We start from the raw sequence: 56229 nt of genomic DNA, 5'->3' as shown, positions 1-56229 counted from the left end.
CACCCTCGCCGCATGCGGGGGCGGCTCCAGACGGGTGCGATCGGTGCGCAGGCCCGCAAACGCCATCTGCCCGGCGTGGCCTGACACCGCCCCGCGCCGTCTGTAGACTGCGGCGACGCGGCTCTCCGGGGCTGCCACCAAACGCAGCCGATCGGGAGGATTTCATGCTCGCCAACGCGCCCCGCCCCTTCAATTTCGACCTCGGGGAGACCGCGGACGCGATCCGCGACACCGTCTCCGCCTTCGCGCAGGAGGCGATCGCGCCGCGCGCCGAGGAGATCGACCGCAGCAACCAGTTTCCGCGCGATCTCTGGCCGCGCATGGGCGAGCTCGGCCTGCACGGCATCACGGTTGAGGAAGCCTATGGCGGCAGCGGGCTCGGCTATCTCGAGCACTGCATCGCCGTCGAGGAGGTCAGCCGCGCCTCGGCCTCTGTCGGCCTGAGCTACGGCGCCCACTCCAATCTCTGCGTCAACCAGCTCCGCCGCAACGGCAACGAGGCGCAGAAGCGCAAATACCTGCCCAAGCTGATTTCGGGCGAGCATGTCGGCGCGCTGGCCATGTCGGAGCCCGGCGCCGGCTCGGACGTCGTGTCGATGAAGACGCGCGCGGTGAAGCGCGGCGACTGCTATGTGCTGACCGGCAACAAGATGTGGATCACCAACGGGCCGATCGCCGAGACGCTGGTGGTCTACGCCAAGACCGATCCCGAGGCCGGCGCGCGCGGCATCACCGCCTTCCTGATCGAGAAGGGCATGAAAGGCTTCTCGACCCACCAGAAGCTCGACAAGCTCGGCATGCGCGGCTCGGACACCTGCGAGCTGGTCTTCGAGGACTGCGAGGTGCCGGAGGAGAACGTGCTCGGCGAGGTCGGCCGTGGCGTCAACGTGCTGATGAGCGGGCTCGACTACGAGCGCGTCGTGCTGGCGGCCGGCCCGCTCGGCATCATGCAGGCGGCGCTCGACGTCGTGATGCCCTATGTCCACGAGCGGCGGCAGTTCGGCCAGCCGATCGGCGAGTTCCAGCTGGTCCAGGGCAAGGTCGCCGACATGTATGTCGCGCTCAACTCCTGCCGCGCCTATGTCTATTCCGTCGCCAAGGCCTGCGACCGCGGCGAGACCACCCGCGAGGATGCCGCCGGCGCCATCCTGCTGGCGGCGGAAAAGGCGACGCAGGTGGCGCTCGACGCGATCCAGCTGCTCGGCGGCAACGGCTACATCAACGACTACCCGACCGGGCGCCTGCTGCGCGACGCCAAGCTCTACGAGATCGGCGCCGGCACCAGCGAGATCCGCCGCATGCTGATCGGGCGCGAGCTGTTCAACAAGACGAAGTGACGGCGGCGCACCGCCTGCTCCGTCATGATCGCGCCAGTGGCGACCAGCCATGTCTTCGGCTATCGCCTGCGGCATTCGAGACGTGGCGACCAAGTGCGAGCCCGCGCATGACGCGCCTGCACCGCCCGAGACTGACGCGAGAACCCGATGCCGCTCTATTTCGCCTATGGCCTGAACATGGACCCGGCCGGCATGGCCGAGCGCTGCCCGCGCTCGAGGGCGCTCGGGCTCGCCCGCCTGCCCCGCCACCGCTTCATCGTCACCACGGACGGCTATGCCTCCGTGGTGCGCGACGCGCGCGAGAGCGTGCACGGCGTGCTCTGGGACTGCGCGCTGGCCGATATCCGCACGCTCGACCGCTTCGAGGACATCAGCAGCGGGCTCTACGTCAAGATCAACCAGCCGGTGATCGTCGAGGGCGGGGCCAAGCGGGCGCTGGTCTATGTCGGGCGCAGCGGCACGGTGGGAAAGCCCCTGCCCGGCTATCTCGAGCAGGTGATCGCCGCCGCCCGCCACTGGGCGCTGCCCGAGGCCTATGTGACCGGCATGGGCCGCTTCCTCGGACGCCCCCTGCCCGCCGGGCCCGAGGCCGTGGCCGCCCCGGAGCGCGTCGCGAGCGCGTTGTCGCCGGGCCCCGTCGCCGGCGTGCGGCCGCGTGCGGCGGCGCCGTCGAGCACCATCCGCAAGGACTGAACCGCCTGCCGCTGCGAAGGCAGCGCGGATGCATCCGCGAGATCAATCGAGTCGACCGCAGGCCATAGCGCGCACCCGGCCGTCACCCGCGGTGGCCGGGCGACAGTCGGCGCAAGATGACCTTTGGTTATCCCGGCTCGTTTCTCATTGTCATCATTCCGAGACTGCCTCGACGCCCGCGCCCGATACGCATGGCATCCATGCGCTTGCTGGCAGGACGCCATGTTCTCCGCGAAATCGCCTCTATTCCGCCCAAAGCGTCACCACTCGGCCCCGCCGGGTTTCGGAGATTGCGACAAACCGATTGGAGAAGCTGGATGAGCGGAATCGTGAGCTGGATCGCCGGCAAGATCAAATGGCTCCTGCTGATCGCCGCATTAGGCGGTCCCGTGGTGGCCTTCATGAGCTGGCAGGACGGACAGCGCGTCCGCAAGATCGCCAAGGACGGCGTCGAGGCCGTCGCCTCCGTCGAGAGCGCCACCCGCACCAAGCGCCGCCGCGGCGGCACGAGCTACGCGATCGATCTCGCCTGGAAGGATGCCGGCGGCGCCAGCCGGACCGCGGAGAAGATCTCGATCTCGCAGGATTACGCGCGCCGCATCATCGTCGGCGACACGATCCGCGTCGCCACTGTGCCGATCAAGTATCTGCCCGACGAGCCGGGCAAGGACGCCGTCATCATCCAGGAGGACGCCGCCAAGCAGGTCAGCACGGATGACGAGATGGTCTATGTCGGCGCTGGCGCCGGCGCGATCGGCCTGATCGGCTCGGGCCTGTTCTTCCTGCTCGGACGCCGGCGTTCCGAGAACGAGGAGCAGACGGCCTGACCGCCAGCTGCCCCATCGATCGCCACCAAGGGAGCCTCCGGGCTCCCTTTTTCATGCCGGGCGCACCCGGTGACGGTCGCTCCGCCCCGCAGGCCCGTGCTAGAGGGGCGCATGGTCGCCCGCGTCACCCTCGCCGCCGCCTCCACCAGCCGGCAGGAGATCAAGAAGAGCCGCTTCCTCGCCAGCGCCGGCCCCGTCGCCGACGAGGAGGAGGCCCGCCGCTTCATCGCCGCGCAGTCCGACCCCGACGCCAACCATAACTGCTGGGCTTGGCGGATCGGCCAGGGCTATCGCTTCAACGATGACGGCGAGCCAAGCGGCACGGCCGGCAAGCCGATCCTCGCAGCCATCGACGGCCAGGGTCTCGACGGCATCGCCGTGGTGGTGACGCGCTGGTTCGGCGGGGTACTGCTCGGCAGCGGCGGGCTGATGCGCGCCTATGGCGGCACCGCCGCGCAGGCCCTGCGCGCCGCCGAAACGGTGACGCTGGTCGAAACCGTGCCGCTCGCCATCGCCTGCCCGTTCGCCGATCTCGCGCGCCTGCAGGCCCGGCTCGCGGCGCTGCCCGGCGTGACGCTGACCGGGCAGGCCTTCACCGCGACCGGCGCCGTGCTCGATGTCGCGGCCCCCAGGGCCAAAGCCATGGCGGTGGCGCAGCTCGCCGTCGACCTGACCAGCGGCAGGGCTGAAGTGACCTGGGACGGACCGGATCAAACCGGTCTCCAGCGCCGCTAACCACCGGCCGGCCTGCCATGGCTAAGCCCGGGTAAAGCCGGTCGCCAGAATGCCCTCTCGGCCAGTCGCCTCCGCCTTAACGCGGCGTCGCTAGGGTTCCTCCAGGATCACGAGGAGCCCCATGACGAGATTTGCCGCTGCCGGCCTGACCGTGCTGATGTCGCTGAGCGCCGCCCAGGCCGCGTTCGAGACCGACCCGACCTTCATCGTGACGACGCTCGACAAGGGCACGCTCGCGCCGGATCTCGGCACCATGCCGGTGCCGGCGGCAGCGGAGCCGATCGTCGAGGCCTACAAGGCCTCGCTGGCGAAGGACTGCCGCGCGTACAAGGGCACGGCGGTGTTCAAGGCCGATTTCGCGACCGCCGTCGATGTCAACGGCGACGGACGCGCCGATATCTTCATGACCTCGAACCGCATGAACTGCGGGGACGCCCCCTCCGTCTTCGCCGGCACGGCAGGTACCGCCGCGCGCTGGGAGCTGTCGAAGGCCGATGGAAGCTATGCGATCGTCGACCAGCTGCATCATCGCGTCGAGATCCAGCAGACGCTGAAGAACGGCTACCAGCTGATCGTGCATCTGCACGGGATGAATTGCGGCAAGGCCGGCGCCGAGCAGTGCCGCCATGTCGTGAATGTCGGGCCGGACGGGACGATCCGCACGATCGCGTGGCCGGACAACAGGCATCGCGACATCGCGCCCGCCCCGGCCGCGAAGGCTCCGCCCGCGCCGGCGACGGTCCAGACCGTTGCCTCTGGCCGAGAAGCGGACCCCGAGGCCTTCGCCACGGCCGGCCATAACGGCAGCGATGTCGAGATCACCGACACGCAGATCGTCTACACCCGCCCCAAGGCGTCGCTGCGCGGCGTGGTGAAACCCGGCACCGTGCTGGTCGAAGGCCGCTGGAACGGCGACCGCTTCTCGGGAACCGCCTATGCCTTCAAGCAGGGCTGCGCACCGGCGCCCTACCCGGTGAGCGGCGGCCATGTGCAGCGGCCCGGCCGGCTCGACATGGTGCTGACCGGCGCCGGCCCGCTGCGCGAGGGCTGCGCGGTCGTCGGCTATTCGCAGAAGAGCCCGCATTCGCGGCTGGTCTTCGACCAGATCATGAGCAACTGAGCGCAGCGCACTGGTCGGCGCGCGAGCGCCGCCCAGTCCTGGCCCGGCTCACGAGGCCTTGTCGAGGCTGCCCGTCAGGCGGAAATGCAGGCCCTCGGGCCGGAAGGCGATCTCGCCCGTGCCGCGGAAATAGGCGCCGACCACCTTCTCGATCAGGCGCGAGCCGAAGCCGCGGCTTGCCGGCGCCGAGACCTCCGGGCCGCCGCTCTCGATCCAGTCGAAGACGAAAGCGTCGGCCTCGCGCTTCCAGCTCATCACGACGCGGCCGCTCTCGTTCGACAGCGCGCCATACTTCACCGCGTTCGTCGCCAGTTCGTGGATCGCCAGCGAAAGGCCGAAGGCCTGCTGCGGGGTCAGCCGGTGGCTCGGCCCGGCGATGGAGAGGCGCTCCGGCTCGGAGCGATGCGGGCGCACCGCCTCGTCGACGATGTCGCGGATGTCGGCTTCCGAGAACTTGGTCTGCAGCAGGATGTCCTGCGCACGTGCCAACGCATCAAGCCGGGCGGCGATGGCGAGCTGCGCCTCTTCGGTCGAGCTCGCGGTGCGCAGCGTCTGCGAGACGATCGACTGCACCATCGCCAGCGTATTCTTCATGCGGTGGGCGAGCTCGAGATTGAGCAGCCGCAGCGCCTCCTCGGACGTCTTGCGCGCGGTGATGTCGGAGGCCGCGCCCATCCAGCTTTCGATCTCGCCATGCTCGTCGAAGAGCGGCACGGCCCGCGACAGCGCCCAGCCCACCGTGCCGTCGACACGGTTGACCTTGTGCTCGATGTCGTAGGTGTCCTTGGCCGCAATGGCGCGGGCGATCTCGGCGCGCACCAGATCGCGGTGATCCTGCGGGATGTACTCCTCGAGCCAGTTCGGATTGGGAACCGGATTGTCCGGAATGAACCCGCCGCCCTGCAGCTGGGCCAGCTCCGACCAGTCGGCATTGATCCGGTAGCGGACCTCCGAGGACGAGCGCAGCAGCGCATCCAGCTGCGCGGTCAGTTTCTCGAAGTCCCGACTGTCGCGCGGCGGCGGCGAAGAATGGTTCAAACGCGGGTCCGATCGCAAAAGGGACCCGCGATGTAGCCGAGCCTCGATCCGCTGTCGAGGGCACAAAACGGCGGAAGCCCCTGTACTGCAAAGAAAAATGCCCGGCGAAAGCCGGGCATTTCAGGTGACGCTAAGTCACTGTGGCAGGTTTCGCAGCCAGCTCTGCTCAGCTGCAGCCGGTTGTCGAACCGCAGGTGTTGCACTTCAGGCAGGTGCCGTTGCGCACCAGGGTGAAGTTGCCGCACTCGCCGCAGGAGTCGCCGACATAGCCCTTCATGATCGCCTCGGCGCGGCGCTCGGAGGCACTGGGCTGGGCGGCCGGGGCCGAGAAGCCGAGCTTGCTCATCTCGGCCTCGCCGTAGCTCTCCGGCTCCTCCTTGAGCGCCGTCGCGCCGGCCGTGGCCAGGCCCGTGCCGCCCAGAGCCGTGGCGGTCACGCCGCCGCGCCCCACCGCGTCGTTGGCCGCCGCGCCGCCATGGATGGCGAGCAGGTTGATCGGCTTGCCGCGGCGGAAGCCCGACGAGGCCAGCGGGGTCGTCGCGACCGGGCCGGTGGCGTCGGGCGCCATGCGGCCCTGCTCGACGCCGCCGCCCATCACGTCATGGCCGATCTCGCTGGGATCGACATGGGCGAGGTCGTGCCGGCCGAGATAGGAGATCGCCAGCTCGCGGAAGACGTAGTCGAGGATCGAGGTGGCGTTCTTGATCGACTGGTTGCCCTGCACGAAGCCCGAGGGCTCGAAGCGGGTGAAGGTGAACGCCTCGACATACTCCTCCAGCGGCACGCCGTACTGGAGGCCCAGCGAGACGGCGATGGCGAAGTTGTTCATCATCGCCCGGAAGGCCGCGCCCTCCTTGTGCATGTCGATGAAGATCTCGCCGAGGCGCCCGTCGGCATATTCGCCGGTGTGGACATAGACCTTGTGGCCGCCGACCACCGCCTTCTGGATATAGCCGGTGCGGCGCGAGGGCATCTTTTCACGCTCACGGACACGTTCCACGCGTTCGACGACGCGCTCGACGATCTTTTCCGCGATCTGGGTGGCGCGCGCCGCCAGCGGCTGCTGGTGCAGGGCCTCGACCGCATCCTCGGCGTCGTCGTCCTCGTCGGCGATCAGCGCGGAGTTCAGCGGCTGCGACAGCTTGGAGCCGTCGCGATAGAGGGCGTTCGCCTTCAGGGCCAGCTTCCAGGAGAGCAGGTAGGCGCTCTTGCAGTCCTCGACGGTGGCGTCGTTGGGCATGTTGATGGTCTTGGAGATCGCGCCCGAGATGAAGGGCTGCGCCGCCGCCATCATGCGGATATGACTCTCGACCGAGAGATAGCGCTTGCCGATGCGGCCGCACGGATTGGCGCAGTCGAAGACCGGATAGTGCTCCTTCTTGAGGTGCGGCGCGCCTTCCAGCGTCATCGCCCCGCAGACATGCACGTTGGCCGCCTCGATCTCGGCGCGCGAGAAGCCGAGGAAGGGCAGAAGCTCGAAGGACATGTCGGCGAGCTTCTCGGCCGGCACCTTCAGCACCTGGGTGAGGAAGTCCTCGCCCAGCGTCCACTTGTTGAAGACGAACTTGATGTCGAAGGCGCTCTTCAGACCCTTCTCGATCGCCTCGATCTTCTCGTCGGTGAAGCCCTTGGCGCGCAGCGAGCCGGGGTTGACGCCCGGCGCCTGGCTCATCGAGCCATGGCCGACCGCGTAGGCCTCGATCTCGGCGATGTCGGCCTCGCGATAGCCGAGCGCACGCAGCGCGTCGGGCACGGCGCGGTTGATGATCTTGAAGTAGCCGCCGCCGGCGAGCTTCTTGAACTTCACCAGCGCGAAGTCGGGCTCGATGCCGGTGGTGTCGCAGTCCATGACCAGGCCGATCGTGCCGGTCGGCGCGATCACGGTCGCCTGGGCGTTGCGGTAGCCGTACATCTTGCCGAGCGAGAGGGCCTCGTCCCAGACGATGCGGGCGCGCTCGGAGAGTGTCGTGCTGGAGCCGCCGAGGCGGGCGAGCGTGCCGTGGTCGAGCGGCACCGGCGTGACCTGCAGGCCCTCATAGCCGTCCGCCTGGCCGTGGGCGGCGGTGCGATGGTTGCGGATGACGCGCAGCATGTGGCTGGCGTTCTTCTTGTAGCCCGGGAACGGGCCGAGCTCGCCGGCCATCTCGGCCGAGGTCGCATAGGCGACGCCGGTCATCACGGCGGTCAGGCCGCCGGCCAGGGCGCGGCCCTCCTCGGAATCGTAGCCGAGGCCCATGGTCATGAGCAGGCCGCCGATATTGGCGTAGCCGAGGCCGAGGGTGCGGTACTCGTAGGAAAGCTCGGCAATCTCGCGGCTCGGGAACTGGGCCATCGCCACCGAGATCTCGAGGACGATCGTCCAGAGCCGGCAGAGATGCTCGTAGCCGGCGACGTCGAAGGCCTTGGTCTGGCGGTCGTAGAACTGCAGCAGGTTGGCCGAGGCCAGGTTGCAGGCGGTGTCGTCGAGGAACATGTACTCCGAGCACGGATTCGAGGCGCGGATGCGTCCCGAGGCCGGGCAGGTGTGCCAGTCGTTCATCGTGGTGTTGAAGTGCAGGCCGGGATCGGCGCTCGCCCAGGCGGCGTAGCCGATCTTCTCCCACAGGTCGCGCGCCTTCAGGGTCTTGGTGACCTTGCCGGTGGTGCGGGCCTTCAGCTCCCAGTCACGGTCGTCCTCGACGGCGCGCAGGAAATCGTCGGTCAGCGAGACCGAGTTGTTCGAGTTCTGGCCGGAAACGGTGAGATAGGCTTCCGAATCCCAGTCGGTGTCGTAGGTGTCGAACTGGATGTCCGTGTAGCCCTGGCGGGCGAACTGGATGACGCGCTTGATGTAGTTGTCCGGCACCAGCGCCTTGCGGGCGAGCTTGATCTCGCGCTTCAGCGCCGGGTTCTTCTCGGGATCGAAGCAGGAATCGCCCTCGCCCTCGCAGTTGACGCAGGCCTTCATCACGGCCTTCATCGCCTTCTGGACGATCTTGGAGCCGGCGACCAGCGCGGCGACCTTCTGCTCCTCCTTCACCTTCCAGTCGATATAGGCCTCGATGTCCGGATGGTCGGCGTCGACCACCACCATCTTGGCGGCGCGGCGCGTCGTGCCGCCCGACTTGATGGCGCCGGCGGCCCGGTCGCCGATCTTCAGGAAGGACATCAGCCCCGACGAGCGGCCGCCGCCGGCGAGACGCTCGCCCTCGCCGCGCAGCATCGAGAAGTTCGAGCCGGTGCCGGAGCCGTATTTGAACAGGCGCGCCTCGCGCACCCACAGGTCCATGATGCCGCCCTCGTTGACGAGGTCGTCGGCGACGCCCTGGATGAAGCAGGCATGCGGCTGCGGGTGCTCGTAGCTCGACTTGGACTTGGTCAGCCGGCCGGTCTTGAAGTCGACGTAGAAATGGCCCTGGCCGGGGCCGTCGATGCCATAGGCCCAGTGCAGGCCCGTGTTGAACCATTGCGGCGAGTTCGGCGCGACCATCTGGCTGGCGAGCATGAAGCGCAGCTCGTCATGGAAGGCCTGCGCGTCCTCCTCCGAGGTGAAATAGCCGCCCTTCCAGCCCCAATAGGTCCAGCAGCCGGCGAGCCGGTCGAACACCTGCTTGGATGAGATCTCCGAGCCGTAGCGCTCCTCCTCGGCGAGCTCGGCCAGCGCCGCCTCGTCGGCCACTGAACGCCAGAGGAAGGAGGGAACGTCGTTCTCCTCGACCTTCTTCAGGCGCGCCGGCACGCCGGCCTTGCGGAAGTACTTCTGCGCGAGCACGTCGCTCGCCACCTGAGACCAGGCCTCCGGCACCTCGATGCCTTCCAGGCGGAAGACGATCGAGCCGTCGGGATTGCGGATCTCGCTGACCGCCGAGCGGAACGGGATCGCCGCATAGGGCGACTGGCCGGCGGTGGTATGGCGGCGCTCGATGCGCATATGCTTCATCCCCAATGCGTGCCGCGGGCGGTTCATCGCTCCGCGTGGCCGGTGGATCGCCGGCCCGGTGTCAGCTCAACTCGGTTCGGTGTTCCCCCGGCCCGGAAACGGCTCCTGCCGCTGCTCGGGACGAGGCCGATCGAGACGCGCGAAACCGCCCGGCATATCGCCTGGATACGCCGCGGAAACCGCCCGACTCGTACGGAAAACTCAACGCGCGCGAGCCTGAAAAGCGTTTCCGCCAGTCGTCACGCGACGGTCAAAATCTAGCCCCGATCCTGACCGGGCGTCAAGGAATAGTGCGCCGACACCATGACGGGCACGACATCTGGTATCGAGATGTGTGTTGTGGGGATAAGTTTCAAGCCTCCGGCTAAGCTGCGGAAAGGCAACGGGAATCCACGACGCCGCGAAGGCGGCTGGCCAGGGCGGACAGGACATGCGGATTTTTCGGTGCCCGAAAGGCGGCCTCGGATACCGGCTGCAACGCCTTTCGGAGACATAGGCTGCAGGCGCCGGCGCAAGTGCTTGAATCCGCGGGCCGCGGCGCTCCGGCAGGGCTTCCGGCGGCCGTTCCGAGACTGGCCGGGCGGCCTCGAATCGACCCTCCGGCCGTGCCGATCGGCCGGCTGTGGACGGGGCGCGGGGAGGTGTACGATCGCCGGGCACTGTTGCATCGCCGCCACGAAGTCGCCCGCTTCATACCGCTCCATCGCAGCCACAGCCGGAGGCCGCCGCCGTGAAGACGCTGATCGCCGCCCTCGCCTTCACACTCACCGCCGCACTCGCCCCGGCCCGCGCCGAGCCCGGCCGCCACTGGCCGCCGCCCGATCCCGCCGGCTGGCCGAAACAGGCGCTCGCCTCGCTGGATCAGTATGTCGCGGCGCGCCAGCCCGTGGCGCTGATGCTGATCCATGACGGCAAGCCGGTGGCCGCCTATGGCGACCTTGCACGCAGGGTCGACGTCGCCTCGATCCGCAAGAGCCTGCTGAGCGCGCTCTATGGACAGGCGGTGGACGAGGGCAGGATCGACCTCGACACCACGCTCGGCGCGCTCGGCATCGACGACAAAGAGGGACTGACGACCCAGGAGCGCAAGGCAACGGTGCGCGACCTGCTGAGCGCGCGCTCCGGCGTCTATCTGCGCGCCGCGCACGAGACCCCGCCGATCCGCCGCAACCGGCCGGCGCGCGGCAGCCATCCGCCGGGCAGCTTCTTCTTCTACAACAACTGGGATTTCAACGCGCTCGGCACGATCTATCGCGAGCGCACCGGCGAGGACATCTTCGCGGCCTTCGCCCGGCAGATCGCCGGCCCGATCGGCATGGAGGACTTCCGCGCCTCGGACGGCCGCTATGCGCTCTCCCCCGCCTCGCGCCACCCTGCCTATCCCATGCGCGTGAGCGCGCGCGACCTCGCCCGCTTCGGCCTGCTCTATGTCGATGGCGGCCGCTGGGGTGGGCGGCAGGTCGTCCCGCGCGACTGGGTGCGCGAATCGACGGCGGCCCATGCCGCGACCGACCGGCCCTGGCGCGCCTATGGCTATCTCTGGTGGGCACTGGCGCCCGAGCGTTTCGGCCCGGGGGCGGCGCTGGCCTCCGGCTTCGGCGGGCATCTGCTGGCGATCGTGCCGGCGAAGAAGCTCGTGCTGGTGCAGACGGTCGATCCGCACCGCAATCCGGAGAAGATCCGCACGCGCGACGCGCTCAAGCTGATCGAGGCGCTGGCCCGCGCCGCGCCCTGAACCCGCCTTAGCCCTTGCCTTGGCTCCGCCTTGGCCTCCTTGCGACCGCGCCGCACTGGACAGGACGGGGCGCGGTCTTCATAAGTCCGGCTGAGCCCGGCCTTCCGCGGACGCGAAGCGATGAACAAGACCCTGCTGCAGATTTTCACCTGGTGGAACAGCCAGACCCTCGGCACGCGCTTCCATACTTGGCGCCATGGCGAGAAGGTGGGCGAGGACGAGTTCGGCAACGTCTATTACCGCACCAAGGGCGGCGTGAAGGACAAGGCGCTCGGCATCCAGCGCCGCTGGGTCGTCTATAACGGCCCGATCGAGGCCTCGACCATCCCCGCCGGCTGGAACGGCTGGCTGCACCACACCGTGGACGTGGCGCCCTCCGAGGAGAGCTACCAGCCGCGCGAATGGCAGCGGCCGCACCAGCCCAACCACACCGGCACCGCCCTCGCCTACCGGCCCAAGGGCTCGACGCTAGGCCTCAACGAGCGGCCGCCGGCGACCGGCGACTACCAGCCCTGGACGCCCGGCCGCTGAGGCGTCCGCGACAGACCCAGCCGGCTCTCGCGAGAGCCGGCTTTTTTGTGTCTACGCCCGGAACCTCGCGGCCCGGCGCCGGTTGATCCGCGCAGTCGCGGACGGGGGCAGCCATGGGTCAGACCGAGGACAAGGCGGCCCGGCCGCTCGACGCGCTGAATTTCTTCCTGGCCGATGTCCGGGACGGCCTCGGCCCCTATCTCGCGATCTACCTGCTGACGGTGCAGAAATGGGACGAGGCCTCGATCGGCTTCACCCTCTCGGCCGCCGCCATCGCCGGCATCGTGGCGCAGACGCCGGCCGGCGCGCTGATCGACGCCACCCGCGCGAAGCGGACGGTGCTGATTGTCGCGGCGATCGCCATCACCGTGGCGTCGCTGGCGATTCCCTTCGTGCCGGGGCTGGTTCCGGTCACCCTGCTCCAGGCGCTCTCGGGCATGGCGGGCGCGATCTTCCCGCCGGCGATCGCGGCGGTGACGCTCGGCATCGTCGGCCCCAAGGCCTTCGCGCGGCGCATCGGCCGCAACGAGGCGTTCAACCACGCCGGCAACGCCTCCGCCGCGCTGCTCGCCGGCGGCTTCGCCTACTGGTTCGGCCCGATCGCCGTATTCTGGCTGATGGCGGCGATGGCGGTCGCCAGCATCGCGGCGACGCTTGCGATCGATCCCAAGGCGATCGACCATGACGTGGCGCGCGGCCTGCACGACGCGCAGGACGACAAAGCCGATCCCGCGCGGCCGAGCGGCCTCCGCGTGCTGCTCGCCAGCCCGCCGCTGCTGGTCTTCGCCGCCTCCACGACGCTGTTCCATTTCGCCAATGCCGCCATGCTGCCGCTGGTCGGCCAGAAGCTGGCGCTGGCCTCGCCCGATCTCGGCACGACGCTGATGTCGGCCTGCATCGTCGCGGCGCAGCTGGTCATGGTGCCTGTCGCGCTGGTCGTCGGCGCGCGGGCCGACCGCTGGGGCCGCAAGCCGATCTTCGCAGCCGCGCTCGCAGTGCTGTGCCTGCGCGGCCTGCTCTATCCGCTCTCGGACGCACCGGGCTGGCTGATCGGCGTCCAGCTGCTGGACGGCGTCGGCGCCGGCATCTTCGGTGCGCTCTTCCCGCTGATCGTCTCCGACCTGACGCGCGGCACCGGGCACTTCAACGTGGCGCAGGGCGCGATCGCCACCGCGCAAGGCATCGGCGGCGCGCTCAGCACCGCGGTCGCCGGGGCGATCGTCTACACCTACGGCTACAGCGCCGCCTTCGTCACGCTCGGCGTGCTGGCGGGGCTAGGGCTCGTCCTGCTCCTCGCGCTGCTGCCGGAGACGCGCGACCTGCCGGGCAGCCGGCCGGACGGCGGAACTCCGCCCCTCTCGGGCCAGCCGGCCGCGGGTTGAGGCGGGGCCGGCCGGCGCGCCTGCCATCCGCCCTTTTTCCGCTGCGTTTACCGTGTTACTCCCGGCCGTCGCGGTCGCGCCGCGCCCGCAGAGAATCGTCAAGCCAGCATGCATCCGCTTCGCAGAGTAGCCCATCTCGCAGCCCTCGCCGGAACGGCGCTCGTGCTGGCGACGCCGGCCAGTGCCGATCGCATCCGCAACCCGACCGCGGTGTTCGCCGGGCTCGACAAGATCACCGGGCGCATCATCTCCTTCGAGGTGGCGATCGACGAGACGGTGCAGTTCGGCTCTCTCCAACTGACGCCGCGGGTGTGCTGGACCCGCCCGCCGACCGAGGCGCCGCAGACAACTTCCTTCACCGAGGTGGACGAGGTCACCTTCGACAACGAGTACCGTCGGATATTCACCGGCTGGATGTATGCGGCGAGCCCCGGCCTGCACGGCGTCGAGCACGCGATCTACGATGTCTGGCTGACCGACTGCAAAGGCGGCACCGAGCTGGTCGTCGATCCGAAGGAACCGGAAGCACCGCCTCCGCCGCCCGACGAGCGCACGCCCCGCCCGCCGCGCGATCAGGCGCCGCCCCCGCCGAACCAGCGCATCGACGTGGCCCCGCGCCAGGGCGTGCCGGTGCGGCCGCAGCAGGCGCCGACGCAGCGCTTCTTCCCGACGAACCCGGTTCCGGGCGGCCGCGACCCGACGGGCGGCGGCTGAGGCCGGCGTGAGCGACAGCGGCCTTCCCGGCGCCTCGCGCAACGCGGAGGCCCGGCTGAGACGGCTGCGCGGCAGGCTGGCGAGCCTCGCCAAGCAGCTGCCGCGGCGCGTGCGCCTGCGCGAAGGCCTCGAACACGGCGTGATGTCGACGGTCGCCGCGCTCGTCGCCTATCTGCCGACCCAGGCGCTCGGCCTGCAGGAAGGCTTCTGGGCCGCGATCACCGCCATTGCCGTGGTGCAGAGCGAATTCGGCGCCACCCGCAGCATGGCGCGCGACCAGTTCGTCGGCGCCGCGATCGGCGGGCTGATCGGCGTCGTGGTCATCCTGATCACCGGCCAGCACATCGCGAGCTACGCGCTGGCGGTCGGCCTTTCGGTGCTGGTCGCCTGGCTGCTCAATGTCGCGACCGCCGCCCGGCTCGCCGGCATCACCGCGACGATCATCCTGATCGTGCCGCATGCCGGCACGGCGCAGCGCATGATGCTGTCGCGCGTCTTCGAGGTCGGCTGGGGGGTCTGTGTCGCCATCGCGATCGTCTGGCTGGCCTCGCGCTTCGACCGGAGCGTCAAGGGCGCGGCAGCGACCTCCCCGGCCCCCATGCAGCGCGACGACGCACCGCCGCCGCGCGCCTAATCGGCCTCCGGCGCCGCTCCCGGCTGCGGAGCGAGCTCGGCCAGCGCCTCGCGCCCCGTCACCGTTCTGCCCGCCGGCCAGCACCACCACTCGGCCTCATCCGCGACCGCGGGGTCGAGCAGGTCGCGATAGACGTCGCGCGGCAGCTCGCGCGTGCCGAACTGGGCGAGGTGGTCGGTCTTGAATTGCGCGTCGAGGAGCCGGAAGCCCCCGCGCCGCAGCCGCGCCACCAAATGCACCAGCGCCACCTTGGAGGCGTCGGTCTCGCGATGGAACATGCTCTCGCCGAAGAAGGCGGCGCCGAGCGCCAGCCCGTAGAGCCCGCCGACCAGCCGCCCCTCGCGCCAGCACTCGACGGTGTGGACATGGCCCATGCGGAACAGCGCGCCATAGAGCGTGCGGATGCGGCCGTTGATCCAGGTTTCGTCGCGGTCCGGCAGGCTTTCGGCGCAGGCCGCGATCACCGCCTCGAAATCATGGTCCACCCTGATCTCGAAGCGGTCGGAGCGGACGCGCCGCGCCAGCCGGGAGGGCAGGTGGAAATCGTCGAGCGGGATGATGCCGCGCTCTTCGGGCTCGACCCAGAACAGGCCGGGATCGTCGGCGCTTTCCGCCATGGGAAAGATGCCCGCCGCATAGGCACGCAGCAGGAGCTCCGGCGTGATGGCGGGCGTCCGTGCGGGAATGGAGCGTGCCTTCATGGCGTGATGGGAGCGCGGGCGGGGACGGCTGTCAAACCATGCGGGCGGGGCGGAACCAAGGCGCACGCCGTCGCGGCCGCGCCCGTCCGGGGCCCGGCCCCGGACGGGCAGCGCAAGCCGGCTCAGCCCTGGTTCTGCTCGTCCATGCCACCGGCGGCGAGGAACTTCTCGAGCCAGTGGATATTGTAGTCGCCGTTGAGGATGTCCTGGTTGCGCACCAGGGTCCGGAACAGCGGCAGCGTGGTGTCGACGCCGTCGACGACGAACTCGTCGAGCGAGCGGCGCAGGCGCATCAGGCACTCGGCCCGGTTGCGGCCGTGGACGATCAGCTTGCCGACCAGCGAGTCGTAGTGCGGCGGGATCGCATAGCCCTGATAGGCCGCCGAATCGACGCGCACGCCGAGGCCGCCGGGGGTGTGGAACGAGACGATCTTGCCCGGCGAGGGCCGGAACGTCGCCGGATGCTCGGCATTGACCCGGCATTCGATCGCGTGCCCCTCGATCACCACGTCCTCCTGGCGGATGGACAAGGGCGCGCCGGCGGCGATGCGGATCTGCTCGTTCACCAGGTCGATCCCGGTGATCATCTCGGTCACCGGATGCTCCACCTGGATACGGGTGTTCATCTCGATGAAGTAGAACTCGCCATCCTCGTAGAGGAACTCGATGGTGCCGGCGCCGAGATAGCCGAGATCCGCCATCGCCTTGGCGCAGATGCCGCCGATGCGCTCGCGCTCGCCGGCGTTGAGGGCCGGCGACGGGCCCTCCTCCCAGACCTTCTGGTGGCGGCGCTGCAGCGAGCAGTCGCGCTCGCCGAGATGGATGGCGTTGCCGCGTCCGTCGCCGAGCACCTGGATCTCGATATGGCGCGGCTTCTGCAGATAGCGCTCGATATAGACCGCGTCGTCGCCGAAGGCGGCCTTCGCCTCGGTGCGGGCGGTCTGCACCGCGACGACGAGCTCCTCCTCGCTGCGCGCGACCTTCATGCCGCGGCCACCGCCGCCGGCGGCGGCCTTGATGATGACCGGGAAGCCGATCTCGCGGGCGATGCGCAACGCCTCGCCCTCGTCGCTGACGCCGCCCTCCGAGCCGGGCACGCAGGGAATGCCGAGGCGCTTGGCGGTGCGCTTGGCCTCGATCTTGTCGCCCATCACCCGGATATGCTCGGCCTTGGGGCCAATGAAGGCGATGTTGTGCCGCTCGAGGATCTCGGCGAAGCGGGCGTTCTCGGAGAGGAATCCGTAGCCGGGATGGACCGCGTCGGCGCCGGTGATCTCGCAGGCGGCGATCAGGGCCGGAATGTTGAGATAGCTCTCGCGCGCGGCCGGCGGGCCGATGCAGACGCTCTCGTCGGCGAGGCGCACATGCATGGCGTTGGCGTCGGCGGTGGAGTGCACCGCCACGGTGGCGATGCCGAGCTCCTTGGCGGCGCGCAGCACGCGCAGGGCGATCTCGCCGCGGTTGGCGATCAGGATCTTTTCGAACATCTCAGCGAGCCCCCGTTCCGGCCGGCCCGATCACTCGATCACCAGCAGCGGCTCGCCGTACTCGACCGGCTGCCCGTCCTCGACCATGATCGCGACGACCTTGCCGGCGCGCGGCGCGACGATGTCGTTGAAGGTCTTCATGGCCTCGACCAGCAGCACGCGCTCGCCGGCCTTCACCTCGCTGCCGATCTCGACGAAGGGCTTGGCGTCCGGCGACGGGCGGCGATAGGCGGTGCCGACCATCGGGGAGGTGACGGCGCCGGGATGGGCGGCGGTGGGCTTGGCCTCGACCGGGGCCGCGGCGACGGCGGCAGGAGCAGCCACAGCGGGAGCCGCCGCCACCGGCGCCATCACGGTCGCGGTGATGGTGCGCGCGACGCGGATGCGGAGGTCGCCCTTCTGCACCTCGATCTCGGTCAGGTCGGTCTCGTTGATGAGCTGCGCCATCTCGCGCACGAGTTCGGGATCGATGGGGCTCTTGGTCGCCATGGCGGGCTTCACCGTCTTCAGTCTCGATGGGCGGGACGGGAACCGTCCCGATGAACGCCGAATATGCGAAGGCGCGCCGGCGACGGAGGTCGCGGGCGCCCGGCTCACGGGGGTCTTAACCGGAAGACCCCGGCAGGAAAAGGGCGAATGCCGCGCGGCGGCCCGCCCTCACCCGAGAAAACCGCAGGGAACGCCCCGGCGGGGGCCGCTAGCGCCCTCGCCGGCCGATTGCGCCTCGGCGCGCGGGCGGCCTCAGCCGCTGCAATCGGTCTTGCCGCACTTGCGGACCGAATCGATCTTCTGCTTCAGCACCGCCTCGCCGACGGCGCCCGAGACCAGCTCGTCGCCGACGACATAGGCCGGCGTGCCCTGGATGCCGATCTGGCGGCCGAGCTCGACGACCTTGCCGATCGCCTCGCGGACCTCGTCCGTCTCGGCGTCCTTCTTCAGGCGGGCGACATCGGCGCCGGACTCGCGCGCGATCTCGAGCGCCCGGGCGAAGTTCATCTGGCCCTTGCTGCGCATCAGCTTGAGATGGAAGTCCCAGTAACGCTCGCCGCTGAGCTGCTTCTTGGCGGCGAAGGCGACGCGACTGGCCTCTTCCGAGCCCGGCCCCAGGAAGGGAAAGTCCTTGACCACGACCTTGAGGTTCGGATCGGCCTTGACCAGCGCGACCACGTCCTCGAGCCCGCGTTTGCAGAAGCCGCAATTGTAATCCATGAACTCGATCAGCGTGACGTCGCCCTTGGGATTGCCGGCGATGATCGAGGTCGCCGGGTCGACAAGGGTGGCGACGTCGCTGATCGCCTTGCGTTGCGCGGCGAGCTGCGCCTCCTGGCTGCGGCGCTCGTGCTCGTAGAGCGCATCCATCACCAGATCGGGATTCTTCATCAGCGTCTCGCGGATCAGCTCGACGACGGCCTTGCGCTGCTCGGGGCTCAGCGCCTGCGACTGAGCCATGGCCGGGGCCGCGCCGAAGCAGAGCGAAGCTGCGGCGAGGCCGGCGAAGGCCAGCCTGCGAGGCGAACCGATGAACATGGAGACGTTCCTTTCAACGACGGGCGCTTGATGTGTCGAGGCATGCTGCCGCGCAATCGCGGCGGATTTTGTATCGCGATCCACTCCCGCCGCGGAATCGGTCGCGATCGTCCTCTCCCCGGCGCGTTCCTTGTCGGCCGGAGGGCGGCGGCAGGTCAATTCACAGCTGCGACAGCGCGCTCTGCCCGAGACCGGCCCGAATTGGGGCGCAGCCTGCCAGGCGCCGGCGAAAACCGCCGACAGTCCCGCAAGAGCCCGGCACAGCCAGGATCGGAGAGACCCGTCATGCAGCCCATCATGCAGATCCCCACCCGGACCAGCCACCGCCGCGCCGCCCTGCGGCTTCCCCTGCTCGCCCTCGCGGCCGGGCTCGGCCTGCCGCTGCTGGCCGCCGCGCCGGCCTTCGCCCAGAGCTGCGAGGACCTCTGGTACCAGCGCAACGAGATCTACAAGGCGCAGGGCTACTGCTTCAACACGCAGCGCGGCATCCGTGCCTTCGGCAATGCCGGCTGCGTCTACGACAATGCCGAGGACGTTCCGCTTTCGGCCCAGCAGCGCCGGACGATCGCCGACATCCGCCATGTCGAGCGGCGGATCGGCTGCCCGAACTGAGCGCGCGGTCGCGGGCAGCGGCCTTGCGCCCGACGCGGCTTCCACCCCTGGAGGCGGCGTGGAATAAGCTGTGGATGGCGGCGCGCCGGCGCGACCGCCGGCACGGGGCCGCGTGCTAGACCTCGGCCCTTCCCGCGGCCACCGCCCGTCAGGCGCTCCGGCCGCCCGCATCCCTGGTGACGCAAGACAAGGCATGAAAACCGGCATCGACATGGGCTCGACGCGCAGCGGGGATCCCGCGGAGCTCGACCTGGCGGAACTGCTGGCGACGCGCCTTCTCGTTCAGGGCAATTCCGGCTCGGGCAAGTCGCACCTGCTGCGCCGCCTGCTCGAACAGAGCGCGCCGCTGGTGCAGCAGGCGGTGATCGACCCCGAAGGCGACTTCGTCTCGCTGGCCGACCAGTTCGGCCATGTCGTGGTCGACGGCACGGCGAGCCCGCAGGAACTGCAGAAGATCGCGCTGCGCGTGCGCCAGCATCGCGTCTCCGTCGTGCTCAATCTCGAGGAGCTCGACGCCGACGAGCAGTTGCGCGCCACGGCCGCCTTCCTCGGCGGGCTGTTCGAGATCGAGCGCTCCTTCTGGTATCCGATGCTCGTCGTGGTCGACGAGGCGCAGCTCTTCGCCCCGGTGATGGCGGGCGAGGCGTCCGACGAGGCGCGCCGCCTCTCGCTCGGCGCGATGACCAACCTGATGTGCCGCGGCCGCAAGCGCGGGCTCGCGGGCGTGATCGCGACGCAGCGCCTGGCCAAGCTCGCCAAGAACGTCGCGGCGGAAGCCTCGAACTTCCTGATGGGCCGCACCTTCCTCGATATCGACATGCAGCGCGCCGCCGACCTGCTCGGCATGGACCGGCGCCAGGCCGAGATGTTCCGCGATCTTGAGCGCGGCCAGTTCGTCGCGCTGGGCCCCGCCCTGTCGAAGCGGCCGCTGCCGGTGCGGATCGGCCCGGTCGCCTCGGTCGACCGCGGCGGCGCGCCCGGCCTGCTGCCCCTGCCCGAGCAGGCGCCAGAGGACGCCAGCAAGCTGATCTTCACCGCCGGGGAGGACGAGGCGGCGCCCGCCCCCTGGCCGCGCCAGCCGCGCCCACGGCCCTCCGCGGCGCCCGAGATCATCCGGCGCATCGAGACGCAGGGGCCGCCGGCGCCGCCGCCCGAGCCCGAGATCGAAATGGACCCGGCCGAGCGCGAGGAGGCGCTGGTCGCGATCCTCAACGAACTGCTCGACGAGCCGGAATCGCGCGACCGGCAGGTCGCCGTGCTCTACCAGGACTTCACCGTGCGCTGCCGGATGCGGCGGATCGGCGGGCCGGAGACCAGCCTCGACGCCTTCCGCAAGCGCCTCGCCGTGGCGCGCGCCGGTGCCAGCGAGGAGGTTTTGTCCTCCGATGCCTGGGAGAAGGCGCTGACCGCCGCCGAATCCCTGCCGGAAGACCTGCACGGCTTCTTCCTGTTCATCGCGCGCGCCGCGATCGAGGGCGCGCCCTGCCCCTCCGACGCCGAGCTGGCGGAAGCCTATGGCAGCCACTCGCCGAGCCGTGCGCGACGCCTGCTCGGCTATATCGAGGAGCGCGGGCTCCTGGTCTGCCATGTCGATTTCCGCGGCCAGCGCACCCTCGCCTTGCCGACGCTCGGCGTCGAGACCGCCCCCGGCCTCGCGGCCGCCGTGGCGATGCGGGGCATCCCGACGCGCCGGGCCCGCGGCTGACTCGGCTTCCCTAGGATTTCGCGGGACAGCAGCCCTGACCGCAGGAGCCGGCCCGCAATGCCGGCGGCGTCTCCCCGTGCCCCGAAACGAAAATGCTCGCCGTGAGGCGAGCATCGGGACAAGGACTGCTGCCGGGGGCGAGGCAGTCCCCTCGCCCCCGGAAGCCGTTTCTAGCGGCGGGCGTCAGTGCCCCTTGCCGTTGCCGACCGTCATCCGGTCGACCCAGGCGATGCCGATCGCCGAGACGATGAAGACGACATGGATCAGCGTCTGCAGCAGCACGCCGGTCTCGGTATAGTTCGTCGTCCGGCCGAGCCCGCCGATATTGCCGGCCTCGATGAAGGTCCGTAGCAGGTGGATCGAGGAGATGCCGATGATCGCCATCGCCAGCTTGATCTTCAGGATCGAGGCGTTGACGTGGCTGAGCCATTCCGGCTGGTCGGGATGGCCCTGCAGGCGCAGGCGCGAGACGAAGGTCTCGTAGCCGCCGACGATGACCATGATCAGCAGGTTGGAGATCATCACCACGTCGATCAGCCCGAGCACCACCAGCATGATCTGCTGCTCGCTGAAATCGAAGGCGTGGGTGACGAGGTGCCAGAGCTCCTTGAGGAACAGGAAGACGTAGACGCACTGCGCCACGATCAGCCCGAGATAGAGCGGCACCTGCAGCCAGCGCGAGGCGAAGATCAGCATCGGCAGCGGCTTGAGCGGCGCGGGAATGGCCGGTGTCTGGCGGGGTTCGGCGGGGTGGGACATGACGGGTTCGAAGGTTCGCCCTGATGGATGGAATCACGCTTGCGGCGTGAATGGTGCAGCGCGAGATGGTGCGGCCGTGTGACGACTGCAAGCGCAAAGCGCGGTCGCAAGGTCAGGCGATGAATTTTCGCCTTTTTTGAGACCTATTCCTGCATGCCAGTCTTGAAATGGACTGCCGCCGGGTTTTGATGGCGGAACAGTTCGCCCCCTCCGGGATTGGAGGGGAAAGGAGTTTGGCCATGATCAAAACCACGATCGCCGCTGCCGCCGTTGCGGGCGCTTTCGCCCTGGCGGCTCCTGCCTCCGCCGCGCCGCTGGCGCCGGTCACCGCCGCCGTCGCCCAGTCGGGCGGCCAGGGCCTGGTCGAGACGGTGCAGTACCGCCGCTATTACGGCCCGCGCTACGGCTATTACGGCCCGCGCTATCGCTATAACCGCGGCGCAGCCGTCGGAGCCGGCATCGCCGCCGGCGCGCTGGGCGCGCTCGCGGCCGGCGCCCTGCTCGCGCCCGGCCCGGTCTATGCCGAGCCGGTGCCCCCGCCGCCGCGGGTCTACGTCTCGCCGGATGCCGACGCGATCGCCTATTGCTCGCGCCGCTTCCGCACCTACGATCCGGAAACCGGCACCTACATCGCCAATGGCGGCATCGTGCGCTACTGCCCGTAAGGGCCACCCGCACCCCACGCGATCCACGGCCCTCCTCGCGGAGGGCCGTTTTCGTTCGGGGCGCAGGGCGCTCATGACTTGCCTTGGCGCGCCGCCGGGCTTCAATGCCTGCCTCGCCTGAATCGGAGCCGTGCCCGTGCGTATCGCCACCTGGAACGTCAATTCCGTCCGCCAGCGGCTGGGGCATCTGCTCGCCTTCCTGGACGAGGCGCAGCCGGACGCCGTCTGCCTGCAGGAGCTGAAATGCGTCGATGGCGACTTCCCGCGCGCCGAGATCGAGGCGGCCGGCTGGCAGGTCGAAACCCATGGGCAGAAGACCTTCAACGGCGTCGCGATCCTGTCGCGCGTGCCGCTGGAGAAAGACAGCGTCCGCCGCGGACTGCCGGGCGACGAGAGCGACGTCCAGGCCCGCTATCTCGAGGGCGTGCTGCCGCATGGCGACGGCGTGGTGCGCCTCGCCTCGATCTACCTGCCCAACGGCAATCCGCCGAACACCGAGAAGTATCCCTACAAGCTCGGCTGGATGGAGCGGCTGACCACGCATGCGCGCGGCCTGCTGGCGCATGAGGAGCCGCTGGTGCTGGCCGGTGACTACAACGTCATTCCCGATGCGCGCGACGCCCGCGACCCGGCCGCCTGGACGGGCGACGCCCTGTTCCTGCCGCCGACGCGCTCGGCCTTCCGCAAGCTGCTGGGGCTCGGCTTCACCGAGGCGCTGCGCGCCACCACCGATGCGGCGGGGCTCTATACGTTCTGGGATTATCAGGCCGGGGCCTGGCAGCGGAACAACGGCATCCGCATCGACCATCTCCTGCTCTCGCCGCAGGCGGCGGACAGGCTGGCCGGCGTCTCGATCGCCAAGCATGTGCGCGGCTGGGAGAAGGCCTCGGACCATGTGCCGGTGCTGATCGACCTGCACTGACGTGCGTTGCCGCCAGGCCGCAGGCACTCACCTTCGACAGCGGGCGTGACGCCCTGCCCCGTCCGGCTCACTGGCGGGTAGGCGTCCTGGCCTGCTGGCGCTCGATCAGGGCGAGTGCCGCGGTCCGGTCGTTGACGCTGGCGGAGGCGAAGGCCGCCTCGTAGCGCTCGGAGATCCAGCCCTCGCGGACCGTGTCGGCGCCGGCCTGGGCGAGCGCGAGCCACATCAGCCCGAGGATCGGCTGGCGCGGCACGCCGTCACCGCCGCGCAGCAGCATGTCGCCGAAGACGGCGCGGGCCGGAGCATGGCCCTTCTCGGCCGCGAGCTTCATCCAGCGCGCCGCCTGGCGGGCGTCGCGGCGGGCGCCGGTGCCGTTCAGATAGAGACGCGCGAGATTGTACTGCCCGTCCGGGTCACCGAAATACGACGCGGCGTAATGGAACATGTCGAAGGCGCGATCGGGATTGGGCTTCACATAGGTGCCCTTGATCCCGTCGAGGAAATAGCCGCCGAGCGCGACGAACGCAGCCGCGACGATGCGCCCGTCCGAGGTGCCCGGGATCTGGTCCGCGTTCTCGTCCGCGATCTTGGAGAAGTACTCGAAGGCCTTGAGATCGTTGACCGGGACGCCGTCGCCGCTGGCATAGACCCGGCCGAGCTTGAACTGGGCGGCGAGATGGCCGCGCGAGGCGGCGAATTCGAGGGCGCGCACTGCGCCGGCCTGGTCGCCGGCGGTCGAGTCGCGCATCCAGGCCTTGAGGGCCTCGCGGGCATTGCTGAAGGGCGCGAGCGGCAGGGCCGCGCCCGGCGCCGGGCTGGTCGACGGGGCGGAGGCCAGCGGGCGCGCCGGCGCCAGCGGGGCCACCGCGACCTCGCCGTCCTCAGGCTCGGCCAGCGGCGCGCTGGGAATCGGCAGCGGCGGGACCGGCCCGCGCGATCCGGGCATCTCCTGCGCCCAGGCTACCGACTGGCAGCCCAGGAGCAGAAACGCGCCGGCGATGATCGTGTCAGATATCCGCATAGCAATGGGTCTCGGCGGCGCCTCCCGGATGGGTCACGGCCCCACCCATGGCGGAACCGACGGTCTGCGCGTATTTCCACAGGGCGCCGGAGCGATAATCGGTCTCGCGGGGCGTCCATGCCTTACGACGCTCCTCAAGTTCGGCATCAGAAAGGCGGACTGCGAGCTTTCCTGTGATGGCGTCGAGCTCGATGATGTCACCGTCGCGGATCAGGCCAATCGGGCCGCCGACGGCCGCCTCGGGGCCGACATGGCCGACGCAGAAGCCGCGCGTCGCGCCCGAGAAGCGCCCATCGGTGATGAGGGCGACCTTGTCGCCCATGCCCTGCCCATAGAGCGCGGCGGTGGTCGAGAGCATCTCGCGCATGCCGGGGCCGCCCTTGGGGCCCTCATAGCGGATGACGAGCACGTCGCCTTCCTTGTAGGTGCGCTCGGTGACGGCCTTGAAGGCCTCCTCCTCGCAGTCGAAGCAGCGCGCCGGGCCGGCGAAGACCAGCTTGTCCTGCGGCATGCCGGCGATCTTCACGATCGCGCCCTCGGGGGCGAGATTGCCGACGAGGCCGACGACGCCGCCGGTCGGCGAGAGCGGCTTGTCGGCCGGGTAGACCACGTCCTGGTTCGGGTTCCACTTCACCGAGGCGAGGTTCTCGGCGATGGTCCGGCCGGTCACGGTCATGCAGTCGCCGTGCAGATAGCCATGGTCGAGCAGCGTCTTCATCAGCAGCGGAATGCCGCCGACCTCGAACATGTCCTTGGCGACGTATTTCCCGCCCGGCTTCAGGTCTGCGACGTAAGGCGTGCGGCGGAAGATCTCGGCGACGGCGAACAGGTCGAAGTCGATGCCGCATTCATGCGCGATCGCCGGCAGGTGCAGCGCCGCATTGGTCGAGCCGCCGGAGGCCGCCACCACGGTCGCCGCGTTCTCGAGCGCCTTGCGGGTGACGATGTCGCGCGGGCGGATGTTGCGGGCGATCAGCTCCATCACCTGCTCGCCGGCGGCGTAGCAGAAGGTGTCGCGGACGTCGTAGGGCGCCGGGGCGCCGCAGGAATAGGGCAAGGCCAGGCCGATCGCCTCGGCCACCGTCGCCATGGTGTTGGCGGTGAACTGCGCGCCGCAGGCGCCGGCCGAGGGGCAGGCCACCTGCTCGATCTCGGCGAGGTCCTCGTCCGACATCGCGCCGACCGAATGCTTGCCGACCGCCTCGAACATGTCCTGGACGGTGACCGGCTGGCCGCGGAAGGTGCCGGGCAGGATCGAGCCGCCATAGATGAAGATCGACGGCACGTTGAGGCGCACCATGGCCATCATCATGCCGGGCAGCGACTTGTCGCAGCCGGCGAGGCCGACCAGCGCGTCATAGCAATGGCCGCGCATGGTGAGCTCGACCGAATCCGCGATGACCTCGCGCGAGGCCAGCGAGGACTTCATGCCCTGGTGGCCCATGGCGATGCCGTCGGTGACGGTGATGGTGCAGAATTCGCGCGGGGTGCCGCTGGCGGAGGCGACGCCCTTCTTGACCGCTTGGGCCTGACGCATGAGCGAGATGTTGCAGGGCGCGGCCTCGTTCCAGCAGGAGGCGACGCCGACGAAGGGCTGCGCGATCTGGCCGGCCGTCATGCCCATCGCATAGTAATACGACCGGTGCGGGGCGCGGGCGGGCCCGACGCTGACATGCCTGCTCGGAAGCCTGGACTTATCGAATACGCGCGCGCTCATTTCGCCTTGTCTTCCCTGCCCTCTGATCCCGCGCCTTCTGCGCGGGATCCGGTTTGCCATGTGGAAACCGGGGGGCGCAACGCCGAGCCACGCGACCTGGACCTTCAGCCGACCGACGGGACATTTCGGACATCGCCCCGTCGAAAGGCCCGAATACTTCCAGATCGCAACAATTCGACGGGTTCCGTTGCTGATGGCGCTTTATGGCAGGAACGCGGCGATCGGCGCCGACAGCGGCAGACGCCGAGTAATCAGCCTCGGCGTTGCGCAAATATCACAAGAGACACGACGCCGGGACGGCGGCTGCGCGATAGCCGTCGCAGCAGCGTTACGAGCCCGCGAAAGACGGCTCCAGAGGGTGACGCCTGCCCATCGCCGACGGCACAGCCTCATTTAAAACAATTACAATCAGCATCCAGTTTAGAATAGGTATAAGTCTTTGAATAATCAGGCTTATCGCCTTGACCGGACGCCGCCGGGCCTCTACCGCTCCCCTCGCTTCGCCCATCGCGACAGCCCCCGATTTCAGGAGCGAACCATGACGGTGAAATCCAGCCTCTACGCAGCTGCGCTGACGTCCTGCCTGCTGGCGGCCCCGGCCTTCGCCCAGAGCGTCAACCTCTACACCACCCGCGAGCCGGCCCTGCTGAACCCGGTCATCGAGGCGTTCACCAAGGACACCGGCATCAAGGTCAACGCCGTGTTCATGAAGGACGGCCTGCAGCAGCGCATCCAGGCCGAGGGCGCCAACAGCCCCGCCGACGTGATGCTCGTGGTCGATGTCGGCCAGATCGCCGCCGCGGCGGATGCCGGCATCACCCAGCCGATTCCGGGCACCGCGGTCGACAAGATCGTACCCGCCGCGCTGCGCGGCCCCGGCGACAACTGGGTCACGCTGACCCAGCGCGCCCGCATCGTCGTCGCCTCCAAGGAGCGCGTGAAGCAGGACGCGATCACCTATGAGGATCTCGCCGACCCGAAGTGGAAGGGCAAGGTCTGCATCCGCTCGGGCCAGCACCCCTACAACAACGCCTTCTTCGCCGCCTATCTCGTGCGTCACGGCGCCGAGAAGACCGAGGCGTATCTGAAGGGCCTCAAGGCCAACCTCGCCCGCAAGGCCGGCGGCGGCGACCGTGACGTGGCGCGCGACATCCTGTCGGGCCAGTGCGACGTCGCGGTGATGAACACCTACTATATCGGCCTGATGAGCAAGGCCACGAACGAGCAGAAGTCCTGGTACGACGCGATCAAGCCGCTCAAGAGCACCTTCCAGGGTGGCGGCACCCATGTGAACGTCTCGGCCGCGGCGATCGCCAAGAACGCGCCGAACAAGGACAACGCCGTCAAGCTGATCGGCTATATGCTCGGCGCCAAGGCGCAGGAGATCTATGCCGACGGCAACTTCGAGTATCCGGTGAACGCCGAGGTCAAGGACGCCGCCGCCGTGAAGCTGCTGGGCGCCCTCACCCCCGACACGACCTCGCTCGGCGAGATCGCCAAGAACCGCAAGGCGGCGTCCGAGCTGGTCGACAAGGTCGGCTTCGACAATTGAGCCACGCTCCGGTCCGATCCGGACTGACTGGACGGCCGCCATTCGCTTGGCGGCCGTCGACTCGTTTCGTCCTGGCCGCCGTTTTCGCGGCGACCCTGGTGGCGCTGCCGGTTCTGGCGCTCGGCTTCACCGCCCTGTCGCGCGAGGCGCTGTCGGTCTGGCCGCATCTGGCCGCCAACGTGCTGCCTGTCGCGCTCGGCAACACCCTGCTGCTGCTGGCCGGCGTCGCCGCCTTCTGCGCGGTGGTCGGCGTCGGCACGGCCTGGATCGTCACGCAATACGATTTCCCCGGCCGCGCCAGCCTGGAATGGCTGCTTGTGCTGCCGCTGGCGATGCCGACCTACATCACCGCCTATGTCTATGTTGAGATGCTCGGCTTCCAGGGGCCGTTCCAGACGGCGCTGCGCGCGCTCACGGGCTATCGCTCGCTGCGCGACTACTGGTTCCCCGATCCGCGCAATCTCGCCGGCGCGATCCTGATCCTCGGCCTCGTGCTCTACCCTTACGTCTATCTCAGCGTGCGGGCGCTGTTCGGCATGCAGAGCGCCGCGATCGTGGAATCGGCGCGCACGCTCGGCGCATCGCGCTCGCGGCTGTTCTGGCGCGTCGCCCTGCCGATGTGCCGGCCGGCGCTGGCCGCCGGGCTGACGCTCGCCATGCTGGAGGCGCTGAACGACATCGGCGCCAGCGAGTATCTCGGCGTCCGCTCGCTGACGCTGTCGGTCTATTCCACCTGGATCAATGGCGGTTCGTTGGCCGGCGCGGCGCAGATCGCCTGCGTCATGCTGTTCGTGATCGTTCTGCTGATCCTCGCCGAGGCACGGGCGCGCGGCGCGCGGCGCTTCGCCCTGCCGGTGAAGCGCTTGCGCCCGGTCGGCCGCAGCCGGCTGCGCGGCGGCGCGGCGGTGGGGGCGGCAATCGCCTGCGCCTTGCCCGTGCTGTTCGGCGCCGCGCTGCCGATCGCCTCGCTGTTCGGCGAGTTCCTGCGGCGCGACCTGCTCGCCCAGGCCGACGCCGCGATGCTGCGCGCGCTCGGCAACACCGTGCTGATCTCCGGCATCGCAACCCTCGCCGTGGTCGCGGTCGGCCTGATGGTCGCCGCCGCCATCCGCCTCGGGCGCGAGCGCTGGCTCCCTGCCGCCGGACGGATCGCGGCGCTCGGCTACGCCATTCCCGGCACCGTGCTGGCGGTCGGGCTGCTGGTGCCGCTCGCCGCCTTCGACAACCTGATCGCCGATACCAGCCGGGCGCTGTTCGGGGTCAGTCCCGGCCTCGTGCTGCTCGGCTCGGGCGCAGCGCTGGTCATCGCCTATGCGGTGCGCTTCCTCTCCATCGCCATCGGCGGCTCGCAGAGCGGACTGGCGCGGATCCCGACGCGCATCGACGACGCCGCCCGCTCGCTCGGCGCCGACCGCCGCGAGGTGATGCAGCGCCTGCACTGGCCGCTGCTGCGCCCGGCCATCGCCGCGGCGGCGCTGCTGGTCTTCGTCGACTGCATGAAGGAGCTGCCGGCGACGCTTTTGCTGCGCCCGCTCAACTTCGACACGCTGGCGACGCTGGTCTACGGCCACGCCTCGCGCGGCGTCTTCGAGGACGGAGCGCTGGCCGCGCTGCTGATCGTGCTGGTCGGCCTCTACCCCGCGATCATGCTGGCGCGTGCCGGAAACGGGGAAAACCTCTCCCGGGACGGCTGAATCGGCCCGGTTTCCGGCGCTGCGCCGGTCGACTTTCCGTAGCGGCCGGACTAAACCCGGTCCAGCTAGGCCAAGCGCGGTCGATGGCTGCGGCCGATTCGCGCCCGAGCCCGGCAGCAGGATCGACACGCTGCAGCGCCGACCGAGGTCCATGACACGACGCGCCTCCATCATCGGCCTTGCCGTCGCGGCCATGCTGCTCGCCCTCGGGCTGCAGCCATGGCACCTCGCGCTCGGGCTGGTGGAACGGCACGTCGTCGCCGGCATCGAGGGTCGGCTCGGGCTCAAGGTCACCGCGATCAGCCGGGCCGAGATCGCGCTGCTGCCGCTGCCACGCATCAGCATCTCCGAAGTCGCCTTCACGCAGCCGCAGGGCGGGCTCTCCGGCAAGGCGATGCGGCTGCGTGCCCGCGCCCGCCTGCTGCCGCTGCTGGCGGGCCGGCTGGACTTCGACCGCATCGACCTGATCGGGCCGGAGCTCGACCTGCGCATCGACGGCCCGTCCGAAAGCCGCACGCGCTGGCTGGCCGCGCCGATCGACTATCTGCGCCAGCTCGACCGCGACACCCAGTTGGTTGTGACGCGCGGCAGCCTGATGCTGCGCTCGGAAGGCACGATCCAGACCACGTTGCGCGACCTCGATCTCGTGGTCGACGGACGCTCGGCCGGCGAGCCGGTCAGCTTCAACGGCTCGGTGACCTGGCGCGGCGAGCAGACGAGGCTCGAAGTGCTCTGGCCGGTGGCCGGCGAACGGGCCGAGGCATCGCTCTCGCTCAGCGCACGACCGCTGACGCTGCAGTTCAAGGGCAATCGCACCGCCGCGCTCGAGGTGATGACCGGCAAGGTCTCGCTGACGACCGCATCCCTGCCGCAGGCCCTGGCCTGGCTCGGCGCCCGCCCGCGCATCGCCTCGCTCGTCCGGCAGGTCGAGCTCGGCGCCGACGCGCAGTTCGCCGGCTACGACCTCTCGCTCAGCGGCGTCAGCGCGAAGCTCGACGGCGATCTGCTCGAGGGCGCGCTGCGCATCAACGGCGCCAACCAGCGACTGATGCTGTCTGGCACACTGGCCGGCGCCGATTTCGATCTCGGCCGCCTGCTGCGCCAGGCTGGCCAGCATCCCGGCGGCGAGACGGCCGAGGGCCGCGAGACGCCGCTCGAATTCGAGAGCTGGACCGCGCACGACATCGACCTGCGGGTCTCGCTCGACGCCGCCCGCCTCGGCGACGCCAGGCTCAGCGAACTCGCCTTGCAGTTCATGGCCAAAAAGGGCCGCTTCGAGGTCGCCCTGCTGCGCGCCGGCAGCTATGGCGGCACGGCCCGCGCCCGCCTGCTGGCGACGCCGGTGGCCGGCGGGGCCGACGTCAAGCTCCAGTTCGGGCTCGACAAGGTCAATCTCAGCCAGGCGGCCGCGCATCTGCAGGGGCTCGCCCCGTTCTCCGGCACGCTCGGGGCGCAGTTCGCGCTGGAGGGCGTCGGCGACAGCTTCGAGCAGGTCGTCGGCTCGCTGACCGGGCGCGGTACCGCCTCGCTCAAGCAGGGCGAAATCCGCGGCGTTTCCTTCGCCGAGATCCTGCGCCGGCCGGAGAAGGGCGCGGCCCGCGACTGGCGCCAGGGCAAGACGGCCTTCGAGACGGCGCAGTTCGCGGCGCTGGTGCAGGGCGGCGTGGTCTATCTGACCGACGGCCAGGTCGCCGGCACGGGCTATGGGCTCTCGCTCAGCGGCCACGCCGATCTCGGCCGCCACTGGCTCGAGATGACCGGCATCCTGACGGCGACGGGCGGCGCCTCGCGATCGCTGTTCGAGCTGCGCGGCCCCTTCGCCGCTCCGGCCTTCACCCCGGGGCTGGACAGCATCCCACCGCGCGACGGCCTGCCTTCGCCGCTGACGCGCTGAGCCCCGCCGTCCAGCCTCCGCCCAACGGCGACATGATTTCCCGAATCGCCTGAATCGCTTGCGCGGGTTCGCTGCCGGCTCGATTCAAGCCGGAGGCCCCCCATCGGCCACGCGCTGGCCGGCCGGTGCCCTGCTCCGCGCCGCCCCGGACATACGAAGGGCGCCGCAAGCCCTCACGGCTCACGGCGCCCCGATCTCGTCGCGTCGTCCGGCCTGCCCACCACGGGACGCGGCCGGAGAGCCCTGGTCTCAGGCCTCCTGGACCGGAGCGCCGCCCTCGACCTCGTCCTCGCCGCCCTCGTCCTCGCCGGTGTCGCCGATCCGCTCGACCGAGACGACCTTCTCGCCCTGCGCGGTGTCGAAGACGGTGACGCCCTGGGTGGAGCGACCGGCGATGCGGATGCGGTTGTTCGGCCCGGCGTCGACCGGCACGCGGATGACCTGGCCGCCATTGGTGACCAGCATGATCTGCTCGCGGTCCTCGACCGGGAAGGAGGCGATCAGCGGGCCGTTACGGTCGTTGACCACCATGGCGACGATGCCCTTGCCGCCGCGTCCAGTGACCCGGTACTCGAAGGACGAGGTGCGCTTGCCGTAGCCGCGTTCGGAGACGGTGAGGATGAACTGCTCGCGCGCGCCCATCTCGGCGTACTTCTCCTGGCCGAGCTCGATGTCGCCGCTCGCCTCCTCGGCATCGCCGGACAGCGGCGCGGCCGTCTCCTCGCCCTCGCCTGTCACGGCGCGACGCGCCGCCGAGGCGAGCTTGAGATAGGCGGCGCGCTCGTCGGCCGTCGCGTCGACATGGTGCAGGATGGCGAGCGAGATGACCTCGTCGCCCTCGGCCAGGTTGATGCCGCGCACGCCGGTGGAATCGCGGCCCTTGAAGACGCGCACCTCGGGCACCTGGAAGCGGATGCACTGGCCGCGCGCCGTGGTCAGCAACACGTCGTCGAGTTCGGAGCAGATCTGCACGTCGACGATAGAATCGCCCTCGTCGAGCTTCATCGCGATCTTGCCGTTGCGGTTGACCTGCACGAAGTCCGAGAGCTTGTTGCGGCGGACATTGCCGCTCCTCGTCGCGAACATCACGTCGAGACGCGCCCAGCTCTCTTCATCCTCGGGCAGCGGCATCACCGTGGTGATGCGCTCGTCGGCCTGCAGCGGCAGCATGTTGACCAGCGCCTTGCCGCGGGCGGTCGGCGCCGCCAGCGGCAGCCGCCAGACCTTCTCTTTGTAGGCCTGCCCACGCGAGGAGAAGAAGATGAGCGGCGTATGCGTGTCGGCGACGAAGAGCCGCGTGACGAAGTCCTCGTCACGGGTCGACATGCCGGAGCGGCCCTTGCCGCCGCGCTTCTGCGCCCGATAGGTCGAGAGCGGCACGCGCTTGATGTAGCCGGCATGGGACACGGTCACGACCATGTCCTCGCGGGCGATAAGATCCTCGTCGTCGAGGTCGGAACCCCATTCGTGGATCTCGGTGCGGCGCGGCGTGGCGAACTTCTCGCGCACCTCGGTCAGCTCGTCCTTGACGATCTGCTGGATGCGGGCGCGCGAACGCAGGATGTCGAGATAATCGGCGATCTCGGTGGCGAGCTTCTGCAGCTCGTCGCCGATCTCGTCGCGGCCGAGGGCGGTGAGGCGCGACAGGCGCAGCTCGAGGATGGCCTTGGCCTGCGCGTCCGAGAGCCGATAGGTGCCGTCCGGGTTGAGCGGGTGGCGCGGATCGTCGACCAGCGCGATCAGCGGCGCGATGTCGTCGGCCGGCCAGTCGCGCGCCATCAGCGAGGCGTGCGCCTCAGCCGGCGTCGGCGCCGTGCGGATCAGGCGGATCACCTCGTCGATATTGGCGACGGCGGTGGCGAGGCCGCACAGCACATGGGCGCGCTCGCGGGCCTTGTTCAGCAGATAGCGCGTGCGCCGCGAGACCACTTCCTCGCGGAACTCGACGAAGGCCGAGATGAAGTCGAGAAGGTTCATCACCTCCGGCCGGCCGCCGTTCAGCGCCACCATGTTGGCGCCGAAGGAGGTCTGCAGCGGCGTGAAGCGGTAGAGCTGGTTCAGCACCACGTCGGCGACGGCGTCGCGCTTGATCTCGATGACGACGCGCACGCCCTCGCGGCTCGACTCGTCGCGCAGGTCGGAGATGCCCTCGATGCGCTTCTCGCGCACCAGATCGGCGATCTTCTCGACCATGGTCGCCTTGTTCACCTGATAGGGAACCTCGGTGACGATGATCGCCTCGCGCTCCTTGCGAAGCTCCTCGATATGCGTCTTCGCCCGCATCACGATCGAGCCGCGGCCGGTGTGATAGGCGTTGCGGATGCCGGCGCGGCCCATGATCGAGGCGCCGGTCGGGAAGTCGGGCCCCTGGACGATCTCGATCAGGTCGTCGATCGCGAGCTCGGGATTGTCGATCAGCGCGATGCAGGCGTCGATCACCTCGCCGAGATTGTGCGGCGGGATGTTGGTGGCCATGCCGACCGCGATGCCGCCGGCGCCGTTGACCAGCAGGTTCGGATAGCGCGCCGGCAGGACGGTGGGCTCGTGCTCCTTGCCGTCATAGTTCAGCTGGAAGTCGACCGTGTCGAGGTCGAGATCCTCGAGCAGCGGCATGGCGGCCTTGTCGAGGCGGGCCTCGGTGTAACGATCGGCCGCGGCGCCGTCACCGTCCATCGAGCCGAAATTGCCCTGCCCGTCGATCAGCGGCAGCCGCAGCGAGAAGTCCTGCGCCATGCGCACCAGCGCATCGTAGACCGCGAGATTGCCGTGCGGATGGTATTTACCCATCGTGTCGCCGACGATGCGGGCGCATTTGGTGTAGGGCCGGTCGGGCAGGTTCTTGTTCTCGTGCATCGAGAACAGGATGCGCCGGTGCACCGGCTTGAGACCGTCGCGCACGTCGGGAAGAGCGCGGCTCACGATCACGCTCATCGCGTAATCGAGATAGCTCTTCTTCATCTCCTCGGTGATGGCGATCGGCCGGATGTCGCCGCCCGCCTCGGGACCGTCGTCGCGCTTGTCGTCGTGATCTTCGCTCAAGGGAAACGCCCTGATTTAAAACGGATTTCTCACCGTTCTGGCTATCCGATTCCGCCCCGCGAAGCCAGAGAAAGCGGCATCCGTCCAAGGAAAATATAGCTACTGTATTCCAATGACTTGAGCGGCGTTCCTGACTTGATTTCTCCCAGGCGACGCAATCCGGCCATCTTTCCCGCGTGACGCAGGCCGCCGGGCGTGCCTAGACTTGCCCCCGCATGCTGTCCGACTACCTCACCTCAGCGCTGGTCACCCTGCTGGTGACCGTCGATCCGCCCGGCCTGGCACCGATCTTCCTGTCGCTGACGCGCGGGATGACGGCGGCCGAGCGCCGCCAGGTCGCGATCCGCGCCTGCATCATCGCCTTCGCCATCATGGCCTTCTTCGCGCTGGCTGGAGACGTGGTGCTGAAGGCGCTCGGCGTCTCGCTGCCGGCCTTCCGCATCGCCGGCGGGCTGCTGCTGTTCTGGATCGCCTTCGAGATGGTGTTCGAGCGGCGCAACGACCGCAAGCAGGCGACCGCCGAGACCGCGATCACGCTCGACCATATCCGCAACGTCGCCGCCTTCCCGCTGGCGATCCCGCTGATGGCCGGCCCCGGCGCGCTGACGGCGATGATCCTGCTCGCCGGGCGGGCCGAGGGCAATGCGACCATGCTGGCCGCACTGGCGCTGATCTGCGGGCTGGTGATCCTGGCCTGCCTTGTCACCTTCCTGCTGGCGACGCCGATCGCCCGGCTGCTCGGCGTCACCGGCAACATCGTGCTCAGCCGCCTGCTCGGCGTGATCCTGGCGGCCTTGGCCGTGCAGTTCGTCATCGACGGCGTGACGGCGGTGCTCCGGGGCGCCTGAACCGCGCCCCGGTGCGTTCGCCGGGTCAGGCGGCCAGGGCCAGCCGCCAGCGCAGCAGGTCGACCAGCACGAAGGCCGCGAGGCTGATGCCGAGCAGCGGCAGCGACCAGCCCAGCCCGCAGGCCAGCAGCACCGCGACGCTGCGCGCGACAGGCCCGAGCCGCAGCCAGGCCTGCGCCAGCGTCTGCGGGAAGGCACCGGCGGCCGGGCGCTGGCGCCACCAGATCCGGTAGCCCAGCACGACCACCGTCGCGAGGCCGAGGCCGAGCGCCGCCATGAGCAGCTGGTTCGGCAGGCCGAACAGAATGCCCATATGGCCGTCGATGCCCCAGCGGATCAGCTTGGCGATCAGCGGGAAGGTCTCGAAGTCGGCGCGGCTGGCGACCAACATGTCGCGCGGGTCGATCACCACCGTGTCGACCTGGGTCGGCCAGCTGCGATCGTATTCGCGCACCAGCCAGCCCTGGCCCTCGCCGCGCGGCGCGCGGATCTCGACATGCGGCGCGTCGATCCCGCCCTTGCGGGCGGCCGCGAGCACGGCGTCGAAGCGCGCGCCCTCCGTCGCGGAGGCGGCGACCGGCACGGCCGCGGCGGGCGCCGGGGCGTGGTCGGCATGGTCATGCCCGCCATGGCCGGCTGCGGCGGGCGCGGCGCCCAGCGCCACGCTCGCCGAGGGCGTCACCCAGCCGAGCTGGGCACGCAACGCATCGATGCGGTCGCCCGCATGGCGCGACCAGGTCAGCCCGGTCACCGAGACGAAGAGCAGGCCGAGCGAGAGCACGAGGCCGATCAGCCCGTGCCAATGGCGCGTCCACAGCGCGGGATTGCCCTTGGCGCGGCGGCCGGCACCCGGCTTGCGCCGCCAGATCCAGAGCACGACGCCGCCGAGCGCCACCGCCCAGAGCCAGGAGGCGGCGAGCTCGCTGTAGAGCCGCCCGGGCTCGCCGAGCAGCAGGTTGCGGTGGAGATAGTCGAGCGTGGTGCGGAAAGGCAGGATGCCGGTGGTGCCATAGGCCACGAGCTCGCCGCGGATCGCCAGCGAGACCGGATCGACGAAGACGGCCCGGCTCTCGGACTCGCCGAGCCCCGGCTGGGTGAACATCACCCGCGTGGTCAGGCCGGGCGCGGTAGCCGGACGCACGGCGAACAGGCGCGGCCCCTCGCCGATATGGCCGCGCGCGGCGACGATCTGCGCCGAAAGCGGCTGCGCCTCGCCCTGCGCGGGCGCGGTGAGCTGCTCGCGATAGAGCCGGTTCTCGATCTGCGGCGTCAGCACATAGAGCGTGCCGGTCAGCGCCGCGATCAGGATGAACGGACCGACCAGCAGGCCGGCATAGAAATGAAGCCTGGCCACGAAGGCCTTGATGTCGGGCGACAGCCCGGTGGCGCGGCCGGATGCGGCGCGCGTGGTGGTGTCCGCGTGAGCGGTCATGCTGGAAATCCTCGCTTGGCTGGCGGCCGTGCGACTCAGCCCCCGGGGCTGGCGTGCCGGCCTGAATATCCGTCGACGACGCGGCCATGACGGGCCGCGACGCGTTCAGGCCAGCGAGGGTGGACCGCGCGGACGGGCCGCGACGCCAACGCGCAGCGGCGGCGACGGCTGGATGCGCTCGGGAGCGCGCACCGTCGGCAATGCGGGGCGATCCGGCAGGACCAGCGGCGAGCGGGCGGGCGGCGGCGGCGCCAGCGCCGCGGAGGCCGCGCAGCCGAGCAGGCAGCAGGGCGGCAGATGCGGCCGCTCGCTGCCGTCCGGAAGCGGCGTGGCATCGGCACCCGGCGCGCAGAGGGTGAGATGGATGGTGCGGTCGAGCAGCGTCGGCGCGAGGCTGCGTCCCGAAGCGGCAGCTCCGACGATGCCCTGCAGCACGAGCACATAGGCCGCCAGGACGGCGACCCAGAGACGGGCTGTCGGATGTCGGTAGCGGTTCAAGAGTGGCTCCGGGCTGTCGCGGCGATAGCCGCCCGCCGGGCGCTTGTCCACCGCCGGCGCCGGGTTTCGGCCGTGATCAGCCCTCGAGGAAGGCCCGGATCGCGCCTTCAGCCTGCTTCATCGACATCACCCCGTCCAGATGGCCGCGCTTGCCCTCGATGTTGAGATGAGTGACCACGCGCCCGGCGGCGCGCGCCGCCTCGACGGTGCGCAGCACCATCGCCTCGGGAAAGACGAGGTCGCGCGGATGGCTGATCACCAGCAGGGGTGCGCGCAGGCGCTGCATCGCATCCTCCAGCGAGCGGCCGCCGGCGACGAAGAGCTGGTTGGCCTTGGCGAGATAGAGGAAATGGTTGGCGTCGCAGAGCCGGGCGCGCAGCTCGCCGGCATTGTCGAGCACGCTCTGGACCTGGAAGCGCGCCGACAGCGCCGAGGCCGGATCGGTGCCCTCGACAGCCGGGCGCCGGCCGAAGGTCGCATTGACCCAGTCGCCGTGATTGGCCTGCAGCGTCATCGCGGTCAGCGCGCGGGCGAGACCGGCCTCCGGCGGGGCGCCGTCGTAATAGGCGCCGCCGTTCCAGTTCGGATCGAGGCGGATCGGCGCCGACCAGACGTCGAGCCAGCCGATCAGCTGCGCATCGGCCTCGGCGGCGCCGATCACCGCCATCGCCTTGCCGACCATCTCGGGATGGCTCACCGCCCATTCATAGGTCTGCAGCGAGCCCATGGAGGGACCGGCGACCATGGCGAGGCGCGTGATGCCGAGGCTCTCGACCAGCGCCTTCTGGACCGCGACGAAATCGGCGATGGTCACGACCGGGAAATCCGGCCCGTAGGCACGGCCAGTCTCGGGGTCGAGCGAGGCCGGCCCCGTCGTGGTCACCCGCGGATCGCCGGTGTTGAGGTTCACCAGCGTGTCCGAGGACAGGACGAACCAGCGGTCGGTGTCGATCGCCTTGCCGGGGCCGATGATCGCGTCCCAATAGCCAGCCTCGGCGTCGGAGGCGGCATAGCGGCCGGCTGCGTGCGAGGTGCCGGAGAAGAAATGGCAGATCAGGACGGCGTTCGACTTGTCGGCGTTGAGCCGGCCATAGCTTTCCCAGCCGATGCGGACGTCTTTCAGCGTCCGCCCGCTTTGCGTGGTGAAACGGGGCAGCTGGAAGACGCGCTTCTCGACCAGCGGTTCCTGCGCCATCGTCAGCCGCCTCGCCTCAGAGCGTCTCGAGCAGGCCCTTGATCACGGCCCGGCGCGGCGCGATCGACGAGAGCAGCCCGTATTCCTGCAAGGTGTGGGCGCCGTCGCCGTCGATGCCGAGCCCGTCCAGTGTCGGCACGCCGAGCGCGGCGGTGAAATTGCCGTCGGAGCCGCCGCCGGTCATCGGGCAGTCCTGCAGGTCGAAGCCGATCCCGGCCGCGACCGCGCGCGCCTGCTCGTAGAGCGCCGCGACATCGGGCGTCTTCTCATAGGGCGGGCGGTTCATGCCGCCGGTCACCGTCAGGCGGACATCGGGCCCGTGCGGCGTCAGGCCGAGGATGCGCTGCTCCATGGCCGCGCCGTCGGCCGCCGAGGTCACGCGGCAATCGACGCTGAACCAGGCGTGCTGCGGTACGACATTGGCGGCCGTGCCGCCGCCGACCATCGCCACCGTGGTGGTGATGCCGCGGGCGTAGTCGGTCATGCCCTCGACGGCGAGGATCTGGTGCGCCGCCTCGCGGATGGCGTTGCGGCCGTCCTGATGGCGCGAGCCGGAATGGGCCGGGCGCCCCTCGACCTTGACCTCGAAGCGGCCGACGCCCTTGCGGGCGGTGACGATGCGGCCGCCCTCGCGCGCCGGCTCGGTGACCAGCACCGCCATCGACTCGCGGCCGATCGCCTCGATCAGCCCGCGCGAGCTCGGCGAGCCGATCTCCTCGTCGGCGGTGAACAGGAAGATCATCGGGCGCCGCGCCGTGCCGGCCCGCGCCACGTCCTTGAAGGCCTGGAGCGCCAGCCAGGCGCCGCCCTTCATGTCGTAGATGCCGGGGCCGTAGAGGCGGTCGCCCTCGATGCGCACGGGCAGGTCCCTGGCGCTGGTCCCGACCGGGTGAACCGTATCGAGATGCGACATCACGGAGACGGCCTTCTCGCCATTGGCGAGGCCGGCGCGCAGGACGAGATGGTCGCCGAGACCGTCGCGGCCCGGCACGCGCTCGACCGCGATCGGCAGGCCTTCGACCTCCTTCGCGACGAGGTCCATCATACCGTTGACGCCGGCGGGATGGTGGGTGGGGCTTTCGAGGGCGGTCCAGACGGCGAGTGCCGAGGCGGTGGGATCTTGCAGTGTCATGATGGCGCCAGCATCGCCGCAAAGCATGGCGGTAGAAAGGAGCCCGCGACGCAGGAGGGCCATGCGTGAAGGCCATGCATGCGATGCGCGGGTCCGCGGAGACATCGCCCCGCCGGAACGAGCATTCCAATCACACTCCGCGACAGCGCGCCGTGCACCGCAAAGCGCAATTCGGAAGGCGGGAACAGGAACCCGGCCGCCGACGAATCCGCCTTCAGCGGATCGCCAAGACCGGCAAGCGCGAGCTGAAGGCCGACCCCGGCAGCCGCGCGCTTTCAAAGCGACAGGCAATGCCGGGTCCGTCGACGCGCAGCTTCAGCAGGAGCGAGGCGCTCCGTTCCAGGACATCACGCGCGCCGCATGCCAGCGCGAAGGCGCGATAGCGACAACCCGGCAGCGGCCACCCGGCAAACGGCGGTTCTCGCCGTAGCCGACCGGCTACGCCTCGATCTCCCGCAGCACCACCACGACGGAGAGCCCCTGGCGACCGGCGAAGAGCAGGCCGGTCGAGGCGCGGGCTGCCCAAGGCGAGCAGCGCGGCGCGACCGCCCTGTCGCTCGATGGCCTGCCATCGCTCAGACCGGTTCGCGCCGTCGTGCGGCCTAGAACGGGATGTCGTCGTCGAGATGCGAGGAGGAGGAGGAGCGCGAGGAACCACCGCCGCCACTGCCGCCGCCGCTCATGGCCGGCTGGCGCGAGCCGCCGCCACCACCCATCGGGCTGGACCGGCCGAAGGAGGAACCGCCGCCCTCGTCGCCATAGCCGCCACCACCGCCGCCGGCGCCGTACTCGTCGGAACCGCCCTGGCCGCGGCTGTCGAGAATGGTCAGCTCACCGCGGAAGCGCTGCAGCACGATCTCGGTGGTGTACTTCTCGACGCCCTGCTGGTCCTGCCATTTGCGGGTCTGCAGCTGGCCCTCGATATAGACCTTCGAGCCCTTGCGCAGATACTGCTCGGCGACCTTGGCGAGGTTCTCGTTGAAGATCACCACGGAGTGCCACTCGGTGCGCTCCTTGCGCTCGCCCGACTGCTTGTCGCGCCAGGTTTCCGAGGTGGCGATGCGCAGGTTGACGACCGGCTCGCCGCTGCCGAGACGCCGCACCTCGGGATCGCGCCCGAGATTGCCGACGATGATCACCTTGTTGACGCTACCGGCCATGAACGGCTCCGTTTCCTGCGCACTGAACTCGATACCGGCCGATGACCGATCCCGGACCTTAACGGTTCCTTAAGCCGCAATCAACGATGTTCTTATTTTGTTCCAGACATCAAGTGTCAGTTGTCCCCGAGAGTCTGGCGGACGCCTTGAGCGCAGGAGCGCTCAGGCCCGGCGCGCCCCGCCCCTCGCCGGGGAGCGCGGCGCGTCGCGACGGCCGTCAGGGCACCTCGCCCTCGAATCGCACGCCGAGCGAGCCGAGCGCGCGCCAATAGTCCGGATAGGTCTTGCCGACGCAGGCCGGGTCCTCGATCGTGATGCCGCCGATGCGCAGGCCGGCGAGCGCGAAGCTCATCGCGATGCGATGGTCGGCGAAGGTATCGATCCGGGCCGGCAGCACCTGACCGGCCAAGGCGGGATCGGCGGCGACGAGCAGATCGTCGCCCTCCTCCGCGCCGAGACCGGGGCGGATGCGCGAGAGGCCCTGCGCCAGCGCGGCGACGCGGTCGCATTCCTTGACGCGCAGATTGGCGATGCCGGTGAAGCGCACCGGCGTGCGGTTGAAGGCGGCGAGCACGGCGAGCGTCGGGATCGCATCCTGCATCTGCGCGCCGTCGATTTCGGCCGGCAGGTTCGGGAAGGCCGAGATCAGCGCATGCGCACGGGCGTCGGGCTGGGTGAAGGCGGAGGCCGGCACGCCGAGATCGATCGCGCCGCCGGTCAGCACCTCGGCGGCCCAGAGATAGGTCGCGGCCGAGGCGTCGGGCTCGATCAGGTAATCGGTGGCGACATAGCCGGTCGGCGCGATGCGCCAGCTTGTCGCGTCCGGCTGCGTCACCTGCGCCCCGAAGGCGCGCATGGTCGCCAGCGTCAGGTCGACATAGCCGCGCGCGCCGATGACGCCGTCAGTGCCCAGCCCCGTCAGCGCGACATCGACCGGCCCGCGCGCGCAGGAAGCGGCCATAAGCAGCGCCGAGACATACTGGCTGGAGAGCCCGGCATCGACCTCGACCCGGCCGCCCGCGAAGCCGCCCTCGCCCGTGACGGTGACCGGCGGGCAGCCGCTCGGCGCCTCGACCGCGACGCCGAGCGTGCGCAGCGCCTCGACCAGCGGCGCGATCGGCCGCTTGCGCATGTGCTGGTCGCCGTCGACGACCACTCGCCCGTCGACCAGCGCGGCGGCGGCTGTGAGGAAGCGGGTCGCGGTGCCGGCATTGCCGAGGAAGAGCGGCTCCGCCGGCGCGGCGAGCCGGCCGCTGCCGGTGACGACGAAACTGGTGGCATCCGGCTCCTCGACGCCGACGCCCATCTGCCGCAGGGCCTGCGCCATATAGAGCGTGTCGTCGCTCTTCAGCGCGCCAGACAGCCGGCTCGTGCCCTTGGCCAGCGCCGCGACCAGCAGAGCGCGGTTGGTGATCGACTTCGAGCCGGGCGGCGTCACCTTGCCATGCAGCGGGCCCGCCGGCGGGATGATCGTCAGGGTGCGGATGTCCGCGTCTCGCATGGCAGGCTCGCTCTCGCGGTTCGGGCTGTCTCGGCGAGGCTCTTAGCGGCTGCAGCCGGGAAGCGGAAGCGCGCGCCCCGCCGCAGCCGGGCTCAGGCGCCCTCCTCCGCCGGCGTGCCGAGTGCGCGCAGCGAGCGCAAGGTCTCGCGCAGGCCGAGATGCAGCGGCTTGTCCTTGCGCAGCACGAGCGCCAGCGTGCGGTGCAGCCGCGGCGCCAGCGGGCGGACCATCAGCGTGCCGCGCGCCGCGGCGTCGCGCACCGCGAGCCCCGGCAGCACGGCGCAACCGAGCCCGGCGCCGACCAGCCCCTTGATCGCCTCGACGCTGCCGAGCGACATCACCGGCCGCAGGGCCACGCCGGCCTCGGCGAACCAGGCGTCGGCGATCCGCCGGGTGTTGCCGCCCGGCTCGAAGAGCAGCACCGGCATGCGGGCGAGATCGGCGGCGGCGACCTCGTCCGGCAGGTCCGTCTCCGGCGGGGCGACGGCCATGAACGCGTCCTCGAGCAGCGGAGTGACGGCAAGGCTGCGGCCGGCCGCGGGCAGCGAGACCAGCCCGATGTCGAGCAGGTTCTCCTCGACCGCGCGGACCATTTCGGCGGTGTTGCCGGTCGTCACCGTGATCTCCAGCGTCGGAAAGCGGCGGCGCAGATCCTTGAGCACCGGCGGAAGCAGGAAGATGCAGGCGGTGGCGCCGGTGCCGATGCGCACCCGCCCCAGCCGGCCCTCGGCATGGCGCGCCATCGCCTCGAGCGCCGCATCCACCTCGGCCGCGATGCGCTCGCCATGGCCGAGCAGGGCCGCGCCCGCCGCCGTCGGCCTAGCTCGCCGACCGACGCGCTCGACGAGAGCGGTGCCGAGCCGGCGCTCCAGTTCGCGCACCTGCTGGCTTACCGCCGGCTGGCTGAGGCCGAGGCGCTCGGCCGCGGCCGAGAAGCTGCCGAGCGCGATCACCTCACGAAAGCTGTCGAGCTGGTCGAGGCTGAAACCGCGCATGCCAAGGAATTCCTTATGCTCCGCATCACGAGCAGAATATTCACTTATGACATCGCCGGACGCAATCATCGGGGCGACCAAGCCGCCATCCCGGCGGCCGTGAAAGGCCCGAGCGAATGTCCCGAACGCGCTTGCCAGCATGGGCGACCTTGCCCGCATGGGCGAGCTGGCCAGCATGGGCGACCTGGCGCGAACTGAGCGATTATCTCGCCGGCTCGCAGGCTTCCCATCTCCAGCAGATACGGAGCCTGCGCGCCCTCGACGACCACCTGCTCGCCGATATCGGGCTCCGCCGCAGCGGCTTCCGCCCGGTCCTGCTGGCCAACTGCGAACCCTTCAGCGAAAGCTCGCCCATGACGAACGCCTCCTTCACGCCCCCGGCCATGACGCATGCTCCGGACGGCGCCCTCATCGTGCGCGACGCGCTGCCGGCCGACATGGCGGCGATCCGCGCGATCTACGCGCATCACGTGCTGCATGGGCTGGCGAGCTTCGAGGAGGCGGTTCCCTCCCTCGACGAGATGCTGGCGCGCCGCGGTTCCGTGCTGGCGCAGGGGTTGCCCTATCTCGCGGCCGAGCAGGACGGCGCGATCGTCGGCTATTGCTGTGCCGGCAGCTATCGCCCGCGCCCGGCTTATCGCCACACCATCGAGGACTCGGTCTATGTGGCGGACGGCAATGCCGGCCGCGGCATCGGCCGGGCGCTACTCTCGGCCCTGATCGCCCGCTGCGAGGCCGGTCCGTGGCGGCAGATGCTCGCCGTCATCGGCGACAGCGGCAATGCCGGCTCGATCGGCCTGCACCGCGCCCTCGGCTTCGAGACGGTCGGCACGCTGCGCGCGGTCGGCTTCAAGTTCGGCCGCTGGGTCGACAGCGTCCTGATGCAGCGCGCGCTCGGCACGGGCGACGGCACCCCGCCCGACACGTATCCCGCCCCGCGTGGCTGAGGCGGGCGCCCCCTGCCCGTCTCGCGGTTCCGTTCGCGCCGGCCTGCTCCTAGAGTTGCGACCGATTCCATAGAAGGCACCTCGGGAGGCTCCTCGTGAAGCTCTGGCATATGGCCGCCGTCGCGCTCGGGCTGACGGTCCTGGCGCCCATCGCGCAGGCCGCGCCGAAAGCCGCGCAGAAGAGTGCGCCGATCGAGCAGTGCATCTATTGCCACGGCGTCGACGGCATCGCGCCGGACGCCGAGGTGCCGCATCTCGCCGGCCAGAACGAGCGCTATCTGCTCAACCAGATGATGGCGTTCCGGGCGGGCAAGCGGCCGCACAAGGAAATGCGCTACATGTCGCGCCATATGTCGGAAGACGAGATCGCGGCCATCGCCGCCTATTACGCCTCGCTGCCGCGCTGACCTTCCAGAACCGCCACCATTTCCTCTGAAAACGCGCCTCGTCCCGGCACGAGGCGCGCCGCATCCGCATGTGGAAAAGCCGCCGTCCGGACTGGGGACAGCGGCCGCTGCGCGCTGTCGTCGCACGCATTTATCGGAACTTGTTTACGCCTCGTTAAGCCCCACCTTTCATCCCTGACCCAGTAGAAAGGAGATACAACGATGATCAGACTGGCGATCGCCGTGACCTGCACCGTTCTTCTGGGCCACAGCGCAGCTCAGGCCAGCGCTGCCAAGCCGCTCGGGCAGTTCGGAAATTGGTCCGCCGCGGCCTATGCCAACGGCAACTCTCAGCGTTGCTACATCTCCAGCTCGCCCGTCGCGGAGAGACCTGAGCGGCTGAACCATGGCGATGTCTTCTTCTTCGTGCAGACCGGCGAAGGCGCTTCGAACGGGACCGAATCCAGCTTCCAGACGGGCTATGATTTCGCCAAGGATTCCCCGGTGCGGATCACCATCGGCGACGCCACCTTCCAGATGATGACGTCCGGTCGGAACGCCTGGCTGCAGCGGCTGGAGCGCGAGCCGGAGCTGCTCGCGGCGATGCGCGGCGGCAACGAGATGGTGCTGGAGGCGCGCTCGGCGCGCGGCAATCCGACGAGCTATACGTTCTCGCTGACGGGGGTGACCGCGGCGTCGCGCCTGCTCGGGCAATGCAGCTGAGGGCTGCGCGGGCGGGCCGGAAACGCGCCTGACTATCGAGATGTGAAGGGCCGGCAGCGCGCGCACTGCCGGCCCTTTTCGTTGGCGTCTCGCCGGGCCTCAGAGCACGCCATGGCGCGCGAAGACCTCGCGCAGCGTCGCTCCGGCCGCCAGTTCGTCGCGTGTGCTGTCCTCGGCCTCGATCTTGGCGAGCGCGCGCCGGATCGCCTCCTCCGCCACCGCATTCGGCGCGATCACCACGCCATCGGCATCGCCGAAGATGAAGTCGCCCGGCTCGACGCGGGCGCCGCCGATCTCGACCGGCTCGTCGGCCGCCATCATCTCGCCGCGCCCCTTGGAATCCAGCGGGCCGATACCGCCATGGAAGAGCGGGAAGCCGACATCGCGGATGCGGCGCACATCGCGCACCAGCCCGTCGGTCAGGCAGCCGGCGGCGCCGCGCACCATCGCCGCAGTGGTCAGCAACTCGCCCCAGGGCGCGATGCGGTCGGTCGGGCCGTCGCAGGCCAGCACAGCGATCTCGCCCGGCTTCAGGCTGTCGATCAGGTCCATCTCGAGCTCGTAGGGGTTGCGGCCAGCCGGCACTTCGTAGCGCTTCATGTAGAGCCCGGTACGGGCGAAGCCGCAGAGCACGACCGCTTCGTCGAGCGGCCGCACGAAGGGCTTCACCGCCTGGTTCGGATAGCCGAGTTCGTCGAGCACGTCCGACAGGACGGCCGAGTACAGCCGCGACTTCAGATCCGACAGATCCAGCGCGCTCGGGGTGGTCATAGGCGTCTCCTCCGTGGTTTCGAGGAGCTTTCCGGCCAGGCGACGCTAGGTCAAGCCGCGCTGCGCGCATGGAGGGCGGCCGTGCGCAGCAGGAGATAGAGCACCAGGCCGTTGAGCAGGTGCCAGGCCCAGTGCAGCCCGGCCGGCCATTGGGCGCAGAGCGCCCCGTCGAGAGAACGGAAGCCGAGCGACAGCATGAAGACGGCGCCGCAGAGCGCGAGGTGTCGCGCCGTTACCCGCACGCCCCTCAGCGACACCGCCAGCGCCATGCCGAACAGGCCTGCGAGAAAACCGGCATAGCCGGCAGCGCCGCGAATCGGCGGCGGCAGGACCGGCGCGAGCACGGCAGCGAGCCCGAGACAGGCCGCAAGGAAGAGGACGCTGCCCGCCAGCGCGGCGCGCGGCGACAGGCCGAGCATGCGCCGCAGGGCCAGGCCGACATAGCAGACGGCGAAAAGCTGGATCGGCACGACATCGGCCAGCAGGCTCCAGCGGGCCGGCACGGTGTGGAACAGGAACGAGCCGACGCCGATCAGCATGACGAGCGCCGAGAGCCCCAGAAGCGCGCGATCCGCCGGCCGATCGCGCCGGATCAGCCGGAGCGCGGCGAGGCCGGCGAGGAGGAAGGCGGCGTTGGTCACCGCGTTCAGCGGCTCCGCCCAGAAGGCCAAGTCCAGCCGCTCGCAATAGGAGGAGATCGCCATGCCCGCCCGTTCCCGCCGCGTCCGATCAAGGGCGACCGGCGCGGATGGTAAACGAAATCCTGCGCCGAAAGATCGCAAGCGTTCTGTTTTGCACCGCAACACGGATGGCGAAGCAGGTGTTTTCGCCTATTTTGGCGGCACCTTTGGAGTTTATCCGCCGGCGGCGCGCGACATGGCGCGAAATCAGGCAGCGAATTCACAATTCAGACGCATGCGTTAAGCGCCCTGCGCGGGTCAGAGCCGGAATTTCGGCCAAGCTGTGAATTCAGCATGCGCAAGACGCATAACGGAACCGCCATCATGCCCCTCCATTTTGCAGCGCGCCTTCTCTATATGCAGTGCACAACGAATTCATCGCTGACGGGGCCAACGCCCTGCAATCGAAAGGAGATTTCACGATGTTCCTCACCATGATCGCTGCCAAGATCCGCGCCTATCTCCGCTATCGCGAGACCGTCCGCGAGCTGTCCCGCCTGTCGGATCGCGAGCTCGACGACCTCGGCCTGTCGCGCTCGGAGATCCAGTACGTGGCGCGCGCCCACGCCGCCTGAGGCGACGGCCTGATATTCGGGTGCCGCCGCACCCGGTGACGACTTCTCCCGGCCCCTTTCCTCCTCCCCTCGGGGGTCGGTCGATGAGCGAATGCCCGCTTTCGAGCGGGCATTTTGCGTTTCGGGCCGGCTTCGCGCCGCGCGCCCCTTGACCTCGCCGGGCTTCACGGACACATCGCCCGGATGACAATCGCACCCGTTCACGTCGTCGGCGGCGGCCTCGCCGGCTCCGAAGCCGCCTGGCAGATCGCCGAGGCCGGCGTTCCCGTCATCCTGCACGAGATGCGCCCGCAGCGCGGCACCGAGGCCCACAAGACCGATGGGCTGGCGGAGCTGGTCTGCTCCAACTCCTTCCGCTCCGACGACGCCTCGTCCAACGCGGTCGGGCAGCTCCATTGGGAGATGCGCCGGCTCGGCTCGCTGATCATGGCGAAGGGCGACGCGCATCAGGTGCCCGCCGGCGGCGCATTGGCGGTCGACCGCGACGGGTTCTCGTCCGCGGTCACCGCAGCGCTCGAGGCCCATCCCAACGTCACCATCGCGCGCGGCGAGGTCGCCGGCCTGCCGCCGGCCGAGTGGGACAAGGTCATCGTCGCCACCGGCCCGCTGACCTCCCCGGCCCTGGCGGAGGGAATCGGCTCGCTCACCGGCGAAGGCGCCCTCGCCTTCTTCGACGCCATCGCGCCGATCGTGCATTTCGATTCGATCGACATGGACACCGCCTGGTTCCAGTCGCGCTACGACAAGGCAGGCCCGGGCGGCACCGGCGCCGACTACATCAACTGCCCGCTCGACCGCGAGCAGTACGAGGCCTTCATCGACGCGCTGCTCGCCGCCGAGAAGACCGAGTTCAAGGAGTGGGAGGGCACGCCCTATTTCGACGGCTGCCTGCCGATCGAGGTGATGGCGGAACGGGGCCGCGAGACCCTGCGCTGGGGACCGATGAAGCCGGTCGGCCTGACCAACAAGCACAACCCCACAGTGAAGGCCTACGCCGTCGTCCAGCTGCGGCAGGACAATGCGCTGGGCACGCTGTTCAACATGACCGGCTTCCAGACCAAGCTGAAATATGGCGAGCAGGCCGCGATCTTCCGGATGATTCCGGGGCTTCAGAACGCCGAGTTCGCCCGGCTCGGCGGCATCCACCGCAACACCTATCTCAATTCGCCGCGCCTGCTCGACGCCGAGCTGCGGCTGAAGGCGGATCCGCGCCTGCGCTTCGCCGGCCAGATCACCGGCTGCGAGGGCTATGTCGAAAGCTCGGCGATCGGGCTGCTGGTCGGGCGCCTCGCCGCGGCCGAGCGCCTCGGCCGGGCGCTGCCGCTGCCGCCCGCCACCACGGCGCTCGGCGCGCTGGTGAACCACATCACCGGCGGCCACATCGTCACGATCGACGAGGGCCCGCGCTCCTTCCAGCCGATGAACATCAACTTCGGCCTGTTCCCGCATCCCGACGTCGCGATCACCACCGGGCCGGACGGCAAGCGCCTCAAGGGCCCGGCGAAGAGTCTCGCGCGCAAGCAGGCGCTGACCGCGCGCGCCAAGGTCGACCTCGACGGCTGGATCGCCGCCCACGCCGGCCCCGCCGCGGCCTGAGCGGCGGCATCCACATCAAAAGCGCGGTGCGGCGGCAGGCCGCCCCCGCGCGTGTCCGTCGCAGCGCGCCTCATCCCGATTCGATTCCGGAAAATCGGGCAGCGCATTGTAATCGCAGCGCTATCGCCGGGCGCCGGCGCGACGATAAACCGGGGCGGAACCATGTCGATGCCGCTGCGGAAGCGACCTCGGGCCGCATGTCGGCCTTGTGGCAGAAACATGGCGTTCTCCGCGTCGGCGGCCTATGTCCCGCGTTCAACGCAACCGTGGGACTGGAGACGCTTGTTCCAATGTCAGAGACGCATAGCGCGCGCCCGCAGGCGAGCGACGCGAACATTCGCAAGGCCGTAACTGCGGCGACGGTCGGGACGGTGATCGAGTGGTACGACTACGCGCTCTACGGCGCGGCGTCGGGCCTGATCATCAACAAACTGTTCTTCCCGAACCTCTCGCCGGCGACCGGCCTTCTGGCCGCCTTCGCGACCTTCGCCGTGGGCTATTTCGCGCGCCCGCTCGGCGGGATCGTGATCTCGCATATCGGCGACAAGTTCGGCCGCAAGCCTGCGCTGATCCTCACCATCCTGCTGATGGGCATCGCCACCGTCGGCATGGGTTTGCTACCGACCTATGCCACCATCGGCCTCGCCGCCCCCGTCCTGCTCGTGCTGATGCGCCTGGTGCAGGGCTTCGGTGCCGGCGCGGAGCTGGCGGGCGCCATCGTGCTGGTCGCCGAATACGCCCCTGCCAACCGGCGCGCCTTCTATACCGGCCTGCCCAATGCGGCGACGCTGGTCGGCATCATGCTGGCCACGCTCTCCTTCCTGGTGATCTCCTACCTGCCGGAAGAGATCCTGCTCGGCTGGGCCTGGCGCGTGCCGTTCCTGATGTCGGGCGCGCTGTTCTTCGTGGCGCTCTACATCCGCAAGCATCTCGACGAGACGCCGGAATATGTCGAGGCCATGGCTCGCGCCGAAGCAAAGCGGCACGAGCAGCAGGTGCCAATCGGCGAGCTGTTCCGCAACAGCCCCAAGGAAGTGCTGTTCGGCTTCCTGTCGGTCACCGGCCACAACGCCAACGCCTACATCCTGAGCGCGTTCTCGCTGAGCTATATGACCAATACGGTCGGCATGGCCCGCACCGACGGCCTGATCGCCGTGACCATCGGCTCGCTGTTCGGCATCGCCGGCGTGCCGGTGCTCGGCAACCTGGCCGACAAGATCGGCAGCGCCAAGGTCTATATGGGCGGCGCGCTGTTCGTGATGCTGCTGGCCTATCCGCTGTTCTGGATGTTCGACACCGGCAGCCTGGTCTGGTCGACGCTCGGCATCGCGCTGGGCTACGGCATCGGCTTCGGCGCGATGGCGGGTGCGCAGGGCGCCTTCCTGGCGAACCTGTTCCCGACGCGCTACCGCTTCTCGGGGCTGGCGATGTCGCGCGAACTCAACGGCGTGCTGATCGCCGGCCCGACGCCGCTGATCGCGCAGGCGCTGGTCGGTGCCGCCGACGGCCGCCCGACCTATGTCGCGGCCTATCTGATGGCCTGCTGCGCCATGACGATCATCGCGGTGCTGGTGATCCGGAACCGCTCGGTCCACGCCTGACGATCAGGCCCTCCGCGCCGCGCGCGCCCTGCCTCAGCGGCGGGCGCGCTCGGCGCGCCACAGCGTCCATTGCCGGCGCATCGGCGAGAGCGTGACGATCGTCCGGTATGGATCGTAGCCGCCGCGCTCCATCGCCTTCAGATAGGGCTCGACGAGCGCCACGGGCAGGAAGGCCGGCATCACCTGCGCCGGCACCGTCGCCCGCAGATCGCGCAGCTTGCCGAGATGCACGCGGGCCAGCGCCCGCATCTCCTTCAGCGAATAGGTCAGCCCCGGGCCGCCGCGGCCGCGCACGATGTCCTCGCGCGTCACGCCGTTGCGAGCGAGCAGGTCCGCCGGCAGGTAGACCTGCCCGCGCGCCGCATGCCACGGGAAAGCCCGCATCAGCCCTGCAACGGCATAGGCGACGCCGGCATGGCCGGCCGCCGCCGCGCCGCCGGGATCGCGCCCCTGCGCCAGCACCAGCGAGGCCAGGCGGATCAGCGCACTCGAGGTCTCCCCGGCATAGCCTTCCAGATCGCCGAGCGAGGGCATCGGGTCGTCGTAGAGATCGAAGACGCGGGCATCGACCAGCGCCGAGAGCGGCGCCGACGGCAGGCGGAAGCGGCGGATGGTGTCGAGCAGCGCCTGCGCCACCGGATGGCCCTGGGCGGGCGCGGCGTCGCCGGCCTCCAGCACATCGCGCCACCATTGCAGCCTGACCTCGCCCGGCAGCGGCTCGCTGACCTGCTCGCGCACACGGGCGATCTCGTGGCTGAAGGCGTAGAGCGCGAACAGCCCCGGGCGCAGGGCCTCGGGGGCGTAGAGCGAGGCGATGTAGCGGTCGGGATCATGCTCCCGCACCAGCGCCGTGCAGATCGCATAGGCCTGGGACAGCGGCCCCGGCGCGGCGCCTGCGCGGTCCTCGATGGTCGTGGTCATGTCATGTTCCGCTCCGGCCGCAGCAGCCGGTCCGCGCCAGTCTAGGCCGCGCCGGGCGCCTTGGCTACGCGGCGCGCGCGGCCCCGCCCTGCCGGGATTGCGCTTAGTCGATGGCGATCAGCGCCGCCGCCACCCGCCGTTCCTCGGCGACAAGGACGTTGTAGGTCCGCGCCGCGGCCGGCGTCGCCATCGCCTCGACGACGATGCCCGCCGCCTTGAGCGGATCGCGCAGCGCCGGCGGCAGGAAGGCGATCTCGCGGCCGATGCCGAGGATCAGGAAGTCGATCTCGGCGGCCTCGTCGAGCACCGGCTGCAGGCTGGCGAGCGTCAGATCGGCGAAGGCGGCGACCGGCCAGATGCGGACGCCGCCCGGTGTCGCCAGGATCGAGCCGCGATGGCTCATCTCCGCGAAGCGGAAGCCCCCGCCGCCGAGGGCGTCGATCAGATGGCGGCCGGGAACGAATCCGTCGAAGCGCGACATGGCGAGGGCCCGTTCAGACGCGGGCCTTCGCCTCCTTCACATCCTCGGTCAGCTCGGCCGAGCGGCCGCCGCGCACGTCGAAATAGAGCAGCACGGGCGTCGAGACGAACATCGCCGAATAGGTGCAGATCACCACGCCGAACAGCATCACCAGCGCGAAGCCCTCGATGGCGGTGCCGCCGAAGATCACCAGCGCGATCAGCGAGAGCACGGTCGTCGTCGCCGTCATCGCGGTGCGCGACAGGGTGGTGTTGACCGAGAGGTTGAGCAGCTCGGGGATCGGCATGGTCTTGTAGCGCCGCAGCAGCTCGCGCGTCCGGTCGAAGACGACGACGGTCTCGTTCAGCGAATAGCCGATGATGGTCAGGATCGCGGCGATCGAGGTCAGGTTGAACTCGAGCTGCGTGATCAGGAAGAATCCGACCGTCAGCACGATGTCGTGCAGGGTCCCGACGATGGCGCCGAGCGCCAGCTGCATCTCGAAGCGGAACCAGAGATAGATCAGCACGCCGACGATCGCGAGGACGACGCCGATCGTGCCGGCCTGGACCAGCTCCCCCGAGACGCGCGGGCCGACCGTCTCGACGCGGCGGAACTCGTACTTGTCCTGGAAGGCCTCGCGCGAGCGCACCACCACCTGCTGCTGCGCTGGCTCGCCGCCTGGCTGCAGCGCGAAGCGCATGGAGAGTTCGCCGGCATTGCCGAACTCCTGGACCTCGACCTCGCCGAAGCCGAGGCTGTTGGCGGTCTGGCGGACCTGGGCGATCTCGATCTGCCCGGTCTTGATCTGCATCTCGATCAGCGTGCCGCCGCGGAAGTCGATGCCGAAATTCAGCCCGACGGTGAGGAACAGCACGAGCGTGACGATCGAGTAGAGCGCGGAGAGCGGATAGCTCCACCAGCGGTTCTCGACGAAACGGATCTTGGTGTTGTCCGGAACGATGCGAAGCAGGCGCATACTCTGTCTCCAGCCTGTCTGGCAGCGTCAGAACGGAAGGGCTTTGGGCTTGGCCCAGCGATACCAGGCCGCGATCAGCATCCGGGTGAAGGTGACCGCGGTGATGACCGTGGTCAGGATGCCGAGGATGAACACCACCGCGAAGCCGCGCACCGGACCGGAGCCCAGCGAGAACAAAGCCACGGCGGCGATCAGCATGGTGACGTTGGAGTCGATGATGGTGGCGAAGGCGCGCTGGAAGCCGGCCTCGAGTGCCGAGATCAGCGAGCGTCCCGCCTTCGACTCCTCGCGCATGCGTTCGTAGATCAGCACGTTCGAATCGACCGCCGTGCCGATGGTCAGCACGATGCCGGCGATGCCGGGCAACGTCATCGTTGCGCCGAGCAGCGACATGAGCCCGAGGATCAGGCAGACGTGGATGAGCAGCGCCATGCTGGCGAAGACGCCGAACAGCCCGTAGGTGCCGATCATGTAGAGCACGACGAGCACGGTCGCGATGATCGTCGCCATCTTGCCCGCATGGATCGAGTCCTGGCCGAGGCCGGGGCCGACGGTGCGTTCCTCGACGATGGTCATCTTCGCCGGCAGCGCGCCGGCGCGCAGCAGGATGGCGAGGTTGTTGACAGCCTCGACCGTGAAGTTGCCCGAGATCTGGCCCGAGCCGCCGGTGATCGGCGACTGGATCACCGGGGCGGAGATCACCTTGTTGTCGAGCACGATGGCAAGCTGGCGCCCGAGATTCTCGGTGGTCGCCTGGCCGAAGCGCTGGGCACCGCGGATGTTGAAGCGGAAGTTGACGATCGGCTGGCCCGAGCGCTGGTCGAAGGCCGGCTGGGCGTCGATCAGATCCTCGCCCTCGACGATGACCTGGCGGCTGATCGGGATCGGCTGGCCGCCGGCATCCTGCGAGGGTAGCATGTCGACATCGGTGGCGTTCTGGTCGGCCACCATGCGGAACTGCAGCTTGGCGGTCTCGCCGAGGATCTGCTTGAGGCGCTGCGGATCCTGCAGCCCCGGCACCTGGACCAGGATGCGGTCGAGGCCCTGGCGCTGGATGTTCGGCTCGGTGGTGCCGAGCGCGTCGACGCGGCGGCGCAGCACTTCCATGGCCTGCTCGACGGCGCGGCGGACGCGCTCATTGGCGCCGGCCTCCGTCACGGTGAGCTGGATCAGCCCGTCGGGATTCTCGGTGACGTCGATCGACTGGTTGCCCGAGGGACCGAAGGCGCCGAGCGTGCCGATCGGCTGCGCCAGCTCGCGGAACTTCGGCATCACGCGGGCGCGCTCGGCAGCGTCGGGCACGCGCAGCTGCACGCCGCGCGCGGTCATGCCGATGCCGCCCTGCAGGCCGACGCGCTCCTCGCGCAGGATGCGGCGCACATCGTCGCGCAGCTGGGTCACCTGGCTGCGAACAAGGTCGGCGCGGTCGATCTCGAGCAGGACATGCGAGCCGCCCTGCAGGTCGAGGCCGAGCGTCAGCGCGTGGATAGGCAGCAGAAAACGCGGAATCCAGGAGGGAGCGCCCTGCTCGATCGCCTTGCGTGTTTCGGGCGAGAACAGGTTCGGTACCGCGAGACCGCAGCCGAACAGCAGGACGAGGGCAACGAGGATGACCTTGCGGGCCTGGAACCGAAGCATTTCTGTAAACAGCCTTATCCTGCCGGAAACGGGCGCGGCTTTCGCCGCGCCCTGCTCGCCATCAGCTCTTGACCGGCTCGCCCTTGGTCCGGACGTCCTGGATCATGCCCTTGACCACGCGCACGCGCACGCCGTCGGCGATCTCCGCCTCGACCTCGTTGTCGTCGATGACCTTCGAGACCTTCGCGAGCATGCCGCCGCCCAGGACGATCGTGTCGCCGCGGCGGACGTTGCGGATCATCTCCTGATGGCTCTTCACCCGCTTCTGCTGCGGCCGGATGATGAGGAACCACATGATGATGAAGATCAGGACGAAGGGAACCAGCGACATCAGGATGTCGTTGGTCCCGGCTCCGGCGCCCTGGGCGAAAGCGGGGGTGATCACGGGAAGGCTCCTTTATGCCTGCGGCACGCAACGCCGCCGGCCGTGAGACACGGCAAAAGCATCGCCTGGCCGGAAAATCGCGCGGACTATAGCCAGCGATGCCATGAAATCAATCGGAAGCGCCGGGCAAGCCCGGTGCGTCCCCTCACCTATGGGGTCGGCGTGCATCGCGCAATGGCCTTGCGTTCGCAGTCCGCCTGCGGTCTATGGTGCGTACCGTACCGTTCGGTACTATCCAGCCAACCGGACCCCAGCCCCGCGATGACCGACCTCGCCTCCGACCAGACGCTCGACGCCCTGCTGCGCATCGCCGCCGCGCTCGAGCGCATCGCCCCACCCGCCCGCAGCAAGCCCGACTTGACCGCCGCCGACGCCTTCGTCTGGCAGGCCACGACGCAGGAACTCGTGCCCGTGGCGCGCGTCAACCGTGTGGCGATCGGCCTGCTGCGCGGGGTCGATCACGTCCGCGACACGCTGGCCGAGAACACCGAGCGCTTCGCCCGCGGGCTGCCGGCCAACAACGTCCTGCTCTGGGGCGCGCGCGGCATGGGCAAATCGTCGCTGGTCAAGGCGGTGCACGCCGACACCAACACCCGGCTCGCCGCCGGCGCCCTGCCGCTCAAGCTGATCGAGATCCACCGCGAGGACATCGAGAGCCTGCCGACGCTGATGGGCCTGCTGCGCAGCGATTCGCATCGCGCCATCGTGTTCTGCGACGACCTCTCCTTCGACGGGCAGGACACCTCCTACAAGTCGCTGAAGGCGGCGCTGGACGGCGGCGTCGAGGGCCGGCCCGATAACGTGCTGTTCTACGCCACCTCGAACCGGCGCCATCTGCTGGCGCGCGAGATGGTGGAGAACGAGCGCTCGACCTCGATCAATCCCGGCGAGGCGGTCGAGGAGAAGGTCTCGCTGTCGGACCGGTTCGGCCTGTGGCTCGGCTTCCACAAGTGCAGCCAGGACGAGTACCTGGCGATGATCGACGGCTATGTCACGCATTTCGGCCTGGCCATCGCGCCGGAGCAGTTGCGCCGCGAGGCGCTGGAATGGGCGACGACGCGCGGCTCGCGCTCGGGCCGTACCGCCTGGCAGTACATCCAGGACCTGGCCGGCCGCCTGGAGACGCGGCTCGACGCCTGAAGCGCACGAGACGCCGAAACGGAAAACGCCCGGCTCGCGCCGGGCGTTTTCGCAAAAGGAAAAGCGGGGCGGCCTGTCCTGGGACCGCCCCGCCTCGTCTCGACCGGCGGGGTCTCGCGAATACCGGCCGAAGGAAACCGGTGGCTCAGTTGTTGAGATAGGGCATGGGGTCGACCGGATTCGAGCCCTTGCGCAGTTCGAAGTGCAGCTGCGGCGAGGTGACGTTGCCGCTCTGGCCCGAGCGGGCGACGACCTGGCCGCGCTTGACCGCGTCGCCGCGCTTCACGCTCAGCTCGCCATTATGGGCATAGGCCGAGACGTAGCCGTTCGGGTGGCGGATCAGCACCAGATTGCCGTAGCCCTTGAGCTCGCTGCCGGCATAGGCGACGACGCCGCCCTCGGCCGCCTTGACGGGCGTGCCTTCCGGCACCGCGATGTTGATGCCCTCATTGCCGCCGCGGCCGTTGAAGCCGGCGATGACGCGGCCGCGGGCCGGCCAGCGGAAGTCGGCATTGGCGGAGGCCGGCTCGGCCTTGGGCAGGCTGGCGGTGGTCTGCGGCTCGGCCCTGGGCTGCTCGGCGGCCTTCGGCTCGGGCGCGGCCTGGCGGCTCGGCTGCGCGGCCGGCCTGGCCTCCTGCGTGCGGGCCGGCGCGGCGGCCTGCGACTGCTCGGCCGGTGGCAGCGCCGCGACCTTGGTCGACTGGCC

At 69.6% G+C, this 56229-nt stretch carries 50 protein-coding genes and 2 pseudogenes; 27 read left to right on the top strand and 25 right to left on the bottom strand.

The features are described 5' to 3' along the window. Window positions 1-164: 164 nt before the first annotated feature. From ABE438_RS13040 to ABE438_RS13020, 5 genes and pseudogenes are all read left to right on the top strand, one after another. Window positions 165-1337 (top strand): isovaleryl-CoA dehydrogenase, encoded by a 1173-nt coding sequence (locus tag ABE438_RS13040; RefSeq protein WP_346503068.1) that lies wholly within the window; start codon window positions 165-167, stop codon window positions 1335-1337. Between the two features lie 147 nt (window positions 1338-1484). Next, window positions 1485-1904 (top strand): annotated as a pseudogene (locus tag ABE438_RS13035) (gamma-glutamylcyclotransferase family protein); the annotation flags it as partial. A 443-nt stretch (window positions 1905-2347) separates the two neighbouring features. Continuing rightward, a complete protein-coding gene (locus ABE438_RS13030; RefSeq protein WP_346503066.1) occupies window positions 2348-2857 on the top strand; it encodes a DUF3592 domain-containing protein in 510 nt (169 codons plus the stop codon). 111 nt (window positions 2858-2968) lie between these two features. After that, complete coding sequence (locus ABE438_RS13025; RefSeq protein ID WP_346503065.1) at window positions 2969-3592, top strand: IMPACT family protein; 624 nt, start codon at window positions 2969-2971, stop codon at window positions 3590-3592. Window positions 3593-3713: 121 nt separating this feature from the next. Then, window positions 3714-4712 (top strand): hypothetical protein, encoded by a 999-nt coding sequence (locus ABE438_RS13020; protein WP_346503064.1) that lies wholly within the window; start codon window positions 3714-3716, stop codon window positions 4710-4712. A gap of 48 nt (window positions 4713-4760) precedes the next feature. Here ABE438_RS13020 and ABE438_RS13015 read toward each other — a convergent pair whose 3' ends face one another. Together ABE438_RS13015 and ABE438_RS13010 are read right to left on the bottom strand one after the other, a co-directional pair. Beyond that, a complete protein-coding gene (locus ABE438_RS13015; protein WP_346503063.1) occupies window positions 4761-5750 on the bottom strand; it encodes a sensor histidine kinase in 990 nt (329 codons plus the stop codon). Window positions 5751-5916: 166 nt separating this feature from the next. Further along, entirely contained in the window at window positions 5917-9660 is a 3744-nt protein-coding gene (locus ABE438_RS13010; RefSeq protein WP_346503062.1) for a vitamin B12-dependent ribonucleotide reductase, read from the bottom strand. A gap of 739 nt (window positions 9661-10399) precedes the next feature. Between ABE438_RS13010 and ABE438_RS13005 the strand changes: the two genes are divergently transcribed. The 5 genes from ABE438_RS13005 (at window position 10400) to ABE438_RS12985 (ending at window position 14665) form a co-directional block, all read left to right on the top strand. Then, a complete protein-coding gene (locus tag ABE438_RS13005) occupies window positions 10400-11404 on the top strand; it encodes a serine hydrolase domain-containing protein (protein ID WP_346503061.1) in 1005 nt (334 codons plus the stop codon). 120 nt (window positions 11405-11524) lie between these two features. Then, entirely contained in the window at window positions 11525-11935 is a 411-nt protein-coding gene (locus tag ABE438_RS13000; protein WP_346503060.1) for an NADH:ubiquinone oxidoreductase subunit NDUFA12, read from the top strand. Between the two features lie 113 nt (window positions 11936-12048). Continuing rightward, entirely contained in the window at window positions 12049-13317 is a 1269-nt protein-coding gene (locus ABE438_RS12995; RefSeq protein WP_346503059.1) for an MFS transporter, read from the top strand. Between the two features lie 108 nt (window positions 13318-13425). Beyond that, on the top strand, window positions 13426-14031 hold the full coding sequence (locus tag ABE438_RS12990) for a DUF2155 domain-containing protein (RefSeq protein WP_346503058.1): 606 nt from the start codon (window positions 13426-13428) through the stop codon (window positions 14029-14031). Between the two features lie 7 nt (window positions 14032-14038). Then, window positions 14039-14665: an FUSC family protein gene (locus ABE438_RS12985; RefSeq protein ID WP_346503057.1), complete on the top strand. Its 627-nt coding sequence runs from the start codon at window positions 14039-14041 to the stop codon at window positions 14663-14665. Here the strand turns inward: ABE438_RS12985 and aat are convergent. The 4 genes from aat to ABE438_RS12965 all read right to left on the bottom strand — a co-directional run bounded on the left by aat (window position 14662) and on the right by ABE438_RS12965 (window position 18380). Then, complete coding sequence (gene aat / locus ABE438_RS12980) at window positions 14662-15366, bottom strand: leucyl/phenylalanyl-tRNA--protein transferase (RefSeq protein WP_346503056.1); 705 nt, start codon at window positions 15364-15366, stop codon at window positions 14662-14664. The genes ABE438_RS12985 and aat overlap by 4 nt on opposite strands. 122 nt (window positions 15367-15488) lie before the next feature. Further along, the gene (accC, locus tag ABE438_RS12975) at window positions 15489-16853 is read right to left on the bottom strand and encodes an acetyl-CoA carboxylase biotin carboxylase subunit (protein WP_346503055.1); all 1365 of its coding nucleotides are present in this window, start codon (window positions 16851-16853) and stop codon (window positions 15489-15491) included. 30 nt (window positions 16854-16883) lie between these two features. Next, a complete protein-coding gene (accB, locus tag ABE438_RS12970) occupies window positions 16884-17342 on the bottom strand; it encodes an acetyl-CoA carboxylase biotin carboxyl carrier protein (protein WP_346503054.1) in 459 nt (152 codons plus the stop codon). Between the two features lie 252 nt (window positions 17343-17594). Beyond that, a complete protein-coding gene (locus ABE438_RS12965) occupies window positions 17595-18380 on the bottom strand; it encodes a DsbA family protein (RefSeq protein WP_346503053.1) in 786 nt (261 codons plus the stop codon). A 285-nt stretch (window positions 18381-18665) separates the two neighbouring features. Here ABE438_RS12965 and ABE438_RS12960 point away from each other — a divergent pair, with 285 nt between their 5' ends. Both ABE438_RS12960 and ABE438_RS12955 read left to right on the top strand, forming a co-directional pair. Continuing rightward, window positions 18666-18992 carry a YARHG domain-containing protein gene (locus ABE438_RS12960; RefSeq protein WP_346503052.1) on the top strand — a complete coding sequence of 109 codons (327 nt, stop codon included), beginning with the start codon at window positions 18666-18668 and terminating at the stop codon, window positions 18990-18992. A 193-nt stretch (window positions 18993-19185) separates the two neighbouring features. Further along, window positions 19186-20697: an ATP-binding protein gene (locus ABE438_RS12955; protein ID WP_346503051.1), complete on the top strand. Its 1512-nt coding sequence runs from the start codon at window positions 19186-19188 to the stop codon at window positions 20695-20697. A gap of 183 nt (window positions 20698-20880) precedes the next feature. Here ABE438_RS12955 and ABE438_RS12950 read toward each other — a convergent pair whose 3' ends face one another. Continuing rightward, window positions 20881-21456, bottom strand: a complete 576-nt coding sequence (locus ABE438_RS12950) for a TIGR00645 family protein (RefSeq protein ID WP_346503050.1) — start codon at window positions 21454-21456, stop codon at window positions 20881-20883. A gap of 239 nt (window positions 21457-21695) precedes the next feature. Between ABE438_RS12950 and ABE438_RS12945 the strand changes: the two genes are divergently transcribed. Together ABE438_RS12945 and xth are read left to right on the top strand one after the other, a co-directional pair. Further along, the gene (locus tag ABE438_RS12945; RefSeq protein WP_346503048.1) at window positions 21696-22121 is read left to right on the top strand and encodes a BA14K family protein; all 426 of its coding nucleotides are present in this window, start codon (window positions 21696-21698) and stop codon (window positions 22119-22121) included. A 136-nt stretch (window positions 22122-22257) separates the two neighbouring features. Further along, entirely contained in the window at window positions 22258-23043 is a 786-nt protein-coding gene (gene xth / locus ABE438_RS12940) for an exodeoxyribonuclease III (protein WP_346503047.1), read from the top strand. A 67-nt stretch (window positions 23044-23110) separates the two neighbouring features. Here xth and ABE438_RS12935 read toward each other — a convergent pair whose 3' ends face one another. Beyond that, window positions 23111-23989 (bottom strand): tetratricopeptide repeat protein, encoded by an 879-nt coding sequence (locus ABE438_RS12935; protein WP_346503046.1) that lies wholly within the window; start codon window positions 23987-23989, stop codon window positions 23111-23113. Window positions 23990-24050: 61 nt separating this feature from the next. Then, window positions 24051-25781 (bottom strand): dihydroxy-acid dehydratase, encoded by a 1731-nt coding sequence (gene ilvD, locus ABE438_RS12930; RefSeq protein ID WP_346503045.1) that lies wholly within the window; start codon window positions 25779-25781, stop codon window positions 24051-24053. Between the two features lie 538 nt (window positions 25782-26319). Between ilvD and ABE438_RS12925 the strand changes: the two genes are divergently transcribed. The 3 genes from ABE438_RS12925 (at window position 26320) to ABE438_RS12915 (ending at window position 30921) form a co-directional block, all read left to right on the top strand. Beyond that, window positions 26320-27333, top strand: coding sequence for an extracellular solute-binding protein (locus tag ABE438_RS12925; RefSeq protein ID WP_346503044.1), 1014 nt, complete (start codon window positions 26320-26322; stop codon window positions 27331-27333). Between the two features lie 98 nt (window positions 27334-27431). Continuing rightward, complete coding sequence (locus tag ABE438_RS12920; protein WP_346503043.1) at window positions 27432-29027, top strand: ABC transporter permease; 1596 nt, start codon at window positions 27432-27434, stop codon at window positions 29025-29027. Between the two features lie 151 nt (window positions 29028-29178). After that, window positions 29179-30921: an AsmA family protein gene (locus ABE438_RS12915; RefSeq protein WP_346503042.1), complete on the top strand. Its 1743-nt coding sequence runs from the start codon at window positions 29179-29181 to the stop codon at window positions 30919-30921. A gap of 249 nt (window positions 30922-31170) precedes the next feature. On the opposite strand, the gene gyrA is transcribed toward ABE438_RS12915, so the two are convergent. After that, on the bottom strand, window positions 31171-33960 hold the full coding sequence (gene gyrA / locus ABE438_RS12910) for a DNA gyrase subunit A (protein WP_346503041.1): 2790 nt from the start codon (window positions 33958-33960) through the stop codon (window positions 31171-31173). A gap of 215 nt (window positions 33961-34175) precedes the next feature. Here gyrA and ABE438_RS12905 point away from each other — a divergent pair, with 215 nt between their 5' ends. Continuing rightward, complete coding sequence (locus ABE438_RS12905) at window positions 34176-34808, top strand: MarC family protein (RefSeq protein WP_346503040.1); 633 nt, start codon at window positions 34176-34178, stop codon at window positions 34806-34808. A gap of 25 nt (window positions 34809-34833) precedes the next feature. On the opposite strand, the gene ABE438_RS12900 is transcribed toward ABE438_RS12905, so the two are convergent. The 7 genes from ABE438_RS12900 to ABE438_RS12870 all read right to left on the bottom strand — a co-directional run bounded on the left by ABE438_RS12900 (window position 34834) and on the right by ABE438_RS12870 (window position 42721). Beyond that, entirely contained in the window at window positions 34834-36240 is a 1407-nt protein-coding gene (locus tag ABE438_RS12900; protein ID WP_346503039.1) for a PepSY-associated TM helix domain-containing protein, read from the bottom strand. Between the two features lie 105 nt (window positions 36241-36345). Next, on the bottom strand, window positions 36346-36738 hold the full coding sequence (locus tag ABE438_RS12895) for a hypothetical protein (RefSeq protein ID WP_346503038.1): 393 nt from the start codon (window positions 36736-36738) through the stop codon (window positions 36346-36348). Between the two features lie 76 nt (window positions 36739-36814). After that, window positions 36815-37933, bottom strand: coding sequence for an E22 family MetX-like putative esterase (locus tag ABE438_RS12890; RefSeq protein ID WP_346503037.1), 1119 nt, complete (start codon window positions 37931-37933; stop codon window positions 36815-36817). A 16-nt stretch (window positions 37934-37949) separates the two neighbouring features. Further along, window positions 37950-39065: a M20 family metallopeptidase gene (locus tag ABE438_RS12885; RefSeq protein WP_346503036.1), complete on the bottom strand. Its 1116-nt coding sequence runs from the start codon at window positions 39063-39065 to the stop codon at window positions 37950-37952. A 602-nt stretch (window positions 39066-39667) separates the two neighbouring features. Continuing rightward, window positions 39668-40225: a single-stranded DNA-binding protein gene (gene ssb / locus ABE438_RS12880; protein ID WP_346503035.1), complete on the bottom strand. Its 558-nt coding sequence runs from the start codon at window positions 40223-40225 to the stop codon at window positions 39668-39670. A 217-nt stretch (window positions 40226-40442) separates the two neighbouring features. Further along, window positions 40443-41726, bottom strand: coding sequence for a 3-phosphoshikimate 1-carboxyvinyltransferase (locus ABE438_RS12875; RefSeq protein ID WP_346503034.1), 1284 nt, complete (start codon window positions 41724-41726; stop codon window positions 40443-40445). Window positions 41727-41818: 92 nt separating this feature from the next. Further along, entirely contained in the window at window positions 41819-42721 is a 903-nt protein-coding gene (locus tag ABE438_RS12870) for a LysR family transcriptional regulator (protein ID WP_346503033.1), read from the bottom strand. A 116-nt stretch (window positions 42722-42837) separates the two neighbouring features. On the opposite strand from ABE438_RS12870, the pseudogene ABE438_RS20370 reads away from it, so the two are divergent. The 4 genes and pseudogenes from ABE438_RS20370 to ABE438_RS12855 form a co-directional block, all read left to right on the top strand. Beyond that, window positions 42838-43014, top strand: a pseudogene (locus ABE438_RS20370) (YjiS-like domain-containing protein); the annotation flags it as partial. A gap of 60 nt (window positions 43015-43074) precedes the next feature. Further along, complete coding sequence (locus ABE438_RS12865) at window positions 43075-43668, top strand: N-acetyltransferase family protein (protein WP_465248613.1); 594 nt, start codon at window positions 43075-43077, stop codon at window positions 43666-43668. 95 nt (window positions 43669-43763) lie between these two features. Then, window positions 43764-44075 carry a c-type cytochrome gene (locus ABE438_RS12860; protein ID WP_346503031.1) on the top strand — a complete coding sequence of 104 codons (312 nt, stop codon included), beginning with the start codon at window positions 43764-43766 and terminating at the stop codon, window positions 44073-44075. Between the two features lie 201 nt (window positions 44076-44276). Then, window positions 44277-44777, top strand: coding sequence for an invasion associated locus B family protein (locus ABE438_RS12855; RefSeq protein WP_346503030.1), 501 nt, complete (start codon window positions 44277-44279; stop codon window positions 44775-44777). A 99-nt stretch (window positions 44778-44876) separates the two neighbouring features. Here ABE438_RS12855 and ABE438_RS12850 read toward each other — a convergent pair whose 3' ends face one another. Then, window positions 44877-45548 (bottom strand): RraA family protein, encoded by a 672-nt coding sequence (locus ABE438_RS12850; protein WP_346503029.1) that lies wholly within the window; start codon window positions 45546-45548, stop codon window positions 44877-44879. A 50-nt stretch (window positions 45549-45598) separates the two neighbouring features. Then, window positions 45599-46252, bottom strand: coding sequence for a ceramidase domain-containing protein (locus tag ABE438_RS12845; RefSeq protein ID WP_346503028.1), 654 nt, complete (start codon window positions 46250-46252; stop codon window positions 45599-45601). On the opposite strand from ABE438_RS12845, the gene ABE438_RS12840 reads away from it, so the two are divergent. The 4 genes from ABE438_RS12840 to ABE438_RS12825 all read left to right on the top strand — a co-directional run bounded on the left by ABE438_RS12840 (window position 46251) and on the right by ABE438_RS12825 (window position 50000). Further along, window positions 46251-46472 carry a hypothetical protein gene (locus ABE438_RS12840; RefSeq protein ID WP_346503027.1) on the top strand — a complete coding sequence of 74 codons (222 nt, stop codon included), beginning with the start codon at window positions 46251-46253 and terminating at the stop codon, window positions 46470-46472. The two genes, ABE438_RS12845 and ABE438_RS12840, sit on opposite strands and share 2 nt — an antisense overlap. A gap of 178 nt (window positions 46473-46650) precedes the next feature. Continuing rightward, the gene (locus ABE438_RS12835; protein ID WP_346503026.1) at window positions 46651-46803 is read left to right on the top strand and encodes a DUF1127 domain-containing protein; all 153 of its coding nucleotides are present in this window, start codon (window positions 46651-46653) and stop codon (window positions 46801-46803) included. A 183-nt stretch (window positions 46804-46986) separates the two neighbouring features. Beyond that, window positions 46987-48399 (top strand): methylenetetrahydrofolate--tRNA-(uracil(54)-C(5))-methyltransferase (FADH(2)-oxidizing) TrmFO, encoded by a 1413-nt coding sequence (trmFO, locus tag ABE438_RS12830; protein ID WP_346503025.1) that lies wholly within the window; start codon window positions 46987-46989, stop codon window positions 48397-48399. A 290-nt stretch (window positions 48400-48689) separates the two neighbouring features. Further along, window positions 48690-50000: an MFS transporter gene (locus ABE438_RS12825; protein WP_346503024.1), complete on the top strand. Its 1311-nt coding sequence runs from the start codon at window positions 48690-48692 to the stop codon at window positions 49998-50000. A 33-nt stretch (window positions 50001-50033) separates the two neighbouring features. Here ABE438_RS12825 and ABE438_RS12820 read toward each other — a convergent pair whose 3' ends face one another. The 5 genes from ABE438_RS12820 to yajC all read right to left on the bottom strand — a co-directional run bounded on the left by ABE438_RS12820 (window position 50034) and on the right by yajC (window position 54329). Further along, the gene (locus tag ABE438_RS12820) at window positions 50034-50921 is read right to left on the bottom strand and encodes a phytoene/squalene synthase family protein (RefSeq protein WP_346503023.1); all 888 of its coding nucleotides are present in this window, start codon (window positions 50919-50921) and stop codon (window positions 50034-50036) included. 103 nt (window positions 50922-51024) lie between these two features. After that, a complete protein-coding gene (locus ABE438_RS12815) occupies window positions 51025-51402 on the bottom strand; it encodes an Mth938-like domain-containing protein (protein WP_346503022.1) in 378 nt (125 codons plus the stop codon). Window positions 51403-51415: 13 nt separating this feature from the next. Beyond that, entirely contained in the window at window positions 51416-52360 is a 945-nt protein-coding gene (gene secF, locus ABE438_RS12810) for a protein translocase subunit SecF (protein ID WP_346503021.1), read from the bottom strand. 27 nt (window positions 52361-52387) lie between these two features. Beyond that, a complete protein-coding gene (secD, locus tag ABE438_RS12805) occupies window positions 52388-53998 on the bottom strand; it encodes a protein translocase subunit SecD (RefSeq protein ID WP_346503020.1) in 1611 nt (536 codons plus the stop codon). A 61-nt stretch (window positions 53999-54059) separates the two neighbouring features. Next, entirely contained in the window at window positions 54060-54329 is a 270-nt protein-coding gene (yajC, locus tag ABE438_RS12800; protein WP_346503187.1) for a preprotein translocase subunit YajC, read from the bottom strand. Window positions 54330-54644: 315 nt separating this feature from the next. Between yajC and ABE438_RS12795 the strand changes: the two genes are divergently transcribed. Next, a complete protein-coding gene (locus tag ABE438_RS12795) occupies window positions 54645-55523 on the top strand; it encodes an ATP-binding protein (RefSeq protein ID WP_346503019.1) in 879 nt (292 codons plus the stop codon). A 145-nt stretch (window positions 55524-55668) separates the two neighbouring features. On the opposite strand, the gene ABE438_RS12790 is transcribed toward ABE438_RS12795, so the two are convergent. Continuing rightward, window positions 55669-56229, bottom strand: a 561-nt coding sequence (locus tag ABE438_RS12790; protein ID WP_346503018.1) for a M23 family metallopeptidase, incomplete at its 5' end; no start/stop codon positions are given.

The sequence above is a fragment of the Allobosea sp. TWI1241 genome (genome assembly GCF_039673065.1).
In the GTDB taxonomy this organism is placed as follows: domain Bacteria; phylum Pseudomonadota; class Alphaproteobacteria; order Rhizobiales; family Beijerinckiaceae; genus Allobosea.
Note: the sequence above shows the minus strand (reverse complement) of the source record. Positions and strands in the feature narration are given on the sequence as shown.

Coding starts and splice junctions, on each gene's coding strand:
- trmFO (WP_346503025.1), top strand. CDS start 46,987: ATGACAATCGCACCCGTTCACGTCGTCGGCGGCGGCCTCGCCGGCTCC.
- ABE438_RS12950 (WP_346503050.1), bottom strand. CDS start 21,456: ATGTCCCACCCCGCCGAACCCCGCCAGACACCGGCCATTCCCGCGCCG.
- ABE438_RS12925 (WP_346503044.1), top strand. CDS start 26,320: ATGACGGTGAAATCCAGCCTCTACGCAGCTGCGCTGACGTCCTGCCTG.
- ABE438_RS12990 (WP_346503058.1), top strand. CDS start 13,426: ATGCATCCGCTTCGCAGAGTAGCCCATCTCGCAGCCCTCGCCGGAACG.
- ABE438_RS12965 (WP_346503053.1), bottom strand. CDS start 18,380: ATGTTCATCGGTTCGCCTCGCAGGCTGGCCTTCGCCGGCCTCGCCGCA.
- ABE438_RS12960 (WP_346503052.1), top strand. CDS start 18,666: ATGCAGCCCATCATGCAGATCCCCACCCGGACCAGCCACCGCCGCGCC.
- ABE438_RS12900 (WP_346503039.1), bottom strand. CDS start 36,240: ATGACCGCTCACGCGGACACCACCACGCGCGCCGCATCCGGCCGCGCC.
- ABE438_RS13025 (WP_346503065.1), top strand. CDS start 2,969: ATGGTCGCCCGCGTCACCCTCGCCGCCGCCTCCACCAGCCGGCAGGAG.
- ABE438_RS12840 (WP_346503027.1), top strand. CDS start 46,251: ATGCCCGCCCGTTCCCGCCGCGTCCGATCAAGGGCGACCGGCGCGGAT.
- yajC (WP_346503187.1), bottom strand. CDS start 54,329: ATGTCGCTGGTTCCCTTCGTCCTGATCTTCATCATCATGTGGTTCCTC.
- ssb (WP_346503035.1), bottom strand. CDS start 40,225: ATGGCCGGTAGCGTCAACAAGGTGATCATCGTCGGCAATCTCGGGCGC.
- secD (WP_346503020.1), bottom strand. CDS start 53,998: ATGCTTCGGTTCCAGGCCCGCAAGGTCATCCTCGTTGCCCTCGTCCTG.
- aat (WP_346503056.1), bottom strand. CDS start 15,366: ATGAAGGCACGCTCCATTCCCGCACGGACGCCCGCCATCACGCCGGAG.
- ABE438_RS12995 (WP_346503059.1), top strand. CDS start 12,049: ATGGGTCAGACCGAGGACAAGGCGGCCCGGCCGCTCGACGCGCTGAAT.
- ilvD (WP_346503045.1), bottom strand. CDS start 25,781: ATGAGCGCGCGCGTATTCGATAAGTCCAGGCTTCCGAGCAGGCATGTC.
- ABE438_RS12905 (WP_346503040.1), top strand. CDS start 34,176: ATGCTGTCCGACTACCTCACCTCAGCGCTGGTCACCCTGCTGGTGACC.
- secF (WP_346503021.1), bottom strand. CDS start 52,360: ATGCGCCTGCTTCGCATCGTTCCGGACAACACCAAGATCCGTTTCGTC.
- ABE438_RS12870 (WP_346503033.1), bottom strand. CDS start 42,721: ATGCGCGGTTTCAGCCTCGACCAGCTCGACAGCTTTCGTGAGGTGATC.
- accC (WP_346503055.1), bottom strand. CDS start 16,853: ATGTTCGAAAAGATCCTGATCGCCAACCGCGGCGAGATCGCCCTGCGC.
- ABE438_RS12935 (WP_346503046.1), bottom strand. CDS start 23,989: ATGCCCGGATCGCGCGGGCCGGTCCCGCCGCTGCCGATTCCCAGCGCG.
- ABE438_RS12875 (WP_346503034.1), bottom strand. CDS start 41,726: ATGCGAGACGCGGACATCCGCACCCTGACGATCATCCCGCCGGCGGGC.
- accB (WP_346503054.1), bottom strand. CDS start 17,342: ATGGCGACCAAGAGCCCCATCGATCCCGAACTCGTGCGCGAGATGGCG.
- ABE438_RS12795 (WP_346503019.1), top strand. CDS start 54,645: ATGACCGACCTCGCCTCCGACCAGACGCTCGACGCCCTGCTGCGCATC.
- ABE438_RS13000 (WP_346503060.1), top strand. CDS start 11,525: ATGAACAAGACCCTGCTGCAGATTTTCACCTGGTGGAACAGCCAGACC.
- ABE438_RS12855 (WP_346503030.1), top strand. CDS start 44,277: ATGATCAGACTGGCGATCGCCGTGACCTGCACCGTTCTTCTGGGCCAC.
- ABE438_RS12915 (WP_346503042.1), top strand. CDS start 29,179: ATGACACGACGCGCCTCCATCATCGGCCTTGCCGTCGCGGCCATGCTG.
- ABE438_RS12865 (WP_465248613.1), top strand. CDS start 43,075: ATGACGAACGCCTCCTTCACGCCCCCGGCCATGACGCATGCTCCGGAC.
- ABE438_RS13030 (WP_346503066.1), top strand. CDS start 2,348: ATGAGCGGAATCGTGAGCTGGATCGCCGGCAAGATCAAATGGCTCCTG.
- ABE438_RS12820 (WP_346503023.1), bottom strand. CDS start 50,921: ATGACCACGACCATCGAGGACCGCGCAGGCGCCGCGCCGGGGCCGCTG.
- ABE438_RS13040 (WP_346503068.1), top strand. CDS start 165: ATGCTCGCCAACGCGCCCCGCCCCTTCAATTTCGACCTCGGGGAGACC.
- ABE438_RS13020 (WP_346503064.1), top strand. CDS start 3,714: ATGACGAGATTTGCCGCTGCCGGCCTGACCGTGCTGATGTCGCTGAGC.
- ABE438_RS12815 (WP_346503022.1), bottom strand. CDS start 51,402: ATGTCGCGCTTCGACGGATTCGTTCCCGGCCGCCATCTGATCGACGCC.
- ABE438_RS12850 (WP_346503029.1), bottom strand. CDS start 45,548: ATGACCACCCCGAGCGCGCTGGATCTGTCGGATCTGAAGTCGCGGCTG.
- ABE438_RS12825 (WP_346503024.1), top strand. CDS start 48,690: ATGTCAGAGACGCATAGCGCGCGCCCGCAGGCGAGCGACGCGAACATT.
- ABE438_RS12890 (WP_346503037.1), bottom strand. CDS start 37,933: ATGGCGCAGGAACCGCTGGTCGAGAAGCGCGTCTTCCAGCTGCCCCGT.
- ABE438_RS12945 (WP_346503048.1), top strand. CDS start 21,696: ATGATCAAAACCACGATCGCCGCTGCCGCCGTTGCGGGCGCTTTCGCC.
- ABE438_RS13010 (WP_346503062.1), bottom strand. CDS start 9,660: ATGCGCATCGAGCGCCGCCATACCACCGCCGGCCAGTCGCCCTATGCG.
- ABE438_RS12845 (WP_346503028.1), bottom strand. CDS start 46,252: ATGGCGATCTCCTCCTATTGCGAGCGGCTGGACTTGGCCTTCTGGGCG.
- ABE438_RS12835 (WP_346503026.1), top strand. CDS start 46,651: ATGTTCCTCACCATGATCGCTGCCAAGATCCGCGCCTATCTCCGCTAT.
- ABE438_RS12885 (WP_346503036.1), bottom strand. CDS start 39,065: ATGACACTGCAAGATCCCACCGCCTCGGCACTCGCCGTCTGGACCGCC.
- ABE438_RS12955 (WP_346503051.1), top strand. CDS start 19,186: ATGAAAACCGGCATCGACATGGGCTCGACGCGCAGCGGGGATCCCGCG.